The sequence below is a fragment of the Sinorhizobium alkalisoli genome (genome assembly GCF_008932245.1).
Lineage (GTDB): Bacteria > Pseudomonadota > Alphaproteobacteria > Rhizobiales > Rhizobiaceae > Sinorhizobium > Sinorhizobium alkalisoli.
The window spans coordinates 228,088-285,302 of sequence record NZ_CP034911.1 but is presented as its reverse complement, the minus strand read 5'-3'; the positions used below and the strand labels follow the sequence as shown (position 1 = coordinate 285,302).

Genomic DNA, 57,215 nt, shown 5'->3' with positions numbered 1-57,215 from the left:
GATGTTCTTGAGGTCGAAGGCACCAAGGTCGAGAACCGAGCTCATCGGAATAGCACAGTCTTTGGTGTGAACGACCCGAGCCAGCGGATTGAGCTGCCTGATACGTCTCTCCACCACGGCCAACTTATCCAAGGACACCAGATCGGTTTTGTTGAGCAGGATGAGATCGGCAAAGCTGATCTGTTCGACGGCTTCATCCTGACCGAGCTGCTGATCGACGTGACAGGCATCGACAACCGTGACGATCGCGTCCAGTTGAACATGGCTCGACAAGACCTCGTCCAGAACGAAGGATTGGATGACGGGCGCCGGATCGGCGAGACCCGACGTTTCGATGACGATGCGATCGAAGGCGCGATCTGACGCAAGAAGATTGCGAAGGGCGCCGATCAGGTCGTCGCGCACCGTGCAGCAAATGCAGCCGTTATTCAGTTCGACGACGTCCTCCGTCGTTTCGATGACAAGCTTGCCGTCGATACCGACCTGACCAAACTCATTGATGACGACCGCGATACGCTCATCGGGGCGTTCGGTCAGAAGACGGTTGAGCAGCGTTGTTTTGCCCGCGCCCAGAAAGCCGGTGAGAATGGTCGCGTTGATTTTTCTCATTTTTGTCTCCAGTTCAAAACAACACTCGACCAGCCCGATCCCGTGAGATCCGGAGAATGGCTTCAGATGGTGGGGTCAGTAAGCCTGTCTGGATTGCAGTATTGGCCATCATTACATTACGAAGGTGCCCGGCTCACAATGGGTCCATGAATGCAGTTTCAGCCAAATCACATGCAGAATACGCCAATCTGCGCCCAAAATATATACACGGCTAATAATTGAGCATATGAGCAAAATGTGGGCGTTGGCTGGAGATGCTGTTACCCAACTGCCAATGCGCTGTAGCATGCCGATAAACTCTGGGAGTAGGTGGATTGCGAGATCAACCCGCTTTGGCGTCGTTCGCCGCTCTGCCCAAACCCGATTCACGGAGGCGTCCCTCAAAGAACGTCGACGGACGCTGGAGTATCGCGCCATCTGACTTGAAGCGTCGGTATCGGTACATTCTGGGGAGCCGGCGTTCACCGAAGTCGATTTTCGCGAGCTTGTCGATCGCCTCTCGCGACGATGCTCCCTGACGAAGCAAACGTCTCCGACGGAGTCTCCCCATACGCTTCACTATAGGCTGCAGCGAACCGTCCCATGTGCGTGAATCCAGCCTTCCGCGCCACGGTAGAAATCGATGGTGGGGACGTGCTGTTTAGCAACTCCTCGCGTGCAGCCGCGAGCCGCATCGCTTGGAGATAGCTGAGAGGTGTAGTCCCTTTGAACCGCCTGAACGCGAGCTGCAAGGCCCTGACGCTTATCCCAGCCTCGCGCGCAATGGATGCCACCGTCATGGAGTGCCCGAGATTGGCGCGCATATATCCGATAGCGCGCTTTACGTGCCAAGGCATTGCCGGCGACGCAGATCGCCCCTTTCTTCGAAGAGGACTTGCGACGATTGCCCAACAGAGGGCGGTAACAACGGACTGGACGAGGCAGTGGACGGCCTTGCATCCAAGCCGATGTGCTTCCGGGGCGTCGATACAATCCCAGATGAGATCGACAAGCCCTGCCAAGTGTGATCCGGTCGGCAAGTCCAGGTCGATTTCCTCATCCAATTCGGAACCTGAAAGTGCAGACTTCCCGAGGAGCACACTCAAGGCTTTCCCTAATGCGGCCGCCTCGAACGCAAAAACCAAGTGGTTGCCCGCGTCGACCAGCAGGCGCTCTCTGGTGGCGCTCCAGCTACTTGAAAGGAAACCGCGGGCTTGAGTCTTCATAGCGGATCCGACGCCGCTGGCTGCTTTATCCGCGTCGATTATTGGCAGGCACAGGATACAAAGCCCGGACATCTTACTCAGAGCATTTATGATTTCTGAAACACGGTCTTCGCCGGCCGAACCCGTTCGGCCAATCAAGAATCTGTGCCCTGTGATCGCGTGTTCCTGATCTCCCAGCTTGAGTGTGCCCTGATTTAGACCGGACCGACCATGAAACCCAGGCTGCCCACATCCGGTAGCAGCAATCTCAACAAGCCGCACAATCGCCCTCCGCCAAGCAAATAGTCGCGGAGGTAGGCGACGCACAGTCTTCCACCCCCAACTATCAATCAGTCGAAGATCGTTCAGCAATCCTCAGGCCAGTTCGAAACCGTTTATTAATACTTTGAAATAATTGCGTAATTGAGTCGGAAAGCGCCTCTCCGGGATCCAGTTTCCTCACAGAATGTCCCACATTTGAGACGCGCAGTATCATCGCTGAAACATTCAGGCGAGATGCTGGAGGAAGAATCCCCACAAGCCGATCCTGGAGTTTGCGGCCGGGCGACCGTCGTCGAACGGGAGCGTCAAGTGAAACTCCGCCGGTTCGAGCCGGCGGGGGAGCTCGCCACTCATTCCGCTCGACGAAGAATACGACCTGGCGACAGCCATTTCTTTGAAATGACGATGCAAATGCGACCGGTCAACGCTCACTGGCTCAATTCACGCCATCTCTGTCCATATTGCGAACATTGTCCAGATAACGCCGCGAACCATGCATGTCGATCTCGTCTCTATGACACTGTTAATACTTAGCAACTCAAATCCACAACATGTCGGGCTCGATCTGTTGACAACGCATCCAAGTAGGGAATGCGCGGCAAACAATAATCGTAAGGCCCCGAGAGTCTTAAAACCCGTTCAATACCCGGAGAGAAGGATGCGTAATATTTCAATGCGGAATAAGCTGGTTCTGTTCATCTGTGGCCTGGCATTCGCGTTGTCCATAACGGCGGCCGGCCTGGTCAAGACCGCCATGGACAATGTCTCAGGTGAGCGGATCGAGGCGTTGAAGAGCCAAGTGGATATTGCCTATTCGATCATGAATCACTTCTACGAAGCCGAGAAATCCGGAGCGTTAAGTCATGAAGCGGCCCTGTCCTCGGCTGCCAACGCAATTGAAGCGATCCGCTTTGAACCAACCGGCTACATATTCGGGTACGACTACAATGGGGTGCGCGTATTGATGCCGGACAAAAAGGACGTCGGGACGAACTTTATTGGCACCAAGGACAAAAACGGGGTCCCCGTCGTCAAAACATTGATAGAGCTTGCTCGCAATGGGGGCGGATCATTGCAGTACTACTGGCCAAAGCCGGGACTTCCTGCCGAGGAACAAGTCGTGAAAACGGCTTATGCGCGGGATTTTGCGCCATGGCAGATCGTGCTGGGGACAGGTACCTATATGGACGATATCGACGGCAAGAACTACCAGATTTACAAGAATGCTGCGATTATCGGCCTATCAGTACTTGCTGTCAGCGTGGCTATTGCAGTTGCTTTGCTGAGAAGCATCACGGTGCCATTTTCGGAGATCCGCAAGGCGCTCGGTGCAATAGCCGCACAGGACATCTCCTATCAAATTCCCTACACTGATCAGCCAAGTGAAATCGGCATGATGGCCACTTCGATCAAGACCCTTCAAGACAGAGTGAGAAGGCGGCTGGAGTTGGAGCGTCGCGATGCCGAGAACAAACTCGCCCTAGAAGCCGAACGGGAGCAGCGATTGCAGCTCGAAGAGGCTGAGCGATCGGTCCAAGCGCATGTTGTTTCCACGATCAGTGGGGCACTGGAAGCATTATCCCGCGGCGACCTTACCGTCAGATGCGCTGATCTAGGCGAGAAATATGCTGCCCTGCGCTTGAACTTCAACACTGCGATAGAGAAACTCGAACTGGCCTTGGCTGTCGTCAACCAGAAAGGCCAGGTCATTTCGATGAGCAAGGATGAAATTTATCGCGCGTCAGCCGATCTTGCACGCCGAAGCGAGCTTCAGGCAGCGAACCTCGAAGAGGCTTCAGCTGCGATTGATGAACTGGCGGTTACCGTCCGGGAAACAGCGCAGGGAGCGCATAGCGCAGCAGCCAAGGTTAGCGCCATCAGCCAGGAAGCTACCCAAAGCGAAGCAATTGTCGTGAAAGCAATCAGCGCGATGGCTGGAATCGAACATTCTGCGAGAGAGATCTCCAATATCATCAGTGTCATCGATGAGATTGCGTTCCAGACCAACCTCCTTGCACTAAACGCTGGCGTCGAAGCCGCTCGAGCAGGTGAGAGCGGTAAGGGCTTCGCAGTTGTTGCCCAGGAAGTGCGCGAGCTAGCACAGCGTTCAGCCTCTGCTGCGAAAGAGATCAAGGATCAAATCTCCAAGTCGACGCTTCAGGTCACCGAAGGTGTGAGCCTTGTTGGCAATGCCGGTCAGGCGCTCCAGCGCATATCGAGACAGATAGAAGAAGCCGATGAATTCGTAGCAAGTATTGCCCGTAGCGCCAAAGAACAGGACACGACACTCTCCAGCGTGGCAAGCTCGATCAATGAACTTGACGTGGCAACCCAGAAAAATGCTGCCATGGCGCAGGCATCGACCGAAATTGCAGCGGCTTTGGCAACTGATACCGAAGGCCTGCTCAGCTTGATTGCCAACTTCAAAACCGAAGCCAGCAATCGTGACACTCTTCTTTCTGAGGCTGCGTAACGCGCGAGCGCGTTCGGTGAATGAACTGCTTTTACCGCAAATGAAACTTCACTGCCTTCGACGGCTTCGTGCCGCCGGAGGCAGTGGACCACCAACGGGGCAACACAGCGCTCAAATTGCGAGGCATTGTTCTGCGAAACCATAGGAGGTGCAATTGCGTCCTGGAATTTGTCGGATGAAAAGAGCCAATGGTGACTACCCTTCTCCCTTATGTACCAGTGACGTTGGGTTCACTGTGGCACCTTGTTCTGACGATTAGCGATCAGATCATCCACGACAGCCGGATCGGCGAGCGTCGAGGTATCGCCGAGCGCGCCGAAATCATCCTCGGCGATCTTGCGCAGGATACGGCGCATGATCTTGCCGGAACGCGTCTTCGGCAGACCGGGCGCGAACTGGATCTTGTCCGGTGTGGCGATCGGGCCGATTTCCGTCCGCACATGCTTCACCAGATCGGCTCTGAGCGCATCATTGCCCTCATGCCCCGACATCAGGGTGACATAGCAATAGATGCCCTGACCCTTGATAGTGTGCGGGTAGCCGACAACGGCTGCTTCGGAAACGAGGTGGTGCGAGACCAGCGCCGATTCGACTTCCGCCGTACCCAGGCGGTGACCGGAAACGTTCAGGACGTCATCGACGCGGCCCGTGATCCAGTAATAGCCGTCTTCGTCCCGGCGGCAGCCGTCACCCGTGAAATACTTGCCCTTGTAGGTGGAGAAGTAGGTCTGCACGAAGCGATCGTGATCGCCATAGACGGAGCGGGCCTGGCCCGGCCAGCTGTCGGTGATGCAGAGGTTGCCGTCGGTCGCGCCTTCCAGCACTTGACCCTCATTGTCCACCAGCTCCGGCTTGACCCCGAAGAAGGGTCGTGTGGCCGAACCGGGTTTCAGCGCGGTCGCACCCGGCAGCGGCGTGATCATGATGCCGCCGGTTTCCGTCTGCCACCAGGTGTCGACGATCGGGCAACGCTCGTCGCCGACGACACGGTGGTACCATTCCCAGGCTTCCGGATTGGTCGGCTCGCCGACCGAACCGAGCAGGCGCAGCGTGGAGCGGTCCGACCGTTTGACGTATTCGTCGCCTGCACCCATCAGCGAACGGATCGCAGTCGGCGCGGTGTAGAAGATGTTGACCTTGTGCTTGTCGACGATCTCCCAGAAACGGCCCGCATCCGGGAAGGTCGGCACGCCTTCGAACATCAGCGTCGTCGCGCAGTTCGAAAGCGGTCCGTAGACGATGTAGGAATGTCCCGTGACCCAGCCGACATCGGCCGTGCACCAGTAGATGTCCCCGTCGTGATAGTCGAACACATATTCATGCGTCATCGACGCGTACACGAGATAGCCGCCGGTCGTGTGCAGCACGCCCTTGGGCTTGCCGGTCGAACCGGAGGTATAGAGGATGAACAGCGGGTCTTCCGCCTTCATCTTGGCCGGCTGGCAATCGGCCTTCACCGTATGAATTTCCTCATGATACCAGATGTCGCGGCCCGGCGCCCAGCCGACCTTGCCGCCGGTGCGGCGAACCACCAGCACCTTGTTGACGATGACATACTGCTTGGCGGCAATGTCGATCGCGGTATCGGTATTTTCCTTGAGCGGAACCGGCTTGCCGCCACGAACGCCTTCGTCGCAGGTGATGACGAAGGTCGATTCACAGTCGACGATGCGACCTGCGAGCGCTTCTGGCGAGAAGCCACCGAAGACGACCGAATGCACCGCGCCGATGCGGGCGCAGGCGAGCATGGCATAAGCCGCTTCCGGGATCATCGGCATGTAGATGGTGACGCGGTCACCCTTCTTCACGCCGTGCTTCTTGAGGACGTTCGCCATACGGCAGACGTGCTCGTAGAGCTCGTTATAGGTGATCTTCTTGTCGATATAGGGGTTGTCGCCTTCCCAGATGATGGCGGTGCGTTCGCCATGCGTCTTCAGGTGCCGATCGATGCAGTTGTAGGAGACGTTGGTCAGGCCGTCCTCGAACCACTTGATCGGGACCTTGCCCTTGAAGGACGTGTTCTTGACCTTCGTGTAGGGCTTGAACCAGTCGATCCGCTTGCCGTGCTTGCCCCAGAACTTCTCGGGATCCTCGATGCTCTCCTGATACCACTTCTGGTACTTCTCATCATCGATCAGGGCACGAACTTTTGCCGATTTCAGCACCGGATAGGTTTTGGCTGACATGAACTCCTCCTCATAAATTAGCGATTTTGCTGAAGCATCAGGCACTTCATTGGAGGGTGAATCTCAGGAGCCCCCTGCAGCTTGCTTTGTGGTCGCTGCACGAGACCGCCGCAGAATGTCCTCGCAGATACTCAAGCATTTCAGGGCCCGCGGCTGCACCGGCCAGAGCTCAACTCGTGGTCCGCCTAGTTTGTGAGTTGATCAGACTCTTTTGACGGGGCGTTCCGCGGACCCCTAAGAGAAGTCCGGGCGAGTTGCCCGGACTTCGTCTACGTCGATCTGTTGGTGTCTCAGGAAACCAGGTGACTTGACAGTCGACTTGCCGAGTGAACCACTTCGCCGCGTCAGCTGTTCAGATCGCGGCCTCGCGTTTCAGGCAGGAGAAGCGCACCGATCACGGCCGTCAGTCCGGCAAACGCTACGGTGTACCAAAGTCCACCGAAGATGTTGCCGGTGGCGATCACCACCGCCGTCGCGACAAAGGGAGCGAATCCCCCGATCCAGCCGTTCCCGAGCTGCAAGGCGACGGAAACACCACTATAGCGGATACGGACAGGGAAGAGCTCCACAAGAAGCGCTCCGAGAGGGCCGTACACCATCGTGGCCAGGAACACGAGGCAGAACAAGATGCCGATCACTGCGGGTCCGTTCGGTTGAACGGGTGCTTTCGGATCAGGCAAGCCAGTTGCAGTCAAAGCCGCGAGCAGTTCGGCTTCGTTATACGGCTTCGCCTCGCCGCCGTTCACTTGAACCCGCAGGGGTTCTGCATCGGTCTTGACCGTGTAGGGGACCGCCCGGGCTGTCAGAAGCGCCTTCGCCTTCTGGCAATCAGTCGTCGCCTGGGGACTGAACAATTGCCCGACGAAGGATTGGTCGTGGTCGCAGTCATTTCCAGCGAGCGTGACCGAGGTCTTAGCGCGGAACTCTGCAAGGGTGGGGTTGCCGTAGGTCCCCAGCGCCTGGAAGAGTGGCATGATCAGGAACGCCGACAGTGCGCAACCTGTCACGACAATCCATTTGCGTCCGATCCGATCGGAAAGCCAGCCGAAGAAAAGGAAAAAGGGCGTGCCGAGCGTCAGCGCGATCAGGAGGTAAAAGTTGGCCTGATCATGCGTCATCTTCAGTGTCGTCGTCATGAAGTAGAGGCTGTAGAAATGGCCTGTGTACCAGATAACTGCCTGGCCTGCGACGACACCAAAGATCGCAACCATAATCAGCCGAAGATTCCGACTATCACCGAGGGTTTCGGCGATCGGATTCTTCGAGCCCTTACCCTGTGCCTTCATCTCCTGGAACACTGGCGACTCATGCAGCTTCAGTCGGATGTAGAGCGAAACAACCAGAAGCACGATCGAGCCGACGAAAGGCAAGCGCCAGCCCCAGCTTGCAAAGGCTTCGGGCGACATCGAGCTGCGGCACAGCACAATCACGAGCAACGACAGGAAGAGACCGAGCGTCGCCGTGATCTGGATCCAGCTGGTCGTTAAACCACGTTGATTGTGATCGGCGTGCTCGGCAACATAGGTCACGGCGCCGCCGAACTCGCCACCCACAGCCAATCCCTGGAGAAGACGCAAGGCCACCAGCAATGCAGGGGCAGCCCAGCCTATCGATTCGTAGGTCGGCAAGAGACCGATGGCAGCCGTTGCAAGGCCCATGACCAGCATGGTGACGAGGAAGGTCTTTTTCCGGCCGACGAGGTCGCCTAGCCGTCCAAAGACGACCGCGCCGAAGGGCCGAAGGACAAAGCCGGCGCCAAAGGTCGCAAGTGCCGCAAGAAGTGCCGCGGTCTCGTTACCCTTGGGGAAGAACAGCGTACTGAAGAATGCGGCAAGCGACCCATAGATGAAGAAGTCGTACCACTCGAAAACGGTCCCGAGCGCAGCAGCGAAGACCGTGCGTTTTGTGTTCCGGTCGAGGCCCTCGGCCTTTGCTACGGTTCCAGACGAAAGTTCATGAACAGACATTTCGAGCCCTCCCCTAGATGGCATGTTGCGAGAGGCCTTGGCCGCTCGCCTGAGAAACCGGATCTTCACAGGCCCGCAGAAATGCTGCCAGCATTTCATTGAATTTGTGAGGCTGCTCGAGCATCGGGAAGTGCCCCGCATTCTCGACCACCTCCAGCCTGCTGTCCGGTATGCCCTCAGCCAGGATCACCGACTCCGCCGGCGGCGTGATGATATCCTCGTTTCCGACGACCACCAGGGTCGGGACCCTGATGTCACCAAGACGCGAACGGCTGTCAGATGCATTCAGTGACGCGATCGCTTCGCGCGCCACGAAATCGGGGGTCCGTGCGACCTCCTGCCTGGCAAAGTTCAGGAGTTCCTGACTGGCCGCGCTGCCGAACGACCGATCGATGACGTTCTGGCTGGCCTGGACGACGCCGAGGTCGTCGATCGCCTTCAGAACGTTATCGACATTAACGTCCTCTCCGAGCCCGTGCGGCGTCGCTCCGACGAGCACCAACGCCTGTACGCGCTCCGGATGCGCCAGCGTAAAGTTTTGTGCGATCGTTCCGCCCATGGAGAGGCCGACAAGGACGGCCTGGCGGATGTCGAGCTTGCGGAAGACTTCGAGCACGTCGTTTGCGAAGGCGTCGATGGTATAGCTGCGACCGGCAGGCCTTGGCGACACGCCGTGCCCCGGCAGGTTGATACGGATGACTTTGTAGCGGGATGAGAAGGCCTCGACCTGCCCGCGCCAGAATTCCGCGGTCGTCGTAAATCCGTGCACGAAGACGAGCGGTTTGCCCGCGCCCGACACCCGGACGATCGTATCGCCTATCTCTATTGTTTCTGTATGCATGATATCTGCTCCCCTTTCGGTTTTTACGCCAAGGAGCATCGCAAGCCATGGGCCAGTTCCACGTATGCCAGTCTTGCTCAATCTAACACCCTCAAGACAAACGATTATTGGGAATGGAAGGTGGATTGCCACTGTCTTGCTGACCAGGTCAGCTCCATCTCTTTGTCTCGTTTGCGGCACAAAAATTCTCGCATCTGAGACAAAACCCGCTAACATGCGATTTGCGATATCCCAGTAATAGTCAGGCAGCTGATATGACCCTTCCCGAATGGCTAGCAGGTTCTTCCGAGGAAGCCGGATTCCTCCGGCTTGTCCTCGATCACGTTTCCGATTGCCTTGTCGCCGTCGACACGGAAGGAACGATCGTCCTGATCAACGACCCCTATTGCCGCCTCCTTGGCGGTGAGGCCGAGGAATTTCTCGGACGGCACATCACCGATGTGGTGGGGCCGCAAACCAGACTTCATTTCGTCGCGCGGGGTATCGGCACTCATATTGGTTATCCGCTCGAAGTGCGCGGCCATAAGCTGGTGACGAAGCAGGTCCCTGTGCACAAGGACGGAAGGATCATCGGCGCCGTGGGTCTGGCGCTGTTCTCCGACTACGATGCCCTAAAAAAAACCTACGGCCGGATTTCGAAGGCGGAACTCGCCATCCCTTCGAAGCCGAAAGCTTGGCAGTCGAAGTTCGGTCTCGACGATGTCATCGGGACTGGTCCGTTGATGGAAGCGCATCGCGACGCACTTAAACTGGCGGCCGCGTATGATCTGCCGGTTCTCATCTGCGGCGAGACAGGCACCGGCAAGGAACTGGCCGCGCAGGCAATCCATTCCTTGTCGGACCGCTCTACCGGGCCATTCGTGTGGGTCAACTGCGCATCCATTCCCAGCGAACTTATCGAAGCAGAGCTTTTCGGCTATGAGGGCGGGGCTTTCACGGGTGCGCGCAGCCAAGGTAAACCTGGCAAGTTCGAACTGGCGACTGGCGGCGTTCTCTTCCTTGACGAGATTGGCGACATGCCGCTCGCCCTGCAGGGCAGTCTTCTGCGCGTGCTCCAGACCGGGGAGATCGTCCGCGTCGGCGGCACCAACCCGGTCGGCATCGATCTTCGCATCATCTGCGCTACCAACAAGCCACTCGTCGAACTGGTGCAGACGGGGCGTTTTCGCGAGGACCTATATCACCGGCTGAACGTTCTGCCGATCGAGGTTCCGGCCCTGAGAGAAAGGGGCGATCTGGCTCATCTTGCCGAACACCTCCTTGCACGCATCGCCACGCGGCTGTCCGTACCGGCGCCAGTATTGACAGCTGAGGATCATGATCGGCTTGTCGCTCATACGTGGCCGGGTAACGTCCGGGAATTGGAGAATGCCCTCACGCGCATGATCGTGACGGGGCATATATCCACTGCATCGCTCGATTATCGCCATCGGTCTCCCTCTGTGGACGCGAAGAGCGACTTGAAGAGCCGCATGAAATCCGAAGCCCATGCAGCCCTTCGCGCCGCCCTAATGCAGGCCGGAGGCAACAAGCAACGAGCAGCCGAAGTGCTCGGCATCAGCCGCGCTCAACTCTATCGACTGTTGAAAGAGCAAAGCCCCGCCTAGCAAGTCGCCCTTCAGTCGCGCAAGGTTTAAGCCGCCGAATGCGATCTAGCGCCTGAGGTCCGGTTGGTCGGAATCAGGCTGTCCAAATTCGAGCGCGGTCAGAAGATCTTCAACGAGATCCTCGGCGTCCTCGAGGCCAACCGAGCATCGTATGACGTCCTCGCCAAGGTTGACGCAGAATTGGCTGCCGGCAAGAGACAGATGACGGGCATTGGTGAGCCGAGCTGAACCGCAGATGAAGCTACCGACCTCCGCTAAATCTCCGCCTGACCTGATCAGGCTCAGTCTCTTAATCATTGCCGTGGCGCCCTCCGGGCCCGTCTCAAGCCCAAAGGCGAGCATCCCCGAGCCGCCCGACATCTGGCGGCGTGCAATTTCATGATCGGGATGTGACGTGAGGAAAGGATATCTCACCCAGGCAACCGAGGGATGGGCCTCCAGTGTCAGAGCAAGGACGTGCGCGGTGTTGCAATGCTGATTCATTCTGAGCGCCAGAGTACTTAGCCCGCGCAGGATCAGGAACGCAGCTTGCGGCGAGATGATGGTGTCATGGCGCTCGCGCAGGCTTTCATTGCGCAATTTTCGAATATCCGCCGCCGTCCCGAGTAATGCGCCGCCGACCGTATCACCGTGCCCGTTCATGTATTTCGACAGCGAGTGCAGCACGATGTCCGCCCCATGTCCAAGCGGCCTTTGGAGGGCCGGCGTTGCAAATGTGCTGTCAACTGCCACCTTGAGGCCGAACGCGTGAGCGTGTTCAGAAATGGCTGAGACATCCAGAACGCTGTTCAGTGGATTGGTGGGCGTATCGAAATACACTAATCTTGTCCGTTCGGTTATCGAACGGCCGATCGCGCTCGGCTCTGAAAGATCCACCGCGACCAGCTTTGCGCCGACCGCCGAAACAATCTCCAGCATTAGGTACGCTGTGTCGGTGCAGACCGGCCTGTGAACAATAATCTCGTCTCCGGCAGCAAGAAATGACCGGGCAAGCGTGCGAAAGGCAACCAGACCTGAGGAGAGGACAAGACCGGCCTCCGCTCCTTCAAGACGGGCAAGCTTGTGCTCGAGCAGCCATGTCGCCGAACGGTCTTTGTCCGCACCGCCTGGATGGACAAGTGTGGTCCGACCGCAGACAGAAGCCGATGGTCCACTGCGAAGGGACGCAATCGCAGTAGACGGGAACGGCTCATGTATGGAGCGGGTCGAAAAGCCGAGATCATTGACGTCAGGCGAGGCCTTGCCCGAAACTGGCTGGTTTCTCGTTATCTTGCTGCTCATCTGCGCCCCGATCGTCGATCGCTAAAGACCCGTCCTCACCCGAGGTCGCTGCAGTTCCGCCACAGCCATTACGAACCGTAGTTCATCGTTTCCACAATTCATGTAGGCGTGCTTGTCTTCGGTTCGCGCCAGAACGGATGAACCCGCGTGAACCAAGTGCTCGCTGTCTGCGAACTTCAGGGTGAGCTCACCCGTTTCGACGTTAATGAGCTCGAGTGTGCCGGGCGAATGGCCGGGAGATTCAAATATCTCGCCCGGGAAAAGCGTCCAGCGCCACAGCTCGATCTCGTCCGGCCCGTTGGTTCCAACGAGAAGTGTTGCGCTTCCGCCCTTCGGACCGTGCCACAGGGTCGATGCGTCCTGTGCTGGGACTATGCGAACAGGAACACTCGACGCCACCCCGACGAAATCCGCAACCGACACGCCCAAGGCGGTGGCGGCCCGGCACAGCGTGGCGATGCTCGGATTGGCTGTTCCCTTCTCGATCTCGACCAGCATGCCCTTGCTCACGCCGGACTTCCGGGACAGTTCGTCCAGCGTCAGGCCGCTCTGGCGCCTGAAGGTTTTCAGGTTCTGCGAGACGGTTGCGCTGACGCGCTCGACATCAGCGACCGTTTCGGTCGATATATTGACTTTCTTTTCCATGGTCGGTATTATAGACTAAATTGGTCAATGGGAGCTAGAGGGCATGTTGGATTTTCCGCTCATCGACAGGTCTATCGCAGAAATAGCGCCGGATTTCCGTGCGATCAGCATCTTGGTTGATGCCAGCGATCCGACCCGCGGGCCAATGGCGCGCGACGTCCTGGGGGAAGCCTGTGACTTCGTACGCGCCGGTGGACCACAATGGGGCGACGCCCATCTTGCCAGTTGGGCAGACGTCTATAGCCGTTTCGGGGCCAAGCCCAACCGGACGCCGTGCTCTGCACAGGCGCTGAAGAAGCGGGTTGAAAAGGACGGTCGCCTACCCACCATCAATCCGTTGGTCGACCTCTACAATGCCGTCAGCCTGCGTTTTGCCGTGCCCGTCGGGGGCGAGAATTTTGATGCCTATGTCGGCAAGCCGCGGCTGGCGATTGCCGACGGTACGGAAGCCTTCGACACGGTCGCGAATGGCGAGGCAATCATCGAACATCCGTCCGTTGGTGAGGTGATCTGGCGCGACGATATCGGCGTGACATGCCGCCGGTGGAATTGGCGACAGGGAACGCGCACGCGCCTGGATTCCATCGGTGGTCGAATGTGGTTCATCCTGGAGAGTCTCGAAACGATGCCAGAGGAGGCGCTTGAGGAAGCGGCCAACATGCTGGTGAGCGGCCTTCGGCAACTGGCGCCGGGGTGCGACGTCTATAGGCAGAACCTTCTCCCAGCATAGCTGGCGCCTACGGAGCAAGTGGCGAAAGTCAGTATATTGACCGGTGGCCGCTGGCTGGGGGTGGAAGGCAGCTGACAACCGGCGTCATTCGCTGACACGAAAGAAAAATTACGTCGCGGCGTCGCGGCGGCGGCGAAGCTTTGCCCGGAGGAGCGGGCACTCGTCGCATCGCAAAGGAGGAACAATGCGCACTGAGAAACACCCGCCCGCTCTGGTCGTGAGTGATGTTCACAAGAGCTACGGAGCCCATAAGGTCCTGAAGGGCGTTTCCCTCTCGGCCGAGAAAGGCGATGTCGTCTCGATCATTGGATCGTCAGGTTCGGGCAAGAGCACCTTCCTGCGCTGCATCAACTTCCTTGAGATTCCGGATTGTGGTTCCTTCCGCATCAATGGCGAAGAAGTCGCGTTCCGAAGCGGGCGCGGCGGAAAATCGCAACCCTCCAACTGGCGCCAAATCGAAAGGCTGAGAACCGGCCTGGGCATGGTCTTCCAGAGTTTCAACCTCTGGCAGCACATGACCATCCTTCAGAACGTCATCGAAGCGCCGGTACATGTGCTCGGGGTCGAGCGGGCCATAGCCATCGAGAAGGCCGAAGCACTGCTGGCCAAGGTCGGTCTTTACGACAAAAGGGATGCCTACCCGGCCTTCCTGTCAGGCGGACAACAGCAACGCGCGTCCATCGCTCGCGCACTCTGCGTTGATCCCGCCGTCATGCTGTTCGATGAGCCGACATCGGCCCTTGATCCCGAACTCGTCGGGGAGGTGCTCAAGGTCATCCGCGGCCTCGCCGAGGAGGGTCGCACCATGATCATGGTCACCCACGAGATGAAGTTCGCTCGCGATGTCTCGACACGCGTCATGTTTCTGCACCAGGGCCAGGTTGAGGAGGAAGGTTCCCCCGCTCAGGTCTTCGGCGCGCCCACGAGCGCTCGCTGCAGAGAATTCGTTGCAGCCGGTTCGCACTGACCACTCAATCTTTTCAACAGCAAAAAGGGGAATGCAAATGAAGCACCTGGGAAAAGCGCTGGCCATCGCCGTCTTCATGATGGCGGCAGATGCGTATGCCGACATCCGCTTTGGCATCGTCAACGAGGCCTATCCGCCTTACACGACCAAGGACGCCTCCGGCAAGGCGATCGGCTGGGAGATCGACCTGATGGACGCCGTCTGTGAGGAGCTGAAGGAAAAATGCACGATCGTCGACGTTGCCTGGGATGGCCTCATTCCGGCGCTGGAAAGCAAGAAGATCGATGTGATCTGGTCCTCCATGTCAATCACCGACGAGCGCAAGAAGCGGATCGACTTCACCGACAAGTACTATTCGGCGCTGGCGGGGATGATCGGCCCGAAGGACGGCGCCATGGGGGTCACGGCTAAGGAGCTGAAGGACAAGACGGTGGGCATTGCCGTCTCGACCACCCAATCCGCCTATTTCAAGAAACACTTTGCCGACGTCGCGAGCGAGAAGAGCTATGCGACGGTCGATGAGTCTTTCCAGGACCTTGCCTCCGGACGCATCGACTACGTCTTTGCCGACACTGGCCCGCTCAAGGAGTTCCTGAAGACCGATCTTGGAGAAGAGTGCTGCGAGTACAAGGGCAATGTCGAGCCGGACGACACCATCCTCGGCGCAGGGGTCGGCGGTGGTGTGCGCAAGGGCGACGACGCGCTGCGCGAAAGACTGAACGCCGCCATCAAGGCCGTCAGGCACAGCGGCAAGTATGCCGAATTCAGCAAGAAGTACTTCGACTACGACCCCTATTGAGACCAAGGCGGTTGCGGATCGCCACACAGCTGTGCGGCGATCCCTGCCCTGACTGGAAGGCTTCCCATGAACCCCCCACATTCAGCGCTGGATCTTCTGTCCATCGCGCCTCCTGGCTGGGGAGGCGTGCTCCTTGCGGGTGCCCTGGCCACTGTCCTGATCTCGTCCGGAGCATATCTGGTCGGGATGCTAATCGGACTGTTCGGCGCGCTCGGAAAACTGAGTGGGTTTCGGCCGCTCCAACTCCTGCTTAATGCCTATACCACGATCATTCGTGCCGTACCCGAGCTGATTTTGATCGTTGCCCTCTATTACGCCGGAACAGACGGCCTGAACCGTATCCTCGCCTGGGCGGGACTGGGACCTATCGAAATCAACGGTCTTATCGCGGCTATTGCGGTCCTTGGCTTTGTGCAGGGTGCCTACATGACCGAGGTGCTGCGCGGCGCAATCCTTGCAATCCCTGTCGGGCAACTGGAAGCCGCGAAAGCGTTCGGAATGCGTCCGGCGTTGCGCTTCCGCAGGATCGTCTTGCCAGGCCTCATCCCGAACGCGCTGCCGGGCTTTGCCAATCTCTGGATGTCGGTCATCAAGGACAGTGCATTGATCGCCGTCGTCGGTTACCAGGAACTGGCGCTTGCCGCGCGCGTCGCAGCAAGCAACACCAAGGAATACATGGTGTTCTTTCTGGCTGCGGCGGTGCTCTACCTCGTCATCACCATAGTCTCGAACATGCTCTTCGCTGCGCTGGAAGCCTACTTCCGTCGCGGACAAAGACCGGTTGTGTAAGGGAGCCAGACATGGATTTCAGCTGGATTTTCCCCTACCGCGATCTCATTCTGCAGGGTGCTTTCCTCACCTGCCTGCTGCTTGTGATCTCGGTGACCTGCGGCTTTGGCCTGGCGATCTTCCTTGCGATTGCCCAGGTGGGCAAGAGCCCCGGCGCACGCTGGCTTGCGAAGGGATACTGCACGTTCTTCCGCGGCACACCGCTTCTGATTCAGCTCTGGCTCATTTACTACGGCCTGGGCACGTATCTGCCTTACGTACCGGGACTGAGGACAAGTTTCCTGTGGCCGATATTGCGAGAAGGCCTGTTTTTCGCCGCCTTTGCTTTGACGCTGAATTTTGCAGCCTATCAAGGTGAGATCCTCAGAGGCGCCATGTTGGCGGTTCCGAAGGTTGAACTTGAGGCTGCTCGCGCTGTTGGTATGTCGCCAGCCACGATCCTGCGCCGGATCTGGCTTCCTCGTGCGATCCGCATCGGCTTGCCCACCTTCGCCGGAGAAGTGGTCCTTCAGCTCAAGGCCACACCGATCGTGTTTTCGGTGACGGTCATGGACCTCTATGGCGCCGCCTACAAGATCCGCCAGGACACGCTGCTTGTCTATGAACCGCTGCTCCTCGTCACCCTCTTCTATGTCGGTCTGACCTTTCTCATCACCCGGGCCTTCCAGAAGCTCGAAAATGCTGTGCCGACGCGCCGCTAGCGCGGCCCTTAAACCCAGAACAATCAGAGGCCCACGACATGTCCATACCAGACAAACACGAGCTTTCGACGCTCTCCTTCAACACGCTTTCGGTGCATGGCGGCAACGAGATCGACAAGACCTCCGGCGCGATCCGCACACCAATCGTCATGGCCAATTCCTATCTTCTGCCCTACGACCCCTCGACCATGGATTGGTCGGACACGGAGGCGCCTTCCTATACACGCAATTCCGGTCATAACCAGATCTGCCTGCAGCGCAAGCTGGCGGCCATGGAAGGTGGAGAGGACGCAGCCGTTTTCGCAACCGGTGTCGCTGCCCTTCACGCCGTGTTCTTCACCTTCCTGAAAAGCGGCGATCATGTGATCGTCGGCGATGTCACGTATGAAGCCGTCTGGCGGCTCTTCGCCGAGCTCTTGCCACAGCGCTACAAGATTGAGGCAACCTTCGTCGATATGGGCGACATGGAGGCAGTCAGAGCCGCCGTCCGGCCCAACACGAAGCTGATCCATACGGAAACGATCGCCAATCCGACCACAAAGGTTGCCGATATCGCGACACTGGTCTCCATAGCCAGGCAGGCTGGCGCGCTTCTGTCGGTCGACTCCACCTTTACGCCTCCCCCCTTTTTCCGGCCGCTGGCGCTCGGCGCCGATCTCGTCATCCACTCCCTGACCAAGTACATCAATGGCCATGGTGATGCCATGGGCGGTGTGGTGGTCGGTTCCAAGGAGCTCATCCATCATGTCAAGGCGGACGCCCTTGTCGATCTCGGCGGAACGATCTCCCCCTTCAATGCCTGGCTGATCACCCGCGGCTCGGTCACGCTTCCCTTGCGCCTCAGGCAGCAGTTTGCCACCGCACAGGTCGTTGCGCATTACCTTGCCCAGGACAAGCGGGTTGCCTACGTCACCTATCCCGGGCTCGAAAGCCACGACCAGCACCAACTCGCAAAGGCTCAATTTGCAGGCAAGGGTTATGGCGGCGTCATGGCCTTTGCGGTTGAGGGGGACCCGGACGCCCAGAACCGTTTCGTTTCCAATCTGAAGGTGATCACCTCAGCGGTCTCGCTCGGTCACGACGAGACCCTGATCGTGCACGTCGGGGGGAGCGGCCGCGGAGGCGCCGAACGCTATCCGCTGAACTTCCAGAAATATGGACATCTGCGTCTTTCCATCGGCCTGGAGGATCCCGAGGACCTCATCGCCGATATCAAAAACGCTCTCGACGAGACCTTCGACCGGTCCTGAAGACGCGAGTTCAGACGCCAGGTGCAGCGGGAAGCCCTCTCGTCGGGATCTTCCCGCTATGTCAGCGACGTTCTCAAGGAAACACACTATGCATTGGATTATTCTGCTCATCGCCGGGCTGCTCGAAGTGGTCTGGGCCTTCTATATGAAAAAGTCCGAAGGCTTCACACTGCTCGTTCCGTCCGCAATCACGGTCACCGCAATGATTGCAAGCGGTGTGCTGCTTTCATTCTCGATGCGGGTTCTTCCGCTTGGCACCGCCTACACCGTCTGGACTGGGATTGGAGCCGTCGGGTCGTTCCTGCTTGGCGTCCTGGTCTTGAACGAGCCAGCTGCCCCAATGCGCATTCTCGCCGGCGCCATGATAGTCTCAGGTCTTCTGATGATGAAGCTGTCGAACGCAGGATGAAAAGAAGGCTTGCGGCGGTCGTTCGCGCGGTGCGGTGTCACCGATTTCACGCCCTAAGCCCAGACAAGAACAAACTTCGCCATTCTTCAAATTCAGGCTGGACTCGAGCGATGATGGACTACCAGGCAGTCAAGGCCGTCGTTTGCGTCATCAGATTGGGCAGCTTCGACAAGGCAGCGCGCGAACTGAAGGTTACGCAATCAGCTGTGTCGCAGCGGGTCAAGCAGCTGGAGCAACGTCTCGGCGTCGCGCTGATCGTCAGAGGAAGTCCCTGTTCCGCCACCACAGCGGGTGCGCGGCTCGTCCACCATTTCGAGCGCGTCGAACTGCTCGAGCGCCAATTGGCCACCAGCATGCCCAGTCTCATCGGTCCTGGCTCACTGCCTGAACGCATGACCATCAGGATTGCCGCCAATCCGGAGTGGCTCGGGAGCTGGATCCTGGATGCCGTCTCCGACTTCGTGCGATGTGCACCGTTTCTCGTCGACCTGGTTCTGAATGAGACCATTCCGACGCTAGAAAGGCTGCGAGCTGACGAGGTTGTCGCTGCAGTCACCTTAGGCGAGGAACGGCTTGAGGATCACGACAGTAGTTCGTTGGGCCGCCTGCGCCTCGTAGCCGTGGCAACACCGGACTATAGCAGCCGCCATTTTCCGCAAGGGGCAATCCCCGAGGTGATGGTCAAAGCGCCTGGACTGGCCCTGGGGCCGACCGACCCCTTGCCGAAGCGATGGGTCAAAGTTGCGCTCGGCGATGATGTCGAGTTCCCGGTGCATCGCCTGCCCTCGCGCGCAAGCATCTTCGATGCAGCTCTCGCAGGCCTCGGATGGGGCATCGTCCCGCTTCACCTTGCTGCGGCCCATCTCAGGTCGGGCACTCTGACAGAATTGATTACAGGGACAGGCTTCGACTTGCCGGTGCAATGGCAGGTTCATCGCGTGGCAGTCCGCCAGCTGGAGGGGCTGACCGCGACCATCGTTCGCCTTGCGCAGCAAAGCCTCAAACTGGACGGAATTTCATAGATGTCAGTGTTATTGCAGGTCCTCCAGCGGCTCTACGGATTGCTCGCAAGAGAAGCAATGAGCGCAAGCATCGCGACGCAGGCATTTTGGGCGAAATGCCTCCTCCTTTGGCCGATTTGCGCCGTTCCCACTGAGCGGTCTGCCTCTCATTTTCAGCGAGCCGAGAACGTCATTGGTGTCATTGGAGGATTGTCATGACCGTCTACAACATTGCTCTCATCGGCTTTGGCGGCGTAAACCGCGCTTTGGCCGAGCTTATCGCGACAAGGAACCCGGTATGGGAGCGGGAGCTCGGGTTCCGTCTCAACATTGTCGCTGTGAGCGATCTTTATCTGGGCTCCGTGATCTCGCCAAACGGGCTCGACGCGAAGACGCTGATTGGAGCCAAGTTCACCAAGGGTGGGTTCGGCCAACTCTCAGGCGGCAGTGCGGAAGCGGACAACGAAACGATCATCAGGACCGCGCCGGCAGACATTGTCGTAGAGGCAACGTTCACCAACCCGACGGACGGCGAGCCCGCAGTCTCCCATTGCCGTTGGGCGCTCGCAAGCGGCAAGCATGTGGTCACGACGAACAAGGGTCCGGTGGCACTTGCGGCGTCCGAGCTGAAGGCCCTCGCTGAGGCAAATGGCGTCCGGTTTGAGTACGAGGGTTCCGTGATGAGCGGAACGCCGGTGATCCGGATGGCCGAGAAGACGCTCGCGGGCGCTGAGGTCGATGGCTTCGAGGGGATCCTGAACGGCACTTCCAACTTCGTTCTGGGACGGATGGAAAGTGGCCTGGATTTCGATACCGCCGTCAGGCAAGCACAGGAGCTCGGCTACGCGGAAGCCGATCCCACGGCGGATGTGGAAGGCTTCGACGTCCGCCTCAAGGTCGTCATCCTTGCCAATGAGCTGCTTGGCGCACGACTCAAACCGGATGACGTCACCTGCAAGGGCATTTCGCAGCTTTCGCCTTCTGACATCAGGGACGCGGCCAAGGCCAACAGCCGCTGGAAACTCATTGGTTCCGCCTCCCGGGGCGAAGACGGCCGCGTCGTCGGAAGCGTCATGCCGAAGCAACTGCCGTTGGAGCATCCTCTCGCCGCCGTCAACGGTCCAACCAATGCAGTTTCGTTCAACACGAAGCTGCTCGGTTCTGTGACGGTTACCGGACCAGGTGCGGGGCGAATCGAGACCGCCTATGCTCTTCTGTCCGACATCGTGGCAATTCATACCCAAAGCACCTCCGCCATTGCAAAGGAGGCAGCCTAATGGTTCAGTCAAGCGACATTTTTGAAGTTTTCGACGAATGGCTGCCGCGAATTAAGCATTGCCCAAATAACGTTGATGCGTCGTCGTGCGAGTGCGATGAGTGCTTGGCTGTGCCTTTTCCCTTCGGTGCGTTTTCGGTTGTAGAAGGCTTTGCTTCCAGGGTGGCTGAGTGCAGCGAAAGCGGACTGGAAGAAGACGCGTTTGAGCGCCTTGTCGCCGCTGGTGGCGCGCCGGATCGCATAGGATTTTCCCGATTGACGCAGGACTGGTGTCAGTCCGGCGGCGGCGGCGAGCGCATCGGCGGAGCGGAAGCGTCGGATGTCGCCGATATGGGCGATCAGCTCTGCCGTCATAACGACCCCCATCCCCGGCAGGCTCTGGACGAGGGCCGCATCAGGGTGGCGGGCGAGCAGCTCGGCGATGTCGCTGTCAATACGATCTCGGGCTTGGCGTGCCGCCAGGGCCTCGGCGGCCAGTTCCTTGATGAGACGCGCCCGCGTTGTGGCACCCGGCACGTCAAGCGACTGCGCCTTGGCGAGCATGATCGCCTCCTCGGCCAATTGCAGAACGCCGCGCAGATGCGGGGACGATCGCATGAGCTTTCTGGCGATTCTCGCAGCGCGCGCGGTGCGCAATTCGTGGGGAGCTGCAAAGTGGCTGAGAAAGGTCAACCCGGTCTTGGTTTTGACATCGATCTGGCGTTCAAACGCCGGAAAAAGGGAGGAAAGCAGATCACGCAACCTCCCCAGGCGGCGCGTCTGATCCCGAACAATCTCACTACGCCGACCGACCAGCAGGCGGATATCCACGTCGATCTCACGTTCGGTCTCGACGGGACGCAGGTCGGGGCGTGTGCGCGCCAGTTCGGCGATCGTGGCCGCATCTCGCGGGTCGGACTTGTTCTCGCCGCCCCGCATACCCTGCCGCGCCCGGTTGACCGAAAGTCCCGGCGTATGCACCAACCGCAATCCCGCTTCGGCGATCATCGCGCACAGCAGCGTAGCCGTCCCGCCCAAAAGATCGAGCGCCACGGTCACCTCATCAGCGCCGAGCGCTTCGATCTCGGTGATCAAAGCCGCGATCTGATCCGGGTCGTTTGCAACCGAATGGCTGAGAACCGGCTTGGCATCGCTGTCGATCACGTAGGCCCAATGCAGATCCTTGGCCACATCCAGGCCAACGAATATCTTCATGAAAACCTCCTTCTGCCATTGTCCGTCAGGCAACCTTCCCATGCCGTCCTCGCCCTACACAGCGATCGATCGCAGAGCCTAATCAGCGGTCAGGTCAGGTGTCGGGACCGGGTGGTTCTGCCTCCGGAGCCATCGCGGGCAGCCAGCATGATAGCCATCCCCGGTCCCGTGCCTTCGAAGAGGATCGCATCGATGAAGCAATCCGCAAAGGCACGCGTCGAAACGCGAGTTAAAGGTAGGGCCGCATGATGCACGGCCTCGCCCTGAACGCACCCTTTTCAAGCGATGAGATCGTCGTGCGCAACCCTTTCGACGGATCGGTCGTCGGAACCGTTCCAAGCAGCGATGCTACCTGCGTCAGCAGCTTCATCGAACGCGCACGCCACGGAGCGCAGGCCGCTAAAGCTCTGCCGCGCCACAAGCGAGCTGCAATCCTCGAAAAGGCGGCCTCCGCCATTGAGGCGGCGCACGAAGAATTCGCGCTTCTTATCGTCAAAGAGGCCGGCAAAACGATAACGCAAGCCCGCAAAGAGGCGACCCGATGCGTCAACACGCTAAAGCTCTCGGCCGATGAGGCCAAACGCAATGCCGGCGAGGTCATTCCGTTCGAGTCCTATGCTGGGTCCGAGGCCCGGCAGGGATGGTACACGCGAGAGCCGCTCGGGATCATTACGGCGATCACCCCTTATAATGATCCGCTGAACCTGGTCGCCCATAAACTTGGACCGGCGATTGCAGGTGGAAACGCCGTACTCTTGAAGCCGTCTGAGCTTGCTCCCCTGTCGGCGCTCAAACTGGTCGACGTTCTGGTGGAAAGCGGCCTTCCGGAAGAGATCGTTACGGTTGTCATTGGTGGCGCGGATCTTGGCAAGGCACTCGTCGTGCCAAGAGACGTGCGAATGATTTCGTTCACGGGCGGATTTGCCACCGGGGAGGCAATTGCCAGGGCTGCCGGCATTAAAAAGCTGGCGATGGATCTTGGAGGCAACGCACCGGTCATCGTCATGGAGGACTGCAATTTTGTCGCTGCGGTCGAGGGCTGCGTGTCTGGAGCCTATTGGGCGGCCGGTCAGAACTGCATTGGCACCCAGAGGATCCTGATCCAGCGCTCCATTTATGAGCGGTTCAAGTCGGAGTTCGTTGCAGCCACAAAAATGCTCAAGACCGGAAACCCACTTGAACCTGACACCGATGTCGGCCCGATGATTTCGGAACGTGCCGTTCAACGCGCAGCGGCGATGGTCGACCGCGCTGTTGCTTCTGGCGCCGACCTTCTTTGCGGCCACAGCCCGGCGGGCAACCTTTACCCGCCGACGGTGCTGGAAAATGTTCCATTCGGTTGCGACCTATGGAGCGAAGAGGTGTTTGCTCCGATCGTAATCCTCGAACCCTTCGATGCGCTCTGCGATGCCATCCGCCTCGCGAATGCGCCAGATTACAGTCTGCACGCCGGCATCTTCACAAATGACCTCGAGGGAGCCCTTGAGGCGGCTAGCGGGATTGATGCCGGAGGGATCATGATCAACGACTCTTCCGACTATCGTTTCGACGCTATGCCGTTCGGCGGCTTCAAGTATGGCAGCATGGGCCGTGAAGGGGTGCGCTTTGCCTTTGAAGACATGACCCAGCCAAAGGTCGTCTGCATCAACAGGCTGAAACGGTAATAGATCGCCAGCCAACAAGCCCATCAGCAACATCAGGAGTACCATTTTGTTCAAAGGTTCCATCACCGCACTTGTTACACCCTTTGCTGATGGGCGTATCGATGAAGGGGCGCTGCGCGCCCTCATCGACTGGCAGATCGAGGAGGGATCATCCGGGCTGGTCCCATGCGGAACGACAGGCGAAAGTCCGACACTCACGCATGCCGAGCACAAGCAGGTTGTCGAGATTACGGTCGAAACGGCTGGCGGCCGCGTCCCGGTCATTGCAGGGGCGGGCTCGAACAGCACGGCGGAGGCAATCGACTTCGTTCGCCATGCACAGGAAGCCGGCGCCGATGGATTGCTGGTCGTCTCGCCCTATTACAACAAGCCGACGCAGGAGGGCATCTATCAGCATTTTAAAGCCATAGATGCCGAGGCCGAGATCCCGATCATCGTCTACAATATTCCGGGTCGCAGTGTGATCGACATTCAGGTCGAGACGCTGGCGCGCATTTTTAGCGACTGCAAAAATGTGAGCGGCGTCAAAGACGCCACCGGCAATCTCCTGCGACCTTCACTGGAGCGCATGGCCTGCGGCAAGGACTTCAACCTGCTGACCGGGGAAGACGGCACAGCCCTCGGCTACATGGCCCATGGCGGGCACGGGTGCATTTCTGTGACCGCCAACATTGCACCGCGCCTATGCGCTGAATTCCAGCGCGCCTGCCTTGAAGGCGACTTCGCCTTGGCTTTGGAGATCCAGGATCGTCTCATGCCATTGCACCGGGCGCTCTTCCTGGAAACAAACCCCGCTGGACCAAAATATGCCCTGGAGCGGCTGGGCCGCACTCGTGGGGACCTGCGATTGCCTCTTGTTCCCGTAAGCGGCTCGGTTCGCGAACAGATCGATCAGGCGATGCTCCACGCTGGCATTTTGAGTTGAGGTCACCGATGAAGATCGATCGAATAGAAACTGACCTGATCGGGCCTCTCTCCATTCCCGCGGGTAAGCTGTTTGGCGTGCATACGCAGCGCGCGGAGGAGAATTTCAACGTCACAGGCTTCCGCCTGAGAGACTTTCCCGAGCTCATCCAGTCGATGGCGATGGTGAAGCAGGCTGCGGCGCTGACCAATATGGAGCTTGGACTGCTGTCTTCTGAAAAAGCTCTTGCGATCGCAGAGGCGTGCGACGATCTCATCGAACTAAGAGCGATTGACGACAATTTTCCAGTGGACATGATGCAGGGCGGAGCGGGCACCTCGACCAACATGAACATCAACGAGGTTGTGGCCAATCTTGCTCTTCTCAAGCTGGGCGCCAGCGTCGGAGACTATTCCACGCTTCACCCGAACGACGATGTCAACCTCTCGCAGTCGACAAACGATGTCTACCCGACAGCGATCCGGCTGACCCTGTTGCGCACCTGCGACGCGCTCATCGCTTCGCAGGTTAATCTTCGGGATACATTCCGTCGGAAAGGTGCTGAATTCGCGGACGTCGTAAAGGTTGGACGCACTCAGCTCCAGGACGCCGTGCCCATGACTGTCGGCCAGGAGTTCGAAGCCTTTGCGGAGCTGATCGACGAGGACATCATCCAGGTGCAGTCTGCCAAGAAAAATCTTCAGGAGGTCAATCTCGGCGGTTCTGCAATCGGGACCTCGATCAATGTGCCGCCGGCCTTTCCGAGCGTTGCGTGCAGGAAGCTCTCCGAGATCTCCGGTCTGCCGCTCATGACAGCTCGTAACCTGGTGGAAGCGACATCGGATACAGGCGGGTTTGTCGCCTTCTCAGGCATTCTCAAACGGATTGCCGTCAAGATGACGAAGATCTGCAACGATCTGCGGCTCTTGAGCAGTGGCCCAATCGGGGGACTGGGTGAGATTCGGCTGCCGGCGATGCAGGCTGGCTCCTCGATCATGCCCGGCAAGGTCAATCCGGTCATCCCGGAAATGATGAATCAGATCGGATTTCAGGTGATCGGCAATGACCTGACGGTGACGCTGGCTGCAAGCGCCGGACAACTGCAACTCAATGCGATGGAGCCGGTCATTGTCCTGAACATCCTCCTGTCAATACGCATGCTGACCAGAGGGATGGAAATCTTCGCCAACCGATGTGTGGCGGGGATCGAGGTCGATAAGGATCGTTGTAAGGCTTTGTTGGACCAGTCTCTCGTTCTGGCCACCCCGCTAGCAAAGCTGATCGGCTACTCCAAGGCGGCTTGGCTGTCGAAGAGAGCACTATCTGAAAAGAGAAGTCTGCGCTCCATCGTCGAGGAAGACGGATGCCTGACCAAACGGCAGATCGAGGAAATCTTCAGCGACTACGCGGCGTTTGCAAACGCCCCGCAGCGCACGTCCGCATGAGGGGAAGCCATGGCGGTATTTACCGAACTGTCTGACGAAGACCGCCACGCGATCGTGGAAGCTTACGGCTTGACAGGTTTGTCCTCCGTTATCGGCATCGCTGACGGCGATCGCGAAACGACCTATCTGTTCCGGTCTGCCGAAGGGGAGTTCATCGTGACCCTGTTTGAAAACGGGGCGGAGCCGCTCGACCTCGAGCGCGCTTTCACAACGATGGAAACGCTGCACAGGGCGGGTGTTCCCTGCCCCGAGCCCAGGCGCACCGTCGACGGCAATGCCACGTTTCAGGCTGCGGGTCGGCTTGTAGCCATCGTAAGCTTCGTGTCCGGGTCATCGACAAGTGACCCTTCGCCAGCCAAATGTGGGAGTGTGGGCCGCGTTATGGGCCAGATACACATGAGCTTGCAGAGTGGGCTCAACCGCCAGCCTAACTTACCATCGGGGCCCGTACATGGTGCATTGGTCTTCGCGAATGTCTTTTTTCTTGGCGATGAAGTCAGCGGCGTCATCAACTTCAGGCTTCGCCATGATGACGCCCTTATCGCTGAGATCGCCGACGTTCTCGTTGACTGGACAGGCGTGCCCGACGGCGGTTTGGACCGGCGCAAAGCCCATGCGCTCTTGAGCGGATATCAAGCCATCAGAAAGCTCTCGGCAGCAGAAAAAACAGCTTTGCCTGCGTTCGTTCTTGCCTCAACAGCCAAGCGCGCCGCCCTGGGCGCGAGAAGGACGTCAGTCCCTGAGTGCGCCCTTGTTGCCTATCATTCGGTCACGCCAGATATGTTCGACCAATAGAGGCGGCAACGGGATGAAATATCTTCTGGACCGAATAGATGAACTGGTACTTGCCGAACTCAAGAACAATGCCCGCATTTCGCACGCGGAATTGTCGGCAAAGGTGAACCTGTCCCGAAACGCCGTGCGGGTGCGCATCGAACGGCTCGAACGAGAAGGTTTCATCAAAGGGTACACGATCGTCACTGGTGAGGGCGGAAACGACCGCCATCTGACCACCGCACTCATGTTCGTCTATCGCCATGACCGCATGAGAGGCGGTGACGTCATCAACGTCCTACGCAAAATTCCGGAGGTTGTCGCCTGTGACGTCATGACCGGCGATTTCGACCTGGTGGTGAGGGTCGAGTCTTCGCAAGCCGATCATATTCGCCAGATCTGGCAGCAAATATCCGAACTCCCCGGGGTACGCGACACGCTTACGGCATTCGCGCTCTCCTCCGTCGTTCGAAAGGCCTGATAGACCCTAAGGTACAATCGGCAGGACCTTGGCTTGGTCAAAGGAGCGCGTATGAGCCCGCCGATAGCAGCAAATTGAAACGCTCGGTCGCGATCTGAAAAAATACGACTATAGCGATGTTGGACCGGGCATTAGATCGTAGGGGTGTCGCCATCCTGGCAGATCCCGGATCCTGTCCTTCCACTTGGCGATGTGAAGAAACTCCTCCTGAGGCAGGCCCGTATCTTCGGGCATGTAGACGTAGCCTGCAAGAGACAGGTCCGCGATGGTGGGCCGAGCAGCCACAAGGAATGGTGTTTGCCGCAGGTGGTCATCCACGATGCGGTAGGCGGCTATTGCACGTTCCCTCAAAAATTGCGTCACCGCCGTCTCCCCGGTTTTCTTGATGCCATACAGGAAGCGCAAGGTGGCATAGTAGCTGGTGAATTTGTGATTATCGAACAACATCCACCGCCAGATTTCCTGTTTCTCCCGCACGTTTTCGGGACCGAATTTTCCAGTCGCCTCAGCCAGATAGTCGAGGATGAGCGCCGACTGGCTGAACCTTGCCCCCTTGTGCTCAAGAACCGGAACCTCGCCCTGTTCATTAACCTCCTGTCGCCATTGCTCTTGGTGTGTTTCCCCACCGAAATAGTCGACGAATACCGGCGTCCAATCCATTTCCGCCAAGGCGAGAAACAATGCCACCTTGTAGGAGTTGCCTGACATTGCAAAGCAATGCAGTTTGAATTCGGACATGCTCGATCTCCTTTTATTGGGGCTCATTCGGAAATTGAGAAATTGACTGGCCTTGTTCCACAGAGGCTGGATTGATCCGCAACAAGGACCGGGTCCTGCTAAAGCACACGATACGTGATCATCAGCGAGCCCGTCAGCAAAACGGCTATGACCGCGGCGCCAAAAGGCAACATGGCCCGGTAGACTGCGCGCTCTTGTCCGCGACAACCTGCCATATTGCAAACAATGGACATGCGAACTGGTGAAATCAGGTTGAGCGCCAGGGCGGCGGTATGTTGCAGGGCAATCACGGCCGCGACATTGAGGCCCGCTTCCTTTGCAAGACTGACCTGCGAACTCATGAACAGGCCGTTTGCGGCGTTACCACTGTTTGCAAGGGCTCCGAACACTGCCGAGACAAGAGCAAGCCATGTCAACGCACCTCCGCCGGCTGCGGAATGTATTCCCTCTCCCAATGCCGCGGCAATCCCGGAGCTGGATAGCAGCTCTGCCATCATCGAGAAGATGATGATGGCGAGAATTGCGAGCCGTCCGGTTCTCCAGGCTTTGAGGACTTGCGATCCCAAGCTGGAAACATGACCATAGACGAATGCGCAGATGACAGCGCCCAAAGCCAACCACGTGCCCGCATGAAACAGCGGCGACCAAGCCGGGGCCCCGACGAACGGCTCGAGCCGCCCGGTTTGTAGCAGGAATTCGCTCAGGGGCGAGATCAGCCGGGTTGCCATGAGCCATGTGATGAGGATCGCAAACGGCGCCATTCTCCGTAGGGCGTCAAGGAGTTGGTCTGCATTGGGGCGCTCATCGACAAGATAACGCAGCACGATGACCGGCCCATAGGCGCAGAGCATCGAAACTTCAGGCCCCAGAGCTCGCGTTGCCGCAATCAGCAGAAGCAGGCTTCCGCCGAGCCAGACGACCTCGCTGAGGCACTCGCGGAAGGGAGCCCCGACGCCTGCTCTTTCGGCCATCCTCCAGTAGAGTGGCAACCAGAGCGCATTCAGGGCGACTTGAAAAAAGCTGGCGTTGACAGCGAGCGTGGTTGGATCGCTTCGCGAGAAGGCGCCGGCGACAATCGCACCGTTGCCCATGCCGCCCCACAGGATCATCGTCTGGCTCAGCAGGCTGAAGGCCATCAGATAGACCGGTTGCAGGTCAAGCCTGCGCAACAACAGCATCGTCCCGACGATTCCGACGCCAAAGCCGGTCGCGGATTCAGAAAACTGGCCGATCAGGAAGCACGCCGCAAACAGTAGACGCCGCCTGGACTGCCTGTTCTGCCGGAGGCTCTCGACCGGCATCGCTGCATCCCCGGGCCGAATGGCCATCTGCCAGAATAACAGCCCGCCCAGTATATATGGTACAACGATCCAGCCGATCCATGCGCCGCGGAAGAGCGCGCTGGCGCCGTCGTACATCTGGAATTCGCCGGGCGCCGCACCGAGCGCGACAACGATTGCAACCAGCAGGCCGATGCTTGCGGCAACGAGCGTGGAAGCACGACCGCTTGCCAGCAGGCCGATGACGATGAGCGCGGGCAATGCCCAGACGATGTAAAGCAATTCCGTCGAGATCCTCCGGCGGCGCCTGACCTTGCTAGGGGTCAGGCCAGATCCTGCTCGAGCAAGGTCAGGCAGTGTGCTACCTTTTCTTTTGCAAGCGGCGCTAGTGGGAGGATGGGACGGGGCGGCTCGGCCCGGCAGACGCCAAGCAGATCGGCTATCGTATAGACGGTTCGCAGGCTGGAGAACTGCTTGAAGAGCTCCCAGATTGGGGCAAGACTTGCATCGATCCGGAGTGCCTCTTCAGTATCGCCGTTCTGAGCTGCTCTCACGAGGCGCAGGCACACGTCTGGAAGAATGCCGGCGAGCACGCTGTACCAGGTATCGGCCCCGCGGCGCATGGCTTCGGCAGCATTCCAGTCGCCGCTATAGCCGATCGAGAAGCTCTTGGGTGTGGCGGATCTCTGCCGCCCCAGATGGCTCGCGATCTCCTCGGGTTTTTCCGTCGGATTCTTGATCGCCACGATGCCAGGCACCTGAGCCAACCGTTCCACCAGGACAGCCGTGAAGCGGAAATGGGTCGTCCCCGGATTATCATAGATCACAATGGGGAGGCCGCTCTTTCGAGCGACGGTGGAGAAATGCTCGAAGACTTCATCCTCCGTCAGCGGCGCGTACGAAACGGCGGCAAGAAGACCTGCGGTCGCTCCTGCGGCCTTGGCGTCCTGAGCCAGTCTGACCGCCTCGTCGGTCCGCAAGGCGCCGACGCCTGCCACGACCGGTATGGCCCCGCCGGTTTCCTCAATCGCCGCGCTTAGGGCTCGTCGCCGCTCCTCGCGGGACAGATACATGTAGGTTCCGGTGCTGCCGAGAAGGCCGATGGAGTCGACGCCTGCGATGCATAGCCGCGCCACAAGCCTCTTGAGAGCGGCAGTGTCGACGCGACCGTCCGGGTCACTCGGCGTGATGGGAAATGCGGAAAGCCCGCTCAGGAAAGCCATTCGATGCTCCGGATCCGGTTCTGTGCTTCTATATTCGCAGTCGTCAATGCGGGCGTTACAGGGTCGCGAGCGCCTGCCTCAGGTCGCCAATCAGGTCATTCACGTCCTCAAGACCGACAGAAAGACGGATGAGGTCGTCACCAACGCCCGAGACCATATGGGCGTCCTTCCGGATCGATTGCCGCGCCCTCGTAATGCTGGCCGGATGATAGATCAGGGTATCGGTGTCGCCGAGGCTCACCGCGCGTGTCATCAGTCGCAAGCGATCGAGCATATTTCGTGCGCCGCCAAACCCGGCGTGAAGTCCAAAGGCGAGCATGCCCGACCCCTGCGCCATTTGCTTGCGCGCGATCGCCTGATCGGGATGCGAGTCCAGGAAGGGATAGCTCACCCAGGACACGGCGGGATGCGCTTCGAGCATTCGGGCGATCGCCAGAGCAGAGGCGCTGTGCCGATCCATTCGAAGTGAGAGTGTTTTCAGACCGCGCATGATCAGGAAGGCGGAGTGCGGCGCCAAGGTGGCGCCGGTAATGTAACGCAAACCCGTTTCGTGCAGGCGGTGGAGCGTTTCGGCGTCGCCGAGTAGCGCCCCACCCAACGTGTCGCCATGACCGTTGATGTATTTCGTAAGAGAGTGAAGCACGATATCGGCGCCATGCTCGATCGGCCGCTGGAGCGCGGGAGAAGCAAAGGTACTGTCCACCGCGACTTTCACCCCACGCGCGTGTGCGCGCTCTGAGATTGCCGCAATGTCGAGAATGCTGCTGAGCGGGTTCACGGGCGTCTCAAAATAGACAAGCTTGGTCTTTTCCGTGATCGCCGCGTCGAGGTTCGACGGATCGGAGAGGTCCACGGGAACGACCTTGATGCCGAAGCGCGGCAGCCCCTGCTCCACCATCGCGACGGTATTCGAGTAAAGCGTTTTGTGAACGACAAGCTCATCGCCCTGCGACAGCAATGAGAGGATCAGAGTGCCGAAGGCGGCCATACCGGTCGATACGACTAGGCCCGCCTCCGCCCCTTCCAGGTTCGCAAGCCTCTGCTCGAGAATCTCTGTGGTCGGATTGTATTCCCGCGCGTAAAGTCGGCCGCCAAGCGCTGCTGCGGCGTCATTGGCCTCGACGCTCTCGAAGCCGTAGGTCGAGGTCAGGAAGACTGGCGGCTGGACTGCCCGTTTGTAGTCCACCGGGCTGAACGCATGATGAATGGCCCGCGTGTCGAATGCGTAGCTTGCCGCGTGAAAGTGGTCAGATTGTTTCTGACATTTGTCATGCTCGCTGCCGCCTGTCATAGCTGGATCGTATCCTCTTTGCTTTGGCCCAGACTGGCATCATACTGGCCGGCATGAAACATCCAGTTTGGCAGAAAGAATATGGTCCAGTCGGAAAACCAAGCGGCGGCAGTGCACGCACCCAGGATGGGCGCACGCAGGATTTACGAGGCGCTCAAGAGTCAGATCCTTGGCCGTGTCTATGAAGCGGGAAGTCAACTGCCGTCTTCACGCAGCCTGGCGAATGAACTGCATGTGTCGCGGACAACGGTTACCGTTGCCTATGAACAGCTTGCCGCTGAAGGCTTTGTGGAACTGCGCCAAGGCGCTCGCCCGCGTGTGACAGCGCTGGAGCTGAGACAGCGGCCGCGAGAATCCGACACCACACAGGAGGCGTTCGGGCCGCTTTCTGCTTACGGCGAAAGACTTCGGGCGCTTTCGCCGTGGCTCGACTATCTGCCAACCAACCTGGCGGTTGATTTTCGGTACGGAGACCTTGCCCCATCTGACTTTCCGGCACTGGCGTGGAAGCGCGCTATCAATTCGGTGATTGCCCAAAGACCCGGGCGGCTGGCCTATGAGGACCCACGAGGATCCCGGCGCCTGCGGCAAGCCCTTCAGGGTTACCTTTGGCGGGCACGGACGTTGCAATGCGATCTTGAGCAAATCATCGTCGTCAACGGCTCCCAGCAGGGGCTGGATCTCTGCGCGCGGATCCTCCTCGACGCGAACAGCGCATTTGTGATGGAGAATCCCGGCTACCGAATGGCTCGCCAGATCTTCTCAAGCACTGGGGCTTCCGCCGTGGCAGTGGACGCGGACGCGGGCGGCCTGAAGACCCCGGACTTATCAGGAATCGACGCCCGGATGGCCTATGTAACACCATCCCATCAGTTTCCCTTGGGCGGTGTCATGCCGATCAGCCGTCGCCACCAGCTTCTCGCTTGGGCTCGGGATAGAGACGCCTATGTGGTTGAGGACGACTACGACAGTGAGTACCGGTACGACATCAGCCCGGTTCCGCCCCTCCAGAGCCTGGCGGACGGGCGCAACGTCATTTATCTGGGCACCGTTTCGAAGACACTGTCGCCGATGATGCGCATTGGCTACCTCGTGGTGCCAAAACAATTGCAGGAGGTGTTCGCAACCGCCAAGCAATTGACCGACCGCCATACACCCATGACCGAGCAGGAAGCGCTCGCCTCTCTGATCGAAAGTGGCGCCTATGAGAGCCATGTGCGTCGCGTCAGACGACTGAATAGGGAGCGCCGTGAGACATTATTGAGCGCTCTTGAGACTGCATTCGGCGACCGCGTCACGGTCGAGGGTGCGGATGCCGGATTGCATGTCGTCGTCTGGTTCAATGAGCTGCCGGGATCAGCTGAGATCGCCCTGATGGATGCCGCTCGCGAACGCGGCGTCGGCCTCTACGGTATTTCACCGCTCTACGATTCTGCACCAGAAGCAAGTGAGGCGCCACGAGAGCGGCTCGGATTGGTGATGGGCTATTCCGCGTTGACAGCGAGGCAGATCGAGAAGGGCATTCAACTTGTCGCCTCGGCCGTCGATGCGGTGAAGGGATCGGGCTGACAGCAAGACCCGGCTCGCCGAGCATCTTATTGCATCCTCTCCTGGCACGCCTCCAACCTTCGCCGAACTGGACTAGGAACATGCTGGTAAACTGGCACTGTTGACGAAGCCAGTTTCACGGCAGATTTCCCCATCAGCCGGGACCGGTGAGACATGGGATGATCCCATGATGAGAGCAGCAGGCCACCGGCGCGGAGATCCATGTCGATCAAAGGCAAGGCATTGCGGGAGCCGATACATGACTTGGCAGGGGAGTCTGCTCCACATTCACATTGCGCCGGCCGCTTCCTACGAAATGGAAGAACTCGCCGAGGCGCAACTCATCGCTGGCCGCGGCATTGCGGGCGACCGCTATTATCTCGGAACCGGGACTTATTCGCCCAAGCCTGACGTCCGCGAAGTCACGCTGATCGAGGTTGAGGTTCTCGAGGCGATTGCCAAGGGAGAGCCGAAGATTCCCGGGTTCAAAGGCATGCTTAAACCCGAAGATCACAGGCGCAACCTGACGACCCGCGGCGTTCCGCTCAATCATCTGGTCGGCAAGCGCTTCCGGGTGGGCGAAACGATTTTGCGGGCGGCACGGATGAACTTTCCCTGCAAATACATCGAGGAGCTTCTCGGCATGTCGGGCCTCTACGAAGGACTGCTGAACCGTTCCGGTCTCAACTGTTCGATCGAGGTCGGTGGTATAATCCGCCCTGGCGACCCGATCCTGCCAATGGACGAGTGACGCGACATGGGATCTCCACGTATCATCATGAAACTGATCGTTGCCGGCGTCCACGACGAGCCGGGCGACGTCCGCGTGATTGAGCTGAGACACCCACGCAAGCCTCTTCTGCCGCCCTTTGAACCAGGATCGCATGTCGACGTCCACCTCCCCGACGGGAAGGTACGCCAATACTCGCTCTGCGGTGACCCGGAAGATCTCAGCCGCTACACGATAGCGGTGAAGCGCGAAACCGATGGCCGGGGCGGCTCGGCATGGATCCACGATACTATTGCAGCAGGCGCCGAGCTGCCCGTATCCGCCCCGCGCAATCATTTCCCGCTCAGGGAGTGTGACGGGCCGGTCCTTTTGCTGGCAGGAGGCATAGGGATCACACCTATCCTTGCAATGGCGCGGGCTCTCTGTCGGCAGCGCAAGACTTTTGAGCTCCATTATTTTTCGCGGAGCCGAAGCCTGGCACCGTTGCTGGGAACTTTGGAGAAGATCATTGGCTCCGAAAGCTTGAGGCTCCACTTCGACGATCAAGTCGAAACCCGGCAGGACATTCATAGCCTGTTGTTGGCGCGGCCCGGTGGTGCGCAGCTTTATTATTGCGGGCCTCCCGGCTTCATGGCAGCCGTTGCCCAGGCTTCAGGACACTGGCCGGATGGCACGGTCCATTTCGAAGCCTTTCAGCCGCCGGCCCGGGATGATGCTCCACCCGAACCGTTCACGATTGTGCTTCGTAACGGGACAGTTGTTCCGGTACCTGCAGACGAGTCAGCGCTATCGGCCATTCGCGCCGCCGGCGTGTTGCTGATGGCGTCCTGCGAGAACGGCGTCTGCGGAACCTGCGAGTGCGGGTATTTGGAAGGACAGCCAATTCATCGCGATGCAGTGCTTTCAAACGACGCGCGTGACCGTCGGTTTATCCCGTGCGTATCACGCGCGACGGGCGTTCTGAAACTCGACTTGTAAAAGAGGGGGAGTGATGAACTCCAAGATCAGCTATCTGAACGAAATTGAACGCTGCGTTTCCTGGCTTGCCGCCTGGACGATCCACCACGCCAACCATATCCGCGAAGCAGACGAGGTGAAGGTTGGCGGGCACCAGGCTTCGTCAGCGTCGCTTAGCACCATCATGACCGCGCTCTACTGCTCGGCGCTTCGTCCTGAGGATCGGGTCGCGGTCAAACCCCATGCAGCACCGATATTTCATGCTCTCCAATATCTGGCAGGGAACCAGACCCGCGAGAAGCTCGAAAACTTTCGAGGTTTCAAGGGCGCACAGAGCTATCCATCACGGACCAAGGATGTCGATGACGTCGACTTCTCCACCGGCTCGGTCGGTCTCGGTGTGGCGCAGACGCTGTTTTCTTCATTGGTCCAGGACTATGTCTCGGCACACGGCTGGATGAACGACCGGCCTGAAGGACGCATGGTCAGCTTGATCGGCGATGCCGAGATGGACGAAGGCAATATCTATGAGGCCCTGATTGAGGGTTGGAAACACGGCCTGAGAAACTGCTGGTGGGTCGTCGACTACAATCGCCAGTCGCTGGACGCTGTGGTCCGCGAAGGCCTCTGGGAGCGGTTCGAACAGATATTCAGAAACTTCGGCTGGGACGTCGTGATCCTGCGCCATGGCTCTTTGCAAGAAGCCGCGTTTGCCGAGCCCGGCGGGGACAAGCTGCGGCAATGGATCGAGACGTGCCCGAACCAGCTCTATTCCGCCCTGACCTTTCAGGGTGGCGCGGCGTGGCGAAAGCGACTGCTGGACGAGATCGGTGATCAGGGGCCCGTGACTGCCTTGATAGAGCGACGTTCCGATGAGCAACTGCAAGCGCTCATGGTTAATCTCGGAGGGCATGATCTGCCAAGCCTGCTCGAGGCCTTTGAACAAGCTTCGCAGCACGACCGCCCGGTCTGCTTCATCTGCTATACGATCAAGGGATATGGTTTGCCGCTGGCAGGCCACAAGGATAACCACGCCGGTCAGATGACTCCCACGCAAATGGAGGGCTTCCGCCAGCAGATGGGCGTAAAGCAGGGACAGGAATGGGAGAAATGGGCGGCGGCCACACTGCCGCCTGGTGAGCTCGAATCCTTCCTTGCTCAAGTATCGTTCTTCAGCGAGGGCCGCCGCAGACTGTCTTCGCCGGCGATCCCGGTTCCTCCTACGCTCCCCTCCCCTGGGCAGCCAGGCAAGCTGCTTTCAACCCAGATGGGCTTTGGCCAGATTCTGAACGATATCGCGCGTGACGACACGCTGCTCGCCGAGCGCATCGTCACGACCTCTCCGGACGTGACTGTGTCAACCAACCTCGGCCCCTGGGTCAATCGGCGCGGGTTGTTTGCCCGTGAGAGCATGTCCGACCTCTTCAAGGCGGAGCGGATTCCGTCGACCTACAACTGGGAGTTCGGTCCTAAAGGCCAGCATCTCGAACTGGGGATTGCCGAATCCAACCTGATGATCATGCTTGGTGCGCTCGGCCTTTCCCATTCGATCAACGGCGCCAGGCTGCTGCCCATCGGCACCGTCTATGATCCGTTCATCTACCGCTCGGCCGACCAGTTGAACTACGCCTGTTACCAGGATGCGCGTTTCCTGCTGGTTGCAACACCGTCCGGCGTAACGCTAGCGCCGGAAGGCGGCGCGCACCAGTCGATCGGCACGCCATTGATCGGTATGGCGCAGGACGGACTGTGCTCTTTCGAGCCGGCCTTCGTCGACGAGCTTTCGGTCATCATGCGCTTTGCCTTCGACTACATGCAGCGCGACGGCGAAGGTGACCCCGATGAAACAACGTGGTTGCGCGATCAGACCGGTGGATCCGTTTATCTCCGCCTGTCGACGCGCCCGCTCGAGCAGCCAGCACGCCAAATGGCTCCTGACCTGGAGCAAGACATTATCAATGGTGGATACTGGTTGCGTCGGCCAGGTCCCAACGCCAGTGTGATCATTGCCTATCAGGGTGTCATTGCGCCCGAGGCGATCGCTGCAACAGGTCTGCTCGCCGAAGATCGACGGGACGTCGGATTGTTGGCGATCACCTCCGCGGACCGGCTCAATGCCGGCTGGCAAGCTGCTGAACGAGCCCGACAACGTGGAGCGGTCGGGGCGATGAGCCACATCGAACGCCTGCTGGCGCCTTTGTCACGTGATTGCGGGATCGTCACGGTGATCGATGGCCACCCAGCCACGCTCTCCTGGATTGGGGGGGTCTATGGTCACCGCGTCAAATCGCTGGGGGTCGAACATTTCGGCCAGACCGGCACGATTGCCGACCTTTATCGGCATCATGGCTTGGATACCAATGCTATCATGCACGCGGCTCAAGCTGCCAGCAACGGAAGGGCCCCCCGCTATCTGCAGGCGCTTTCATGAAATTGGGCTTCGGGCTTTCGAAACAGCTTCTGTGCGGTGATATCCCTGGTTCAGCGGAAAACTGATTTAGGTAATCGATCGTCCTTTAGAGCTTGCTGGGCGCTGGGCGTCAAGATTTGCAGTCCGCTGGTGTCCGAAGAGAGTTCGTCTTAGAGAATCTATCAAGCGGCTACCGTTAGCAGCCGCTTGAGCAGTCGGCGGATCGCGCTGCTTCCGCTTTCTCGACAAAGTCGAAAACTTCAGAAGCTGGCGGCTGCGGCCGCACCTGACCGTCCTTCAAACTGCTTCAGCGTGGGCGCCAAGATAGATCTTTCCGACGACGGGATTGTTCATGATGCTCTCGGCGCTCCCATCAATCTGGTTTTTTCCCTCTGCAAGAATGTAGCAGCGATCGGAAATCTCCAGCGCCTTATGAGCATTCTGCTCAACCAGCAGCACGCCGACGCCTTGTCGATGACTTATCTCGCGTATGTGCTGGAATACTTCGTCTGTCGCCTTGGGCGACAGGCCAGCGCTTGGTTCGTCAAGCAGCAAGACCGAGGGTCCAGCCATGAGCGCCCTGCCGAGCGCCACGACCTGCTGCTGGCCGCCGCTTAGCTTGCCAGCGGTCGCTGTCCAGTAATCGGCCAGGTTGGGCAGAATTTCACGCACCACCGCTTGCCGCTCCTTGACCGAACCCGGGACGGCAAAAAGACCCATACGCAGGTTTTCTTCGACGCTCATCGTGGCGAATACGTTGCGCACCTGAGGCACATATCCCAGACCGGAGCGCAAACGATCACGCGTCGGAGCAAGGGTGATATCGATCCCCTTCAGCTTGATGGTTCCCGCTTTGGGCCTCAACAGGCCCGCAAGTGTCTTCAATAAAGTTGACTTACCGCAACCATTCGGACCGATAATGGTGACGATCTCACCTGCGGCCAACTCTAGGCTCACTCCATGCAAGATCTGCATCTCGCCGTAACCGGCGACAAGGGACTCGGCTGTTAAAATGATCTTCTTGTTCATGCGCTCACCCCTCCAAGATAGGCGTCCAGCACTTCCTTGTTCGATTGAATCTCAACAGGCGTGCCTGCGGCAATTACCTGCCCCCTGTCCATGACGATCACCCGCTCGCACAGTTCCATGATGACCGTCATGTTGTGCTCGATGATCAACAGCGTCACACCAGAGGCATGGATGCGCCTGAGAACCGCCATCAGATGTCGTATGAGGGTCGGATTGACTCCGGCGGTAGGCTCGTCGAGCAACAACAGCTTTGGGTCAGCCATCAGGCAGCGGGCAAGTTCAAGAAGCTTTTTCTGACCACCCGAAAGTAGGGCTGCCGGGTGTTGAGCCTTTTCACCCAAGCCGACCATTTCCAAGACCCCCTGCGCCTTCTGCAGGTTGATCCTTTCTTCGTCGCGAACGCGCTTGCCGGGCAAGAGGACCGACCGCACCTGGTCGCCGAACTGCCCCTCGGGCACCAGCAGGAGGTTCTCAAGCACGGTCATCTGTTTGAGTTCGCGCGGAATCTGAAACGTGCGGCGAAGGCCGAGCCGGGCGATATCGTGCGCGCTCAGCTTTTCGATGTGGTTCCCATCGAACAGGACCTCGCCGCTGTCGGGGCGAACGAAGCCACTGACCAAGCTGAAAAGGGTGGACTTTCCAGCTCCGTTCGGCCCGACGAGCCCGGTTATGCTGCCGGCGCGGACGGAGAACCGGCATTTGTTGACGGCCTGCAGGCCTCCAAAACGCCGGCTGACGTCCTTGATCTCGAGTATCTGTTTCATCATGCCCTCCCCGGGCGGTAGCGAACCATTACGATCGCGATCAGTGCAAGTCCGAGCACCATCAGGCGCAGGGCCGCCAATTCCACACCATCGACAAATGTGATGTAGTCCTTGAGCAGGCGCGTCCCTTCAAGAAGCGCAGCAACCAGAGCCGTGCTCAGGAGAGTTGCCACGCTCGAGCCCTGGGCGCCAATCAAGACGGCCGCAAGGACGTAAATGCTCACGTTCGGACCAAACATATCCGGCGAGATGTAGCTGAGGTAGCTGGCAAAAAACGCACCACCCAAGCCAGCCAAAGCTGCGCCCAACAGGAATGCTTTTGTCTTGTATGCCAGTGCAACCTTGCCGACGGACGTGACAACGCCTTCGTCTTCCCGGATCGCCTTGAGCGTCCGCCCGATCGGGTAACGCTCGATACGCCGGGTGAACCAGAAGGCGAACGCAAGCGCGAGTGCCGTGACGACCAGAAAGGAAGTCTCCGATCCAAGTCCGGGGAATGATGCGGGACGCGGTACGCCTGCAACCCCGTCAGGTCCCCCAGCCAGCCATTTCTCATTCAGCAGGACCAACCTGACGAACTCGCTGAAACCGAGTGTTACAATGGCGAGATAATCCTCGCGCAGACGCGGTGTAAACATTGCAACGGCAGCACCGAAGACACCGCTCAAGGCCGTCGCCACTCCGACCGCCAGCAGAAAGGGAACGCCCGCTTTCGAAAGAAGGGCAAACGTGTAAGCGCCAACTGCGAAGAATGCGACCTGACCCAGATTGATAAGCCCGGTCAAGCCCCATTGGATGTTGAGACCGAGGGCCACAAATCCGTAGATGCCCGCAAAAATCAGGATCGCGATGAGATAGTCGATCATGGCTTAGCTCCTGGATTTCACAAGGCCGCTTGGGCGAACCAGCAAGACGAGGGTAAGTACGAGAAATGCCAGCGCGGTTTTATAGCTCGATGGCAGGATGAAGAGGCTGAACTCTGACGTCAGGCCCACCAGTACCGCGGCAAGTGCTGCACCGACAACGCTTCCAAGACCGCCCAGGATCGCGACTGCGAAAAGTGGTATCAGAACGCGCCAGCCAAGAAGCGGATTAAGAGAGGTCTCGGTCGCCAGCACAATTCCGCCGACGGCAGCGAGGAAGCCGGCTGCAAACAAGACGGCGCCATAAACCCGTTCAGGCTGGACACCTGTTACGATGGCAAGCTCGGGATTGGTCGACGTTGCTCGTACCGCGCGACCAAACTCGGTGTAGCGCAGGCCCAGGAAAACCCCTGCAAGAATGACGATGACCAGCCCGATGATTGCTGCTTGCACCGGCGTGATGATGAAGCCGGCAATGATGAACGGTCGCATCGGCAGGATCGGGAACTGCAGGTTTCCGTTGCCCCATCCGAAACGAACCAAATTTTGCAGGACCAGCATCAGCCCCAAGGAAAGCAGCACCGGCGGGAGAATTCCAGCCTTCCGCACGAAGCGGAAAGCCGTCTGGTCGACCGCAAGCGCAATAAGGCCTGTAACGACCGCCGCCAGAAGCCCAGCCGCCCACAGCGGCAATGAGAAACCGCAGAGAAGAAGCGTGAGATAGGCACCGAGCGTCATGAACTCGGGGATTGCAAAATTGGGATAGCGCAGCACACCGTAGATGAGCGAAATGGCTGCCGCTGGCAGACTCCATATCGCAGCCATCACGAGCGCCGAGATGAGGTAGATCTTGAATTCCATCGTGGCGTTACCTTCGGCTGAAGGCGCCGCACCAATGCGGCGCCTTGATCGGTGCGATTAAAACTGCACTTCGCTGATCTTCCCGACAGGAGCGGTCTTGCCGTCCTTGACCTTGGAAACGCGGAAGTTCGCCTTTGCAATGTTGCCGTTGGCATCGAAGTCGAGCGGTCCCGACGCGCCGTCGTAGTCGATGCGCTCGCCCTTTCGCAGCGCTGCCACCCCTTCAGCAAACGACGTGACCTTGGTGCCGCCAGTGCCGGTGATCTCACGGATCGCCTTGTCAAGCGCCTTGCCGTCTGTCGACTTTGCCGCTTCGATCGCAAGCGCAAGAATGACCATTTCGTCATAGGCCTGCGCGCCGAAGGAGTAGTAGCGATCAGAGCCTAGCTGTTTCGCGAGCCGCTGATAGGCGGGCGAGTCCTCGGAAACGCCCTCTTCGACCAGAAGCAGGCCGTCCGCTGCAGGACCGGCATTCTTGATCAAGTCGGCACTGACAGAAAAGCCCGGGACGATAAAGCGGGTGGTCAAGCCTGACTGGTAAGCAGCCTTCAGGATCGCGATCGTGTCTGGTTCGTAGCCAGAGATGTGGACGAAGTCGGGCTGGTCAGACAGGACGCGCGCAACTTCCGTGGTGAAAGTCGTTTGCTCCTCGTTATACGTGACGAAGCTCGTGATCTTGCCGCCGCGCTCTTCGAAGCGCTGCTTCAGAGCGTCAACTGTGCTCTGGGTGAAGGGTACGTTCAAGCCGAGGACCGCTGCCTTTTTCCAGCCTTGCTGGGCGGCGTATTCGGCGTAAGCCTTTCCGAACAGCAGGTCGTCCGGTTCAAGCCGGAACACATGTCCCTTCTTCTGGACTTCCGTGATGCGGCTCGCACCCGAATTGGACAGCAGGATCAAGCCCTTCTCTTGGACAATGGGTGCAACGGCAAGCGTGACGCTGCTTGCCCAGGTTCCGAAGATTGCGCTCACCTTGTCGACGTCAACGAGCTTGCGCGCAGCGCGAACGCCAGCCTCAGCATTGGTCTCGTCGTTCTCCTCAACAAGTCTGATCTTACGACCCAAGGGTCCGCCGGCCGCGTTGATCTCCTCGAGTGCAACTTTCGCCGAAGCGAGCATTTCCTGACCGAATGGACCGCCTGCGCCAGAAAGTGGCATCAATGCTCCCAAAACGATCTCGCTGTCGTCGGCCGCCGCTGGGCTCGGACCCAGCAAAGCGGCAAGGGATGCTGCGCTGACGCAGGCTGCCAGGAAGAGACGGCGCGAAGATGTCGCCCAGCCGCTGGATTGAATCTGTGCTTTTTTCATTTTTGAGTTCCCTCTGTTGAGTTTATGCTGATTGGATGTACTGCTGTGGACGCCTTGGGCGGCGTCATCTTGCCTCCTTCTTTGCTCTTAGCTGGCGCGCGATTCCTCCTCGCGCCGCGCTCACCACATCTCAAAAACCGATGTCACGCGGAAAGTCGGTAGTGTTCCTGGCACCATCTTCGGTGATGAGCATCACATCAGAATGTCGGAAGCCGCCGACACCCGGTATGTAGACCGCAGGCTCGACCGAATTGACCATGTTGGCCATGAGCTTTCCGGAATTGTAGACCCGCAACTCTCCACGCTCTTCGCGTCCGCCAGCACCGATCATGATACCGAGCGCATGTCCGGTTCCGTGGCGCACGTAGTCGGCAAGGTCGACCTTTCGGAAAATCTCGCGTTCCATAAGCGCCATGTCTGACATGGTGACGCCCGGCTGAAGCGCCAGCTTGATGGCATCGAAGGCTTCATTCACCGCGTCGAGCGGCTTCTTCTGAGCCTGCGTCGGCTCACCGAACACAAACGTGCGTTCAAGTTCGGTGCAGTAGCCCCACATCACGGGGAAGATGTTCAGTGCAACCAGATCGCCACGTTTCAGCCGCCGACTGGTCGGATGCAGATGCGGCGTGAGTGTGTGATCGCCAAACTGGGCGTAGGCATAGGTGCTCGTGAGACCATTGATGGACAATGCTCCCATTGCCTTGTTCGTCTCAGCGACTGCGTGCGCTGCCACCGCAAGCTCGGTGACGTTCTCGTGAAGAGCTTCAAGAAACGCATTTGCGCCAATTTTTGCCAACTGGCCGCCGAGTTCGAGAAGACGGACCTCTTCATCGGATTTGATGAGACGCAGGTCCTCAATCAGTGGGCTGATCTCAACAAATTCCGCCTGTGAGAACCTGGCTGTCAGAGCGCGATGGATGCCGACCGGCATGAGCGCTTCCTCGATCCCGATGCGAACTGTGCCTGAACTCTGTCGGGCAATGAAATCGGCGCACATCCTGAGGCTGGTATGGACGACATTCTCGTCATCCCCATAAGCGAGAACCTCGTCGAAAACGCTGTGAGCTTCCATGGTCTCTTGTTCGAGCGCTGCCCCGCAAACGGCGCTGGTGCCGGATACGGGCAGTATCGCCCACATGGGTCGGCCCCACTCCGAAAGCAGCGGGACACCGCTCATGTAAAAGACGCTGTCAGCCGTATGCATGAACGCGAAGTCGATGTTTGCGGCAGCGAGTTTCTGCCGCAGCGCCTCGCTTCTGCGTGTCATTTCGGATCTTGAAAAATAGGTCATCCCCTCATCTCCTTTCTTGATTTCCGGTTGTTTCATCAGGCGGGCGGTTGCGCCTGCTAGACAAGATCCAGGCTGATCTCCTCGAATGCGATCCCGGACGTCGTCGCCTTCCATCGCTGGCCAGATTGGGCAGGCAGGGCGACCGTTAATGTACCGGTGGTGACGATGTCGCCGGAAGCCAACGGCTGGCCACCAAAGCGCTCCAGCTCACGCACCAGGTAGCGAAAGGCCTTGATCGGGCCCCCAAGCACTTGAGCTCCCCCTCCGGTCGCGGACAAACCCTCGTCGCTGGACAACGTGGCAGTAAAACTCTCAAGTTGCGCTGCCCACTTCCCGTGGTCGCCAGCAATCGGGTGTCGCTCGCCAAGAAGCAAAGCAACATGGACACCAGTGGCTGCGCCGTCGGCGACCTTGAATTGCCAGTCCGGAAAGATTGACGTGCAGACCTCGAAATCAAGTGCCACCCACTCCACGCAGTCCAGCAGCTCTTCTTCGTTCATCTGAGTATTGGGCGCAGCCTTGAGACCCAGCGCAACCTCCGCCTCCATACGGACATTCGGCCAATTGCGAACCTCAAGGGTGCTCGTCTCGCTCAGCTGAAACGTCGTCGTATCGTAGAGATAATTCCAGAGCGGCCCAGTGATGCCGTAGCCTGCCCAAGCGGCTGAGTTTGTGAAGCCGATCTTCCGACCGATAATCTTCTCCCCATTTGCTTCTCGCCTCCGACGCATTTCCTCCACCACCCAATAGGAGTCCGTCAGCTCGAAATCAGGGTGCCGCTGTGAAAAGGGCACGACTTCTGTCAACACACCACGCGTTCGGAACACCTCGTCGGCGATTTCAGATCTGATAGGATTTGTCAGCGACATCTTTACCTCGTTTTTGTTTGTTGTTCCCGGATCAGGAGTTTCTCAAGCTGTTACCAGGTCACAGCAATGTACTTGGTCTCGCAAAATTCCAGGATGCCATGATGAGCTCCTTCTCGCCCAAGTCCGCTTTGCTTTACGCCGCCGAACGGTGCGGCTGGATCTGATGCCAGGCCACGGTTGAGACCTATCATTCCAGCCTCAAGCCTTTCCGCAACGCGGAGGCCGCGGCCCAGATCACGCGTGAAGACGTAGGCGATCAGGCCGTATTCGGTGTTGTTGGCCGCAGCGATAACCTCATCTTCGCTTTCGAAGGTGCTCAAGGCGGCGATCGGCCCAAAGATTTCCTCGTTGGCAATCGCCGCATCAGCTGGGACATCGCGAATAACCGTGGGTGGGAAGTAAAAGCCGTCTTGATCAAGGGCAGTACCTCCCGTGAGCACCTTCCCCCCGCGCTCGGTCGCGTCGGTCACCAGGCCACCAATTCGATCGAGTGCCTTCCTATTGATGACCGGACCGCACTGGGTGGATTTGGAGTAGCCTGCTCCGACCGTCAGTGCCGCCATGCGTTCCGTAAGCTTTTGCGAGAAAGCTTCGACGATACCCGTTTGCACATAGAAGCGGTTAGCAGCTGTGCAGGCTTCGCCGCCATTGCGCATCTTAGCAACCATCGCGCCCTCGATGGCGGCATCCAGGTCAGCGTCATCGAAAACTATGAATGGTGCATTGCCACCAAGTTCCATTGAGCAGGAGATGATTGTGTCGGCCGCCTCGTGCAGAAGCTTTCGACCGACTTCAGTAGAACCGGTAAATGACAATTTGCGGACACGCGGATCATGCAACATTTTGCTGACCACGGCGCCTGACCGTTCAGTCGTGATCACATTGACAACACCATCCGGCACCCCCGCCTCAGCATACAGTGCGGCAAGCGCATAGGCGGTCAACGGCGTCTCTGTCGCCGGTTTCAGCACGCAGGTGCAGCCGGCGGCAAGGGCCGGTGCGATTTTGCGTGTAGCCATCGCTGCGGGAAAGTTCCAGGGTGTCACCAGGACTGCAACGCCAATCGGTTGATGTTGAACCACGATCTTGTTCGCCCCTGAGGGGGCGGTCGAGATTTCGCCGTTCAGGCGAACTGCTTCTTCCGAGAACCAGCGAAAGAACTCGGCGGCGTAGGTCACTTCACCGTGGGCGTCACTCAATGCCTTGCCGTTTTCGAGGCTGATCAACTCCGCCAACATGTCCTTTCGCTCGACCATCAGCTCAAAGCATCGGCGCAGAATCTCTGATCTTTTCCGCGGTGCTGTCGCCGCCCAGGCCGGCCCCGCATCGTACGCCGCCTGAACAGCGTCTAGAGCATCTTCGATCGTTGCGTCGGCAACGTCTGAGATGACAAGACCGGTAGACGGGTCAAGAACGTCGATGCGCCTAGCCGAGGCTCCAGGGCGCCACTTTCCAGCAATATAGAGGTCAGTAGGGACTTGTTTGAGGTCAAAGCTGATCTGGGACGTCATTGTTTGCGTCATTGTCAATTTACCTTCCATGCTTTTACATCGTTCCTCAGTCCAATTCGATCACCCGTGAAGGCAGCGCCGACCAGACTGGTCATGACTGTCGGATCGAGAGGGCGCGGATTGTTCTTGATCAGTCTGGCACTGCCCATCGCCTGTTCGGCAACTTGCGGCAACTGAGCCTCCACGATTCCCAAGTCGGCAATCGACTTCGGGATTCCAATCGACGCGAAGAGTGCTGCAACCGCATCTATCGTCTCGCTGGCAGCGTCGAACGAGGATCGGCCCTCAAGATCAAGTCCCATGGCCTTGCCAATCTCGACCAGTTCCGGCTCGCAAAAATTGCGATTGAGCTCCATTACGTAGGGCATCATGACAGCGACGCCCGCGCCGTGGGCCGTGTGGGTCATGGCTCCAATCGGATACTGGACGGCGTGAGCCGCTGCAGTCCCGGCCGTCCCGAAAGCAAGACCTGCTGTCGTCGCCCCCAGCATCAGGCGTTCGCGCGCTGTGTGATCGTCGCCATGATCATAAGCACGTTTAATGCTGCAAGAGATGTGGGATATGGCCAGCAGGGCATAGGCATCGCTCAGGGCGTTTTTGCCCAGGAAGACATGATCATGCACGATCGTGTCGGTCGGTGTGCGACGAATGGTCGTGTAGGCCTCGATTGCATGTGTGAGCGCGTCGGCACCGGAAACTGCGGTGAGGCTGGGCGGACAGGAGTACGTCAGTTCAGGATCGCAGATCGCCGTGTGGCAAATCAGTTCCGGACTTGCAATTCCGACTTTCACAGCTCGATCGGGATCTGTGATGACTGCCACCGGCGTTACCTCAGAGCCGGTCCCGGAGGTGGTTGGCAGAAGAATCAGCGGCAATATGGGACCGGCGACCTTGAACTCGCCATAATAGTCGCTGGGCTTACCCTTGTGTGCGAGAAGCAGTGCACAAACCTTGGCAGCGTCCAGGCAGCTGCCGCCGCCGATGCCGATGACGAGGTCTGCACCAAATTTGCGGCCGGCTTCCACACCCTGAGCGATGCACTCAAGCGGGAGTTCCGCAATGGTGCCGTCGAAAACGCGCACTGCCACACCTGACGACGCCAGACCGCCCACCATCTTGCGAAAATCTGCCTCGTTGCTCAAGCGAGCGTCCGTGACGACTAGCGCACGACGACCGAGCTTTGCGGCATAGCCCGGTAGGGCGGCGCGTTGGCCGGCCCCGAAAACGAGATTGCGCGGGGTGCGCAGGGCTCCAAATAGAGTCAATAAAACCTCCTGTTTCATTCAGCAGCACCAAGGCCGGCTAGAACTTGAATTTGTTGCCAGACTTCCTCAGCAAGCGGCACGCCCTCCTTCAGGCGCTGGTCGCGACAGGCTCGCCCGCGCTCTCCAGGGATCACGACGGCCGGAAAGCCATCTGCTGGCTCCAACGCGCGGAGTGCCTCGAGATAGGCCTGCAGGTCCCGTTGCGGACCGTCGATGACAATGAATAGGTCTCCCTTGTTGCACACCGTCGTATCGTCGAGCGTTCCCGTGACGTCTCGTCCGATCGCGGCTCCGGCCAGGCTTGTCACAAGCAGCTCAAAGCCGAGGCCCAAGGCGTATCCTTTTGCTTGACCAAAGGGAGCAATTGCCCCCTTCTTCGCGGCGGCCGCGTCTGTGGTGGGATTTCCGTTTTCATCCAGCGCCCAATGAGGGGGGATTGGCTGGCGCCGGTTGGCGTGATCGTGAATCTCGCCCATCGAAACAACACTCGTCGCCGTATCCATCATGAAGGGAGCACCACCCGTCGGCACGCCTATTGCTATCGGATTGGTCCCGATCATGGCCTTGCGCCCGCCCCAGGGATGAACAAGCGCCTCGCTCGTTGACAGTGCAATGATCGATAAACCGTGCTCTGCGACACGCTCTGCGTACCAGCCGAGCATCCCTATGTGATTAGAATTGCGGATGGCAGCGACGGCAATGCCGGTGACCTTCGCACGCTCAATCAACGAAGTAATCGCCCGGTTCGCGACGACCGGCCCAAGACCGCGCTGACCGTCGACGGCGAGAAACGCCTCCTTGCGCCATCTATGCTCGCCCCGGGCGTGCGGGTCCGTAACGCCGTTCTCAATCCGGCGAATGATGCGACTGAGGCGCAACAGCCCGTGGGAGGGTACTCCCCTCAAATCGGCTTCCAACAAGAGATCAAGCTGCTCTGATGCGTGCTCTTCCGGTACGCTGGCGCGGTGGAGGGCCAGCCCGGCAACTTCGCGAATATTATCCACGGAAACCGTAATCATAGATCAAATCCGATCGGATATCTGATTGCATTTTCCGAACTATGTTGATAAGAAATTGCTGCGTCAAGAAGGAATTTTAAAAATGACGAATCGAAATGGTGAGCTGAAGAACGGCGACACAGGATTGCTACGGCGCCCCACCCGGCTCGGCGATGAGGTCTATGGGGCCATCTACTCACAGCTCATGTCACTGAAGATCCCGCCTGGTGGTCGAATTGCCGTCGACAATCTGGTGCGGGAACTCGGCGTCTCGCAAACACCCATCCGCGAAGCGCTTTCACGGCTTGAAGCTCAGGGGCTGGTGGTAAAGACGCACCTCATCGGATACAGCGCAGCGCCGCAGATGGATCTGTCGGGGTTGGAGCAGCTTTACGACCTTCGCATGCTGGTGGAGCCATTTGCGGCAGCCCAGGCGGCGAAGCTTATGTCTGCCGAGGCCATCACATCGCTCGAAGCCATCGATTCGGATATGCGTCAAATCCGCAACGAGGATGCGCGTTCTGCCTACAGCCGCTTCGCGCAAAGCGACGGCGCCTTTCATGATGCAATTGCTGTCGGCAGCGGAAACGGACTCATTCACGAGGCGCTGGCACGTCTTCACACCCACGTGCATCTTTTCCGCCTCTATTTTCACACGCGGGCGACTTCCGATGCAAACAAGGAGCATGCGCGGATTCTAGCCGCAATCAAAGACAGGAATCCTAAAGGGGCCGAGGCGGCGATGAGAGATCATATCGAGCGCTCCCGCAAGCGATTCATGAAGTTCTTTACTGATGCCCAAGGCTGAGCTCAGCCTCTGCTGGAGGCTATAGAGTGCCGACAATATAGAGCCTTAATTTTCATACCATTCCTAAGGCCGGGCGTGGGATCTGTGCCGGGTGACGCGCCCAACACCCTGCCCCCCGTCCGCCGAAACAGCCGATGTCAGGTGACCTTATACTGCCGAGTGGTGTCTTTGCCTCCTCCTGAACGGTAGGACCGCTTCTGTGGCACATACCGCTTTCGATCTGCAAGGAAGGACGGTCCTTGAGGGGATCGCCGCAGGCAGCGTCTCCGTCTTTGCCACCAGCTTCTCGACCACGCCATCGACAATCTTCTTGTGGACAATTATCCGCTCCATCGACATGCGGATGTGGCCCGATTTCGTGATTGCGCCGAAAGTTGCCGTCTGAACCGCAGCAACCGGGTGACCGATCTTCGTTGAACGGGTGAAGCTCACCCGCCGCACCGCCGGATCAGCGACATCGCCCTGATGACTAGGCCAGGGACGGGGCGCTACCCCGAAATTTGAGAACAGCAGTATCGCCGCAAGCCAGCGGCACCGCAAGCGCCAAGACAACGACGATGACTCGTTCCAGGGCGCAATGCCCACAGTAGCGCCTGCAGGAACCATACTGCCATCGCCAGCGAAGCGGGCAGATCCGGAGGAATGACTTCGTTGTTGATCTGGAACGCCATTGCAGCAGCTTCTTCAGCATGTCAGCTGCGAGGCACACGTTGAAATCGGCCCATACCTGGGTCGCGCCGATCTCGGCCTTCATCACATGGGCAAAATCGGTATCCCAAGCGCCGAAGCCTGCGGGAGTAAAATGCAAAGGCTGAAGCAAAAGCCCGGCGTTATGCACGGGCATCATAGGCCTGCTGGGCAGCCAGCACGGCATCCATATTGTGCTCCGCCCAATGTGCCAGCGCCGAAACGGTTTCTGTCAGTGTCCGCCCAAGAGACGTCAGCGTATATTCCACCGTCACCGGTACCGTCGGAAAAATCGCCCTTGAGATCAGGCCGTCACGTTCCAGCTTCTTCAGCGTCTGGGAGAGCACTTTCTGGGAAATGCCCTTTATATCCCGCCTGAGATGGTTGAAGCGTACCGGCTCGCCTTCCAGCCGGTCAAGGATTAGAAGCGCCCATTTATCCGCCAGCCGGTCAAGAACGAGCCGCGTCGGACACCGGTCTTCAAAAACATTATAGGCGTGCTTCATCTTTGTTTTTCCTTTGCTTTCGTTTCAACGGTTTCCTTGAAGTAACCACGTGACCCGAAAGTGCCCTCTTTCTTTCAGTGCAATCGGACTGTATCTATCTATCAGAAACAAGGTTTCCAATAGATACTAAGGAGATTGTTAATGAAAGGCAAGATTCTCGTTCTCGGCGCAACCGGGAATGTCGGCACGCCCCTCGTCAAGGTACTCCAGGCCAAGGGTTACGCAGTCCGCGCCGCTTCGCGTTCTGGCAAGTCAGTGGAGGGCGCTGAAGGCGTCGTGTTCGATTTCGCCAACCCGGCGACCATCGCACCAGCCTTCGCCGACGTCGATGCCGCCTACGTCATGCTGCCGACCGGATACGTCGATTCCAAGGGCCTGCTGTTGCCGGTGATCGCGGCCGCCGCCGCCGCCAACGTCAAAGTCGTTTTTCAGAGCGTACTCGGCGTCGATGCCGATGACAGTATCCCTTACCGGCAGGTTGAGATCGCACTCGAAAAAACCGGCGTTCCCTACGTCATCCTGCGTCCGAACTGGTTTGCCGACAACTTCCACACATTCTGGAAGGCCGGCATCGACCACGGCGAGATCGCCGTTCCGGCTGCAGACGGGAAGTCCAGCTTCATCGATGCGCGCGACATCGCCGAAAGCGCAGCAGCGGCCCTAACAACCGAGAAGTTCGACAACAGAGCCTTCAACCTGACAGGCCCCGAAGCTCTCGGCTACGCCGAGGCGGCCAAGCTCATTTCGGCGGCAATCGGGAAAGACGTCGCCTACAATCCCCTCAACGACGAAACATTCATCGGCATTCTGACCGGCGTAGGCGTACCGGCCGATTACGCCTCGTTCCTCGCATCGATTTTCTATCCGGTCCGTGAGGGCTGGACTGCCCTCGTCACCGCTGACGTCGAGGTGCTGACCGGAAGGCCGGCACGCAGCCTCGAAACCTACGTCCAGGACAACATCACCCTCCTTATGGCCTGATCCGGCAGCTAGTGTAGTCGCGGCTATGGCATCTGAAGAGCAAGAGAACGGAAGTACTTAATCGACACCAGTCTCACTGGAAGTGTTCCGCGCCCAACGTTTGTCGTGGCGAAGCTTGCTTGCGCTGCGGGAGACACCCGCCAGAGGGGTTTTACGCCGGCATACAAGAGGATCTCATGGATGCTGTCTTCGGACCCAGCAGGTGCCTCACCTTGTCGGAGCGTCATCCTCCCGTTTTGCCACTCGACAAATCGTGCGGAACTCCAGTCGAGCAGGAGCTATTCAAGTTCTTCGTTAGTCAATACTCGCAGTCCCAGAATCTGATTCGTAAGAGCTGCATCAATAGTGACCGCACCGGAATTATTGCCCCGGTGCAATCACTTCGTCCGGGGCGTCGGCAGTTTTGCTATCGACGGCGAGAGCGTTTGCAACCACCGCAAGCATGCGCCGAGCCGGTGAGACCCTTGGCGCCCCGTCCGGGTCCGTCATCCCTTCATTTGCAAGCGAAGCGCTCCTCTTATTTTCTAGTTGGAAGCCCGAAACGATACCGCGAAGGCGCCTTACCTCGTTGGCCAGTGCAACACTGGCGGCGGTGGATTCCTCCGCCATGGCAGCATTTTGCTGTGTCACATCATCCATCTGGTTGACGGCCCGGTTCACCTCGGCAAGCGCCACCGACTGATCGTTGGCCGCCGCTGCCACCGCGTCCAGCTGGCTGTTGATCCGCAGGATTTGACTTTCGATTAGTTCGAGGACCTCGCCGGTGTCGCGAACCAATTGCACACCATCGGTGACCTCGAGCGCAGAATTGTGTATGAGGTCCTTGATGTCTTTAGCCGCCAAGGCGGACCGTTGGGCAAGTTCACGAACCTCCTGGGCGACAACGGCAAACCCCTTGCCGGCCTCTCCTGATCGCGCCGCTTCCACGCCGGCGTTCAGCGCCAATAGATTGGTCTGAAACGCAATCTCGTCGATGACGGAAACGATATTTGTTATCTCAGCGGACGATTGCTCAATCCGCTGCATCGCCGACACTGCCTTGCGGACGACTTCGGCGGATCGCCGCGCTGATCTATTTGCCTCGACCGCCAGCTCACGCGCCTCGTCGGTGCGCTTAGAGGATCCGACGACATTTTGCGTGATCTGATCAAGCGCCGCTGCGGTTTGCTCTAGCGTGGCCGCCTGTTGCTCGGTGCGCCTGAAAAGATCCTGCGCGCTCTGCGCCAGCTCGTGGGCTCCTGCGTCAATCGATCCCGTCGCGGACGAAACCGCGTGCAAACTGCCGGAAAGCTGGCCAACCGCTGCATTGAAGTCGGACCGCAGCGTCTCGAAATCCTCGGCAAACGGGTTCTCCAGCCTGAAGGCAAGATTGCGATTTGCCAGCTGCTGCAATGCCTCGGCCAGTTCAGCGGTCGTCGCAGCGAGCGTTTGAGCCCGGATACGCTCCGCTTCAGCCGAGCGAGCACGATCCTTCTCAGCCGTATTTCGACTGGCCTCGACGCTCTCCTCGAGCTCGCGCGCCCGCAGTTCATTATCCCTGAAGACCTGCACGGCCCGGGCCATCGCGCCAATCTCATCGCGCCGGTCGGCCCCACGAACCGTTGCAGCCATGTCTCCGCTGGCAATCACTTTCATCGTCTCGGCTATTGCCCCGATTGGCTTCACCAGCCAGGAGCGGACCGCCAGGAACCCGAATGCGGAGACGAAGAGCAGAGCGAACGCGGTTGCGCCAAGCGTCCAGACCGACGTCGTCCTGGCGGTCTGGGTAACGTCAATCCGCTTCTGCTCGGACGCCATCGCCATCTGGTTTGCAACGGCGATGAAGCGCGGCGATATCGCCGCAAATGCCGGCTGGCACAAGCTCAGGAACAGCTGCTGGACCGTGGCAAGTTCGGCTTCGCTTGCCGCCCCGCGCCCAACGGCGATTGCGGCGCCACATGCATCGTTTAGCAGCGAGAATCCGTCCGATTTCAGCTGCGAAAGTTCGGTACTCCCGGGTGCAGCAGCGATCGCTTGATCCATCGATTTCAAAAAATTCGTCTGCGCATCCTTCAGAGCGGCCTCAGGTTTCGCCCTCGCCTCCTTCGCCCGCGTCATCATCATATCGCTGATGCTCGACCGCGCGGCCTCCAGGCTTCGGTTCGCCTGCGTCAGGTAAAGAGTGGCTGCAGCATCCTTGTTGAGCAGGTCGCTATACCTTGTGCTCACCTCGAACATCCGCTTGCTCTGATAGAGCGTGAGCGCGACCGCTATCGATCCAAAGAGTGCAATGATGACGAAAAATTTGCCAACGATCGGAACGTGTTTCACGACCCCTCCTCAGAGTTGCAATCGCTTAAAAAAATGAGGCTGCCGTCGGGACCTGTGCGACGGCAGCCAAAGGTGCCTTGGGAGGCAAGGGAAGCGCTTTCGGGCTCGAGCAGGTCCCGTTTCATGCTCAGTCCCGGATGGCGAGCCCAGTCACCGGGTCGAACCAATGCAGTTTGTCGAGGTCGACTGACAACGGAAGTCGCTGATTAGCTGCCGGCGTAGACTCCGGAGGAATGCGCGCCACCAGCCGGTTCTTGCCCTTGAGGATGAAGTCTTCGTTGTCTTCTGCTTCATTCACACCGACCGGCGGGGACGCGATATCGAAGAAGACGAAGGTATCTGCACCAAGGGCCTCGGCGACCGGTACTGGCTCATCAAACAGTGCGTCGCGTTGCGAACAGACCCGAAACATCTCCGGTCGAATGCCGGCGATCACCTCTTTTCCGGCATGTCCTGCGAGTGCGGAGTTTGCCGGAACGAGGAAAGAAATGTCCGTGCCCTTCACGGTCCCGCGAAAAGCTGCCCCGTCGGCCTTCAGGTCCACTCGAACGAAGTTCATGGCAGGCGAGCCGATGAAGCCGGCAACGAACAAATTGGCCGGCTTGTCATAGAGGTTCTGCGGCGTGTCGATCTGCTGGAGGTTGCTCTCGTTTGCATCGCGTACCGGCTTCAGCACCGCGATACGATCCCCCATGGTCATCGCCTCGACCTGGTCATGGGTGACATAGAGCGTGGTGACGCCGAGGCGCTGATTGAGGAGCTTGAGCTCTCCCCGCATCTGCACGCGGAGCTTCGCATCGAGGTTCGAAAGCGGTTCATCCATCAGGAAGGCCATCGGATGACGGACGATGGCGCGGCCCATGGCCACACGCTGGCGCTGGCCGCCGGACAAGGCGCCGGGCTTGCGCTGAAGGTATCGCGTGAGATCCAGCATCTCGGCGGCGTCCCGCACGAGCCTGTCGATCTTGTCCTTCGGCATCTTTCGCTGCTGAAGGCCGAAGGCCATGTTCTCGTAGACGGTCATATGCGGATAGAGCGCGTAGTTCTGGAACACCATTGCGATGTCACGGTCCTGCGGTTCGACATAGGTGACATCCTTGTCGTCCATCAGCAGACGGCCGCTGTTTAGCGTTTCGAGCCCCGCCGCCATTCTGAGCAAGGTGGATTTGCCACAACCCGAAGGGCCGACCAGCACGACGAACTCGCCATCAGCGACCGCAAAGCTGACATTGGCAACGGCAACGGTCCCGTCCGGATAGGTCTTGCCTATTGTCTCAAAGGTCATGGACGCCATATCAAGTACTACTCCCAGTGTTCTTGAGCAGGGCAAGCCAACTTGTCCGGCCGGCTCGCCCTGAATGCTTAGTGTTATTCGTCAGCCGACGGTCACGGCCTTGCCAGTGGCAACCGATTCCTCAATCGCTGCAAGGATCTTGGTGTTCGCGAGACCATCCTCAGCATCGGCGAGAAGCGGTGTGCCTCGAACGACGCTGTCGATGAAGCGCGCGATCGACTCGAGCACGAAGCCGCCGATACGGGTCTCGCCCGTCGGGGTAATGCCGATATAGTCGTTATATCTGAGCCCCCCGTCGACGATGCGCCGCAGGCCGCCATTGTGGGTCGGATCGGCCTGGACCTGGCCCTTTTCGCCGACGAACTCAATCTTGAAGTCGACGAGCGACGGATTGTCCTTCGACAGGATCCAGCTGTTCTCCATGGTCACGACCGTGCCTTTGGAGAACTCTAGTATCGACGAGTGGAAGTCCTTCGTGTCCACCCCGCCCTTCGCCAGCGTACCGGAGCGGGCAACCGAGTACACACGCTCAACCTCGTCGGCCAGAATGAAGCGCAGGACGTCGACCAGATGGCTGCCCAGGAACCACAGTGCCGACGACTTCTTGGCCCAGCTAAGCATTTCGAAGGGCACGTAGGTGGTGTTGGAAAGGCGGGCCGAGCCGTGCCTAGCAAGACCGATCTCGCCATTCTGGATCATGTCGCGGACCTGCGCCAGGATCGGGTTTACGCGATTGTGGAAATCCACCATCAGCTTGCCCTTCGACTTCGCGGCAGCCTCGGCGATCTCCTCCGCCTCCTTAACAGTCGTCGCAAGCGGCTTCTCGCTCAGGACATGCTTGTCGGCCTTGAGCGCTGCAAGAACGATCGGCGTATGGGTGAAGTCAGGTGTGGCGACGGAAACAGCGTCGATCGCAGCGTTGTTGATCAGCTTCTCATAATCCGTGAACGCCAGCTCGGCGCCGAAGCTTTCCTTCATCTTCAGCGCCCTGCCCTCGTCAAGGTCGCAGACGCCGACGAGCTCGGTCTCCGGCAGGACGTTGAAGGTATGGGCGTGATTGTTGCCCCAAAGGCCGGCGCCAATAACGCCCATTCTCAGTTTGCTCATATTCAATAACTCCATTCAAGCAAGGACAGGTCAGCCTTTCACCGAACCAAAGGTGAGGCCGCGGACGACGTATCGATCGAACACAAGGAAGATGATGATCGGCGGGATCATCGCGAGCACCGCCGCGGCGGCGATGTAGTTCCAAGTCACGCCGCTTGTGGCGAAGTAACCAAGCGTTCCGATCGGCAGAGTTGCGGTCGAGCGGGAGCTCAGCACCAGAGGAAAGGCGGCGTTGTTCCACGCGAAGACGAAGGCGAACATCGAGGTCACGATGATGCCTGGACGCACGATCGGCAGCGTGATCCGCCACATGATCGTATACCAGCGGGCGCCGTCGACGCGGGCCGCCTCCTCGAGCTCGGCCGGCACCTCATCGATGAAACTCTTCATCAGCCAGACCGAAAACGGGATCGTCAGGGTCTGCAGGACGAGCACCATCGAGAAGTAGGAGCCCTGGAGCCCGATCTGGTTGATCAGAATGAAATACGGGATCAGGAAGGCGATCGGCGGCGCCATCAACAGGCCGAGATACCACAGCATGATGTTCTTCTTACCGCGCAGCTTGAAGCGGGAGAGCGCGTAAGCGGCCGGCACGGAAAACGGCAGGTTCAGGAGCACGGCGCCGACGCGACGATCAGGCTGTTGCCCAGCTGCGGCGCATTAGTGCCGGGATCAACGAGGATATGCCGAAAGGCGTCGAGGCTGGGCTCGAAAGCCAGTTGCGGCGGCATGCTGAAGGCGGTCTCGGCCGGGCGGATCGCAAGCGCGACGAACCAGAGGATCGGGCCGATGAAGACCGCTAGGAACAGAAGGCCTGCGACATAGGTCAGTGCGGTAGAGAAACCGGTGCGGCTCGACATATCACCACTCCTCATTGCGAAATGCGAAGAAGACGTAGAGGGCGACGATGATGTTGACGATCAATACAGTGATCCACGTCATGGCGCTGACGAGGCCGATGTTGAAGTTTACCAGGCCCTGCTCATAGAGCGAGTATCCGAGCGTTCGGGTAGAGGTGCCGGGTCCACCGCGTGTCAACACGAGTACCGTGTCGAAGGTGTTGAAGATCTGCATGAAACGCAGCATGACGATGATGATCGCCGTGCGCTTGATCAGCGGCAGCTTGATCC

At 58.9% G+C, this 57,215-nt stretch carries 52 protein-coding genes and 1 pseudogene (2 of these 53 only partly in view); 23 read left to right on the top strand and 30 right to left on the bottom strand.

Annotated elements, in window-relative coordinates; genetic code table 11:
- Both EKH55_RS28405 and EKH55_RS30420 read right to left on the bottom strand, forming a co-directional pair.
- Window positions 1-609, bottom strand: partial view of a CobW family GTP-binding protein gene (locus EKH55_RS28405; protein WP_069457468.1) — the 5' portion only. Its footprint begins 363 nt before the window's first position; the window shows 609 of its 972 coding nt (coding positions 1-609); it begins with the start codon at window positions 607-609; its stop codon lies off the left edge, out of view.
- Between the two features lie 461 nt (window positions 610-1,070).
- Window positions 1,071-1,388 (bottom strand): helix-turn-helix transcriptional regulator, encoded by a 318-nt coding sequence (locus EKH55_RS30420; protein WP_427915884.1) that lies wholly within the window; start codon window positions 1,386-1,388, stop codon window positions 1,071-1,073.
- Window positions 1,389-2,733: 1,345 nt separating this feature from the next.
- Between EKH55_RS30420 and EKH55_RS28395 the strand changes: the two genes are divergently transcribed.
- Complete coding sequence (locus EKH55_RS28395; protein ID WP_069457470.1) at window positions 2,734-4,548, top strand: methyl-accepting chemotaxis protein; 1,815 nt, start codon at window positions 2,734-2,736, stop codon at window positions 4,546-4,548.
- 230 nt (window positions 4,549-4,778) lie between these two features.
- Here EKH55_RS28395 and acs read toward each other — a convergent pair whose 3' ends face one another.
- The 3 genes from acs to EKH55_RS28380 form a co-directional block, all read right to left on the bottom strand.
- Entirely contained in the window at window positions 4,779-6,734 is a 1,956-nt protein-coding gene (gene acs, locus EKH55_RS28390; protein WP_069457471.1) for an acetate--CoA ligase, read from the bottom strand.
- Window positions 6,735-7,078: 344 nt separating this feature from the next.
- The gene (locus EKH55_RS28385) at window positions 7,079-8,701 is read right to left on the bottom strand and encodes an MFS transporter (RefSeq protein WP_069457472.1); all 1,623 of its coding nucleotides are present in this window, start codon (window positions 8,699-8,701) and stop codon (window positions 7,079-7,081) included.
- A 13-nt stretch (window positions 8,702-8,714) separates the two neighbouring features.
- Complete coding sequence (locus tag EKH55_RS28380; RefSeq protein ID WP_069457498.1) at window positions 8,715-9,542, bottom strand: alpha/beta fold hydrolase; 828 nt, start codon at window positions 9,540-9,542, stop codon at window positions 8,715-8,717.
- A 254-nt stretch (window positions 9,543-9,796) separates the two neighbouring features.
- On the opposite strand from EKH55_RS28380, the gene EKH55_RS28375 reads away from it, so the two are divergent.
- Entirely contained in the window at window positions 9,797-11,149 is a 1,353-nt protein-coding gene (locus tag EKH55_RS28375; RefSeq protein WP_069457473.1) for a sigma-54 interaction domain-containing protein, read from the top strand.
- Between the two features lie 45 nt (window positions 11,150-11,194).
- On the opposite strand, the gene EKH55_RS28370 is transcribed toward EKH55_RS28375, so the two are convergent.
- Entirely contained in the window at window positions 11,195-12,430 is a 1,236-nt protein-coding gene (locus EKH55_RS28370; RefSeq protein WP_083265253.1) for a PLP-dependent transferase, read from the bottom strand.
- On the opposite strand from EKH55_RS28370, the gene EKH55_RS30415 reads away from it, so the two are divergent.
- On the top strand, window positions 12,368-12,511 hold the full coding sequence (locus tag EKH55_RS30415) for a hypothetical protein (protein WP_420836192.1): 144 nt from the start codon (window positions 12,368-12,370) through the stop codon (window positions 12,509-12,511). The two genes, EKH55_RS28370 and EKH55_RS30415, sit on opposite strands and share 63 nt — an antisense overlap.
- On the opposite strand, the gene EKH55_RS28365 is transcribed toward EKH55_RS30415, so the two are convergent.
- The gene (locus tag EKH55_RS28365) at window positions 12,452-13,075 is read right to left on the bottom strand and encodes a helix-turn-helix domain-containing protein (protein WP_069457475.1); all 624 of its coding nucleotides are present in this window, start codon (window positions 13,073-13,075) and stop codon (window positions 12,452-12,454) included. The genes EKH55_RS30415 and EKH55_RS28365 overlap by 60 nt on opposite strands.
- A gap of 43 nt (window positions 13,076-13,118) precedes the next feature.
- On the opposite strand from EKH55_RS28365, the gene EKH55_RS28360 reads away from it, so the two are divergent.
- The 9 genes from EKH55_RS28360 to EKH55_RS28320 all read left to right on the top strand — a co-directional run bounded on the left by EKH55_RS28360 (window position 13,119) and on the right by EKH55_RS28320 (window position 20,998).
- Window positions 13,119-13,805, top strand: coding sequence for a B3/B4 domain-containing protein (locus EKH55_RS28360; protein WP_192803894.1), 687 nt, complete (start codon window positions 13,119-13,121; stop codon window positions 13,803-13,805).
- Between the two features lie 184 nt (window positions 13,806-13,989).
- Entirely contained in the window at window positions 13,990-14,772 is a 783-nt protein-coding gene (locus EKH55_RS28355; protein WP_069457476.1) for an ABC transporter ATP-binding protein, read from the top strand.
- 37 nt (window positions 14,773-14,809) lie between these two features.
- Entirely contained in the window at window positions 14,810-15,571 is a 762-nt protein-coding gene (locus EKH55_RS28350; RefSeq protein ID WP_069457500.1) for a transporter substrate-binding domain-containing protein, read from the top strand.
- A gap of 66 nt (window positions 15,572-15,637) precedes the next feature.
- Window positions 15,638-16,360: an ABC transporter permease gene (locus tag EKH55_RS28345; protein WP_069457477.1), complete on the top strand. Its 723-nt coding sequence runs from the start codon at window positions 15,638-15,640 to the stop codon at window positions 16,358-16,360.
- 11 nt (window positions 16,361-16,371) lie between these two features.
- Window positions 16,372-17,061 carry an ABC transporter permease gene (locus EKH55_RS28340; protein WP_151614002.1) on the top strand — a complete coding sequence of 230 codons (690 nt, stop codon included), beginning with the start codon at window positions 16,372-16,374 and terminating at the stop codon, window positions 17,059-17,061.
- A gap of 38 nt (window positions 17,062-17,099) precedes the next feature.
- Entirely contained in the window at window positions 17,100-18,311 is a 1,212-nt protein-coding gene (locus EKH55_RS28335) for a trans-sulfuration enzyme family protein (protein ID WP_069457479.1), read from the top strand.
- Between the two features lie 88 nt (window positions 18,312-18,399).
- A complete protein-coding gene (locus EKH55_RS28330) occupies window positions 18,400-18,720 on the top strand; it encodes a DMT family transporter (RefSeq protein ID WP_069457480.1) in 321 nt (106 codons plus the stop codon).
- A 110-nt stretch (window positions 18,721-18,830) separates the two neighbouring features.
- Window positions 18,831-19,742 carry an ArgP/LysG family DNA-binding transcriptional regulator gene (locus EKH55_RS28325; protein ID WP_069457481.1) on the top strand — a complete coding sequence of 304 codons (912 nt, stop codon included), beginning with the start codon at window positions 18,831-18,833 and terminating at the stop codon, window positions 19,740-19,742.
- Between the two features lie 194 nt (window positions 19,743-19,936).
- Entirely contained in the window at window positions 19,937-20,998 is a 1,062-nt protein-coding gene (locus EKH55_RS28320; protein WP_069457483.1) for a homoserine dehydrogenase, read from the top strand.
- Window positions 20,999-21,006: 8 nt separating this feature from the next.
- Here the strand turns inward: EKH55_RS28320 and EKH55_RS28315 are convergent, their stop codons facing one another.
- Window positions 21,007-22,191, bottom strand: coding sequence for an IS110 family RNA-guided transposase (locus EKH55_RS28315; protein WP_069456388.1), 1,185 nt, complete (start codon window positions 22,189-22,191; stop codon window positions 21,007-21,009).
- A gap of 245 nt (window positions 22,192-22,436) precedes the next feature.
- Between EKH55_RS28315 and EKH55_RS28310 the strand changes: the two genes are divergently transcribed.
- From EKH55_RS28310 to EKH55_RS28290, 5 genes are read left to right on the top strand one after another with little or no spacing between them, the layout of a single operon-like run.
- On the top strand, window positions 22,437-23,855 hold the full coding sequence (locus EKH55_RS28310) for an aldehyde dehydrogenase family protein (RefSeq protein ID WP_069456864.1): 1,419 nt from the start codon (window positions 22,437-22,439) through the stop codon (window positions 23,853-23,855).
- 46 nt (window positions 23,856-23,901) lie between these two features.
- Window positions 23,902-24,780, top strand: coding sequence for a 4-hydroxy-tetrahydrodipicolinate synthase (dapA, locus tag EKH55_RS28305; RefSeq protein ID WP_069456863.1), 879 nt, complete (start codon window positions 23,902-23,904; stop codon window positions 24,778-24,780).
- Between the two features lie 8 nt (window positions 24,781-24,788).
- Window positions 24,789-26,204, top strand: a complete 1,416-nt coding sequence (locus tag EKH55_RS28300) for an aspartate ammonia-lyase (RefSeq protein ID WP_069456862.1) — start codon at window positions 24,789-24,791, stop codon at window positions 26,202-26,204.
- Between the two features lie 9 nt (window positions 26,205-26,213).
- A complete protein-coding gene (locus tag EKH55_RS28295; protein ID WP_069456861.1) occupies window positions 26,214-26,999 on the top strand; it encodes a homoserine kinase in 786 nt (261 codons plus the stop codon).
- 13 nt (window positions 27,000-27,012) lie between these two features.
- Window positions 27,013-27,459 carry an Lrp/AsnC family transcriptional regulator gene (locus EKH55_RS28290; protein ID WP_069456860.1) on the top strand — a complete coding sequence of 149 codons (447 nt, stop codon included), beginning with the start codon at window positions 27,013-27,015 and terminating at the stop codon, window positions 27,457-27,459.
- 108 nt (window positions 27,460-27,567) lie between these two features.
- Here EKH55_RS28290 and EKH55_RS28285 read toward each other — a convergent pair whose 3' ends face one another.
- The 4 genes from EKH55_RS28285 to EKH55_RS28270 form a co-directional block, all read right to left on the bottom strand.
- Window positions 27,568-28,197, bottom strand: coding sequence for a glutathione S-transferase family protein (locus EKH55_RS28285; RefSeq protein WP_151614001.1), 630 nt, complete (start codon window positions 28,195-28,197; stop codon window positions 27,568-27,570).
- A gap of 98 nt (window positions 28,198-28,295) precedes the next feature.
- Window positions 28,296-29,759, bottom strand: a complete 1,464-nt coding sequence (locus EKH55_RS28280) for an L-lactate permease (protein ID WP_069456858.1) — start codon at window positions 29,757-29,759, stop codon at window positions 28,296-28,298.
- A 41-nt stretch (window positions 29,760-29,800) separates the two neighbouring features.
- The gene (locus EKH55_RS28275; protein ID WP_069456857.1) at window positions 29,801-30,700 is read right to left on the bottom strand and encodes a dihydrodipicolinate synthase family protein; all 900 of its coding nucleotides are present in this window, start codon (window positions 30,698-30,700) and stop codon (window positions 29,801-29,803) included.
- 55 nt (window positions 30,701-30,755) lie between these two features.
- On the bottom strand, window positions 30,756-31,991 hold the full coding sequence (locus EKH55_RS28270) for a trans-sulfuration enzyme family protein (RefSeq protein WP_083265210.1): 1,236 nt from the start codon (window positions 31,989-31,991) through the stop codon (window positions 30,756-30,758).
- A gap of 81 nt (window positions 31,992-32,072) precedes the next feature.
- Here EKH55_RS28270 and pdxR point away from each other — a divergent pair, with 81 nt between their 5' ends.
- From pdxR to EKH55_RS28250, 4 genes are all read left to right on the top strand, one after another.
- Window positions 32,073-33,560, top strand: a complete 1,488-nt coding sequence (pdxR, locus tag EKH55_RS28265; RefSeq protein WP_069456856.1) for a MocR-like pyridoxine biosynthesis transcription factor PdxR — start codon at window positions 32,073-32,075, stop codon at window positions 33,558-33,560.
- A gap of 238 nt (window positions 33,561-33,798) precedes the next feature.
- Entirely contained in the window at window positions 33,799-34,290 is a 492-nt protein-coding gene (locus EKH55_RS28260) for an MOSC domain-containing protein (RefSeq protein WP_069456855.1), read from the top strand.
- 6 nt (window positions 34,291-34,296) lie between these two features.
- Complete coding sequence (locus EKH55_RS28255) at window positions 34,297-35,247, top strand: PDR/VanB family oxidoreductase (protein WP_069456854.1); 951 nt, start codon at window positions 34,297-34,299, stop codon at window positions 35,245-35,247.
- A 13-nt stretch (window positions 35,248-35,260) separates the two neighbouring features.
- Complete coding sequence (locus EKH55_RS28250) at window positions 35,261-37,657, top strand: transketolase (protein ID WP_069456853.1); 2,397 nt, start codon at window positions 35,261-35,263, stop codon at window positions 37,655-37,657.
- 276 nt (window positions 37,658-37,933) lie between these two features.
- Here the strand turns inward: EKH55_RS28250 and EKH55_RS28245 are convergent, their stop codons facing one another.
- The 10 genes from EKH55_RS28245 to EKH55_RS28200 all read right to left on the bottom strand — a co-directional run bounded on the left by EKH55_RS28245 (window position 37,934) and on the right by EKH55_RS28200 (window position 48,413).
- Window positions 37,934-38,665: an ABC transporter ATP-binding protein gene (locus EKH55_RS28245; protein ID WP_083265209.1), complete on the bottom strand. Its 732-nt coding sequence runs from the start codon at window positions 38,663-38,665 to the stop codon at window positions 37,934-37,936.
- A complete protein-coding gene (locus EKH55_RS28240; protein ID WP_069456852.1) occupies window positions 38,662-39,429 on the bottom strand; it encodes an ABC transporter ATP-binding protein in 768 nt (255 codons plus the stop codon). Before EKH55_RS28240 ends, EKH55_RS28245 begins: the two co-directional genes overlap by 4 nt.
- Window positions 39,429-40,295: a branched-chain amino acid ABC transporter permease gene (locus tag EKH55_RS28235; RefSeq protein WP_069456851.1), complete on the bottom strand. Its 867-nt coding sequence runs from the start codon at window positions 40,293-40,295 to the stop codon at window positions 39,429-39,431. Before EKH55_RS28235 ends, EKH55_RS28240 begins: the two co-directional genes overlap by 1 nt.
- Window positions 40,296-40,298: 3 nt before the next feature.
- On the bottom strand, window positions 40,299-41,153 hold the full coding sequence (locus EKH55_RS28230; protein WP_083265208.1) for a branched-chain amino acid ABC transporter permease: 855 nt from the start codon (window positions 41,151-41,153) through the stop codon (window positions 40,299-40,301).
- A gap of 57 nt (window positions 41,154-41,210) precedes the next feature.
- Window positions 41,211-42,458, bottom strand: a complete 1,248-nt coding sequence (locus EKH55_RS28225) for an ABC transporter substrate-binding protein (RefSeq protein WP_069456850.1) — start codon at window positions 42,456-42,458, stop codon at window positions 41,211-41,213.
- Window positions 42,459-42,588: 130 nt separating this feature from the next.
- Window positions 42,589-43,749 carry a M24 family metallopeptidase gene (locus EKH55_RS28220; RefSeq protein ID WP_069456849.1) on the bottom strand — a complete coding sequence of 387 codons (1,161 nt, stop codon included), beginning with the start codon at window positions 43,747-43,749 and terminating at the stop codon, window positions 42,589-42,591.
- Window positions 43,750-43,805: 56 nt separating this feature from the next.
- A complete protein-coding gene (locus EKH55_RS28215) occupies window positions 43,806-44,618 on the bottom strand; it encodes a 2-keto-4-pentenoate hydratase (protein WP_069456848.1) in 813 nt (270 codons plus the stop codon).
- A 50-nt stretch (window positions 44,619-44,668) separates the two neighbouring features.
- Window positions 44,669-46,141, bottom strand: a complete 1,473-nt coding sequence (locus EKH55_RS28210; protein ID WP_069456847.1) for an NAD-dependent succinate-semialdehyde dehydrogenase — start codon at window positions 46,139-46,141, stop codon at window positions 44,669-44,671.
- A 2-nt stretch (window positions 46,142-46,143) separates the two neighbouring features.
- The gene (locus EKH55_RS28205; RefSeq protein WP_069456846.1) at window positions 46,144-47,394 is read right to left on the bottom strand and encodes an iron-containing alcohol dehydrogenase; all 1,251 of its coding nucleotides are present in this window, start codon (window positions 47,392-47,394) and stop codon (window positions 46,144-46,146) included.
- A gap of 14 nt (window positions 47,395-47,408) precedes the next feature.
- Window positions 47,409-48,413 (bottom strand): Ldh family oxidoreductase, encoded by a 1,005-nt coding sequence (locus EKH55_RS28200; RefSeq protein WP_069456845.1) that lies wholly within the window; start codon window positions 48,411-48,413, stop codon window positions 47,409-47,411.
- Window positions 48,414-48,438: 25 nt separating this feature from the next.
- Between EKH55_RS28200 and EKH55_RS28195 the strand changes: the two genes are divergently transcribed.
- Window positions 48,439-49,200: a GntR family transcriptional regulator gene (locus EKH55_RS28195; protein ID WP_245314458.1), complete on the top strand. Its 762-nt coding sequence runs from the start codon at window positions 48,439-48,441 to the stop codon at window positions 49,198-49,200.
- Between the two features lie 147 nt (window positions 49,201-49,347).
- Here the strand turns inward: EKH55_RS28195 and EKH55_RS30410 are convergent, their stop codons facing one another.
- From EKH55_RS30410 to EKH55_RS28185, 3 genes are all read right to left on the bottom strand, one after another.
- Window positions 49,348-49,533 (bottom strand): hypothetical protein, encoded by a 186-nt coding sequence (locus EKH55_RS30410; protein WP_427915883.1) that lies wholly within the window; start codon window positions 49,531-49,533, stop codon window positions 49,348-49,350.
- A 136-nt stretch (window positions 49,534-49,669) separates the two neighbouring features.
- Entirely contained in the window at window positions 49,670-50,044 is a 375-nt protein-coding gene (locus tag EKH55_RS29580; RefSeq protein ID WP_069456843.1) for a hypothetical protein, read from the bottom strand.
- On the bottom strand, window positions 50,031-50,393 hold the full coding sequence (locus EKH55_RS28185; RefSeq protein ID WP_069456842.1) for a winged helix-turn-helix transcriptional regulator: 363 nt from the start codon (window positions 50,391-50,393) through the stop codon (window positions 50,031-50,033). Before EKH55_RS28185 ends, EKH55_RS29580 begins: the two co-directional genes overlap by 14 nt.
- A gap of 141 nt (window positions 50,394-50,534) precedes the next feature.
- Between EKH55_RS28185 and EKH55_RS28180 the strand changes: the two genes are divergently transcribed.
- Window positions 50,535-51,374, top strand: coding sequence for an SDR family oxidoreductase (locus tag EKH55_RS28180; protein ID WP_069456841.1), 840 nt, complete (start codon window positions 50,535-50,537; stop codon window positions 51,372-51,374).
- Between the two features lie 360 nt (window positions 51,375-51,734).
- Here EKH55_RS28180 and EKH55_RS28175 read toward each other — a convergent pair whose 3' ends face one another.
- The 5 genes and pseudogenes from EKH55_RS28175 to EKH55_RS28155 form a co-directional block, all read right to left on the bottom strand.
- Window positions 51,735-53,591 carry a methyl-accepting chemotaxis protein gene (locus tag EKH55_RS28175; RefSeq protein WP_245314456.1) on the bottom strand — a complete coding sequence of 619 codons (1,857 nt, stop codon included), beginning with the start codon at window positions 53,589-53,591 and terminating at the stop codon, window positions 51,735-51,737.
- 220 nt (window positions 53,592-53,811) lie between these two features.
- Window positions 53,812-54,978, bottom strand: coding sequence for an ABC transporter ATP-binding protein (locus tag EKH55_RS28170; protein ID WP_151614000.1), 1,167 nt, complete (start codon window positions 54,976-54,978; stop codon window positions 53,812-53,814).
- Window positions 54,979-55,059: 81 nt separating this feature from the next.
- Entirely contained in the window at window positions 55,060-56,085 is a 1,026-nt protein-coding gene (locus tag EKH55_RS28165; protein ID WP_069456838.1) for a Gfo/Idh/MocA family protein, read from the bottom strand.
- A gap of 30 nt (window positions 56,086-56,115) precedes the next feature.
- Window positions 56,116-56,945 (bottom strand): annotated as a pseudogene (locus EKH55_RS28160) (carbohydrate ABC transporter permease).
- 1 nt (window position 56,946) lies between these two features.
- Window positions 56,947-57,215, bottom strand: the final stretch of a protein-coding gene (locus EKH55_RS28155) for a carbohydrate ABC transporter permease (RefSeq protein WP_069456837.1). 661 nt of this gene lie beyond the right edge of the window; only the last 269 of its 930 coding nucleotides appear in the window; the start codon falls outside the window, past its right edge — the gene reads right to left on this strand; it ends in the stop codon at window positions 56,947-56,949.

Coding starts and splice junctions, on each gene's coding strand:
- EKH55_RS28230 (WP_083265208.1), bottom strand. CDS start 41,153: ATGGAATTCAAGATCTACCTCATCTCGGCGCTCGTGATGGCTGCGATA.
- EKH55_RS28260 (WP_069456855.1), top strand. CDS start 33,799: ATGACTTGGCAGGGGAGTCTGCTCCACATTCACATTGCGCCGGCCGCT.
- EKH55_RS28395 (WP_069457470.1), top strand. CDS start 2,734: ATGCGTAATATTTCAATGCGGAATAAGCTGGTTCTGTTCATCTGTGGC.
- EKH55_RS28215 (WP_069456848.1), bottom strand. CDS start 44,618: ATGTCGCTGACAAATCCTATCAGATCTGAAATCGCCGACGAGGTGTTC.
- EKH55_RS28270 (WP_083265210.1), bottom strand. CDS start 31,991: ATGACAGGCGGCAGCGAGCATGACAAATGTCAGAAACAATCTGACCAC.
- EKH55_RS28275 (WP_069456857.1), bottom strand. CDS start 30,700: ATGGCTTTCCTGAGCGGGCTTTCCGCATTTCCCATCACGCCGAGTGAC.
- EKH55_RS28185 (WP_069456842.1), bottom strand. CDS start 50,393: ATGAAGCACGCCTATAATGTTTTTGAAGACCGGTGTCCGACGCGGCTC.
- EKH55_RS28225 (WP_069456850.1), bottom strand. CDS start 42,458: ATGAAAAAAGCACAGATTCAATCCAGCGGCTGGGCGACATCTTCGCGC.
- EKH55_RS28240 (WP_069456852.1), bottom strand. CDS start 39,429: ATGAAACAGATACTCGAGATCAAGGACGTCAGCCGGCGTTTTGGAGGC.
- EKH55_RS28315 (WP_069456388.1), bottom strand. CDS start 22,191: ATGAAGATATTCGTTGGCCTGGATGTGGCCAAGGATCTGCATTGGGCC.
- EKH55_RS28235 (WP_069456851.1), bottom strand. CDS start 40,295: ATGATCGACTATCTCATCGCGATCCTGATTTTTGCGGGCATCTACGGA.
- EKH55_RS28175 (WP_245314456.1), bottom strand. CDS start 53,591: ATGTTCGAGGTGAGCACAAGGTATAGCGACCTGCTCAACAAGGATGCT.
- EKH55_RS28320 (WP_069457483.1), top strand. CDS start 19,937: ATGACCGTCTACAACATTGCTCTCATCGGCTTTGGCGGCGTAAACCGC.
- EKH55_RS28350 (WP_069457500.1), top strand. CDS start 14,810: ATGAAGCACCTGGGAAAAGCGCTGGCCATCGCCGTCTTCATGATGGCG.
- EKH55_RS28180 (WP_069456841.1), top strand. CDS start 50,535: ATGAAAGGCAAGATTCTCGTTCTCGGCGCAACCGGGAATGTCGGCACG.
- EKH55_RS28345 (WP_069457477.1), top strand. CDS start 15,638: ATGAACCCCCCACATTCAGCGCTGGATCTTCTGTCCATCGCGCCTCCT.
- EKH55_RS28335 (WP_069457479.1), top strand. CDS start 17,100: ATGTCCATACCAGACAAACACGAGCTTTCGACGCTCTCCTTCAACACG.
- EKH55_RS28170 (WP_151614000.1), bottom strand. CDS start 54,978: ATGGCGTCCATGACCTTTGAGACAATAGGCAAGACCTATCCGGACGGG.
- EKH55_RS30410 (WP_427915883.1), bottom strand. CDS start 49,533: ATGGAGCGGATAATTGTCCACAAGAAGATTGTCGATGGCGTGGTCGAG.
- EKH55_RS28380 (WP_069457498.1), bottom strand. CDS start 9,542: ATGCATACAGAAACAATAGAGATAGGCGATACGATCGTCCGGGTGTCG.
- EKH55_RS28330 (WP_069457480.1), top strand. CDS start 18,400: ATGCATTGGATTATTCTGCTCATCGCCGGGCTGCTCGAAGTGGTCTGG.
- EKH55_RS28300 (WP_069456862.1), top strand. CDS start 24,789: ATGAAGATCGATCGAATAGAAACTGACCTGATCGGGCCTCTCTCCATT.
- EKH55_RS28285 (WP_151614001.1), bottom strand. CDS start 28,197: ATGTCCGAATTCAAACTGCATTGCTTTGCAATGTCAGGCAACTCCTAC.
- EKH55_RS28370 (WP_083265253.1), bottom strand. CDS start 12,430: ATGAGCAGCAAGATAACGAGAAACCAGCCAGTTTCGGGCAAGGCCTCG.
- EKH55_RS28295 (WP_069456861.1), top strand. CDS start 26,214: ATGGCGGTATTTACCGAACTGTCTGACGAAGACCGCCACGCGATCGTG.
- EKH55_RS28255 (WP_069456854.1), top strand. CDS start 34,297: ATGGGATCTCCACGTATCATCATGAAACTGATCGTTGCCGGCGTCCAC.
- EKH55_RS28220 (WP_069456849.1), bottom strand. CDS start 43,749: ATGACCTATTTTTCAAGATCCGAAATGACACGCAGAAGCGAGGCGCTG.
- EKH55_RS28245 (WP_083265209.1), bottom strand. CDS start 38,665: ATGAACAAGAAGATCATTTTAACAGCCGAGTCCCTTGTCGCCGGTTAC.
- EKH55_RS28340 (WP_151614002.1), top strand. CDS start 16,372: ATGGATTTCAGCTGGATTTTCCCCTACCGCGATCTCATTCTGCAGGGT.
- EKH55_RS28310 (WP_069456864.1), top strand. CDS start 22,437: ATGATGCACGGCCTCGCCCTGAACGCACCCTTTTCAAGCGATGAGATC.
- EKH55_RS28360 (WP_192803894.1), top strand. CDS start 13,119: ATGTTGGATTTTCCGCTCATCGACAGGTCTATCGCAGAAATAGCGCCG.
- EKH55_RS28165 (WP_069456838.1), bottom strand. CDS start 56,085: ATGAGCAAACTGAGAATGGGCGTTATTGGCGCCGGCCTTTGGGGCAAC.
- EKH55_RS30420 (WP_427915884.1), bottom strand. CDS start 1,388: ATGACGGTGGCATCCATTGCGCGCGAGGCTGGGATAAGCGTCAGGGCC.
- EKH55_RS28355 (WP_069457476.1), top strand. CDS start 13,990: ATGCGCACTGAGAAACACCCGCCCGCTCTGGTCGTGAGTGATGTTCAC.
- EKH55_RS28385 (WP_069457472.1), bottom strand. CDS start 8,701: ATGTCTGTTCATGAACTTTCGTCTGGAACCGTAGCAAAGGCCGAGGGC.
- EKH55_RS28210 (WP_069456847.1), bottom strand. CDS start 46,141: ATGACGCAAACAATGACGTCCCAGATCAGCTTTGACCTCAAACAAGTC.
- pdxR (WP_069456856.1), top strand. CDS start 32,073: ATGGTCCAGTCGGAAAACCAAGCGGCGGCAGTGCACGCACCCAGGATG.
- EKH55_RS28200 (WP_069456845.1), bottom strand. CDS start 48,413: ATGATTACGGTTTCCGTGGATAATATTCGCGAAGTTGCCGGGCTGGCC.
- EKH55_RS28250 (WP_069456853.1), top strand. CDS start 35,261: ATGAACTCCAAGATCAGCTATCTGAACGAAATTGAACGCTGCGTTTCC.
- EKH55_RS28375 (WP_069457473.1), top strand. CDS start 9,797: ATGACCCTTCCCGAATGGCTAGCAGGTTCTTCCGAGGAAGCCGGATTC.
- acs (WP_069457471.1), bottom strand. CDS start 6,734: ATGTCAGCCAAAACCTATCCGGTGCTGAAATCGGCAAAAGTTCGTGCC.
- EKH55_RS28290 (WP_069456860.1), top strand. CDS start 27,013: ATGAAATATCTTCTGGACCGAATAGATGAACTGGTACTTGCCGAACTC.
- EKH55_RS28325 (WP_069457481.1), top strand. CDS start 18,831: ATGATGGACTACCAGGCAGTCAAGGCCGTCGTTTGCGTCATCAGATTG.
- EKH55_RS29580 (WP_069456843.1), bottom strand. CDS start 50,044: ATGCCCGTGCATAACGCCGGGCTTTTGCTTCAGCCTTTGCATTTTACT.
- EKH55_RS28365 (WP_069457475.1), bottom strand. CDS start 13,075: ATGGAAAAGAAAGTCAATATATCGACCGAAACGGTCGCTGATGTCGAG.